The sequence below is a fragment of the Bacillus sp. es.036 genome (assembly GCF_002563635.1).
In the GTDB taxonomy this organism is placed as follows: Bacteria; Bacillota; Bacilli; order Bacillales; family Guptibacillaceae; genus Guptibacillus.
In genome coordinates, this window is the sequence record NZ_PDIZ01000001.1 from 1552083 (window position 1) to 1609753 (window position 57671).

Consider the following 57671-nt stretch of genomic DNA (forward strand, 5'->3'; position numbering starts at 1 on the left):
ATCGATCGTCGTATGAAATCATTTCACTCCCTCCCGTACGAAGCAACATCGTCAATGCATCAAGATAAGAGGAAAAAAAATAACCTTGAAGTTGAACACCTTCAAGGTGGTGCGTTACGTCTTGCGGAAAAGGTAGAGTTGAAACTTCCTTATACGGAAACGCTCTACGGATTAATAAAGCCTTACGAAACTCAAAACATTTAAAGCAAAAAAGCGAGGGTTCTCCTCGCTTTTTTTTACGCTTTCACACTAGATTTTGATAAAAATAGCTTTTTCGGATTTTCTTCAAATACAATAGTTATCGTTTCATCCGAAATACCCGCTGCCTTCAATTTAGGAATTATCTCTTCAAAAAGATACACCGGCTGCCAGTTTGCCATGATTTTTTCGACTTGTTCCGGTAGAACAGGGGGGCGTCCCATCCAGTAGTTAACGGTATCATGTGAGAGCATAATTTGTTTTTCATATCCGCTATTCAGTAATCCAATTAACGTAATGAGACGCTCTTTATCGTAAGGCGCGCCAACGAGTCCCTGTATCCCAAAACGATCGAACCCGATGTTCACTCCCCATTCTAATGTTTTTAAATGGTATGCGGCATCTGTATTGCCACACATATGACCGATGATAATGGACTGTGGATTTACGCCATCTTCCACAAGCAGCTTCGCCTGGTCAGGACCCATTGTCCCTTCCTGAGTATGGGTAAGTATTGAAATGCCTGTTTCTTTATGAACTCGAGCAGCCGCTTTAAAAAACATCTTCTCATAACCAGTTATCTGATCTTTACTGGACGCTAACTTGATAATGCCTGGTTTAATTCCAGTCGTTCCAATGCCGTCTGTTATTTCTTTTATAAACATTTCGTAAATATCTTCTTCCGCCGTACCAAGACCTTGCCTAAACTTGAAATAAGGCGTTGCTCCTTCTCCTTCATAGTAGTAACCTGTCGCACAAATAATTTGAAGGCCAGTCTCTGTTGATATTTTCTGAAGAAGCTCTGGATTTCGCCCACATTCATTTGGTGTTGGATCTACAACGGTTTTCACACCGTGTGCCATAACACTTTCAGCCACTGAAATCCCAACTCGAAGCGCCTCCTGGAAATCAAAAGCACCAAGTGAAATATCGCCACTAAATCCAGGATAACCAAAAGCAAAATGTTCGTGAACTAGTGTTTTTCCCAACTGATCAATCGCGATTGGTCCAGTAACCGTTTCGACTGTTTTCCCCACCTTACTTCACTCCCTCTGCTTTTTGACGTTCGTTATCCTGGAGCTTTCTCCATAAAATCTTACCACTACTCGTTGTTGGAAAAGCGTCCATAAACTCAATCATTCTTGGGTATTTATAAGCAGCCATCTGCTCTTTAGACCATTCGATAATCTCTTCTTCTGTAACTTTTCCTTTATCATTTTCATTCAAAATGACGAAAGCTTTCACTGTTTCGCCGCGCCTTGGATCCGGTACACCAACGACACAAGCTTGTTGAACAGCTGGATGCTTATATAAAATTGATTCTACTTCTGTTGGCCAAACTTTAAAGCCTGAAGCATTGACCATGCGTTTCACACGATCAATCATAAAGAAGTATCCCTCTTCATCATAGCGACCGATATCTCCTGTTCGGAAAAAAGACTTTCCATCAAGTTCAATGAATGAATTCCGGTTTTCATCGTCACGATTGTAATAGCCATCAAACACCTGTGGACCGTTCACAATGATTTCGCCAGGCTCACCAGGACCGAGCTCCTTCATTGTATTTGGATCGATGACACGTGCATCTACATCGAATGACGGTACACCAAGACACTGGAGTTTAGGAAAATCTGGTGGGTTGAAATGCGTATGAGAAATCGTTTCAGATAACCCGTATCCTTCAATAAATCGTAATCCAGTTAAGTTGTATAATTTCTCTCCAACCGCAGCTGGTAAGGGCGCGCCTCCCCCTGCAAGTACTTTCAATGATGAAATGGAGTAGTTTGGTAGATTTGGATTCGAAAGAAAATCGATTAACATCGTACTAATATTCACCCAATTAGCAACTTCATATTGTTCAATGTATTTCGCTGCCAAATTGCGATCCCAACGTGTCATAATAACCATTGGTGCCCCGCTATAAATCGGTGCATGCATACTATGAAGCATTCCGGTTACGTGAAACAATGGAAGCGTTACAAGATGCATGCCATCCGCGGTAATATTCATCCACTGAGAGGCGCCTACCGCATTCGCTTGTAACGTGCGATTCGGATGGATACACCCTTTTGGTAAACCTGTTGTACCAGAAGTATATGGCATAACCGCAACGTCATCGATCGTACGTACATATTCTCCAGGTACATTCGAATGATGAATCGCATCTTCCCACGTATAGTGGTTCGGCTTATTTACTCTTTTTTCCAGTAAAGCCACTTCCGCAGGCATATCACTTTCATTACCAGCATAGTGAGAATAGGCTGCCGTAATCACATTAGTAAGAGTTGTTGTGTTCACTAAAGGCTCTACTTTCTCATATAACTCCTGACCCACAATAGCAGTTTTAATTTCGCAATCTTTAATATAAAAAGATAGCTCTTCTGCTGTTAACATTGGGTTAATTGGAACAACGATGGCGTTAGCTCTTAAAATTGCATAGTAGCTAATTACGAACTGTGCTGAATTTTGCATAAAAAGAAGAACATTTTCTCCCTCTTTTACATGCAACTGTTCAAGAAATGCTGCAGTCTGATTGACTTCATGAAGTAACTCTTTATACGTCATCTTTGCTCCATAATAAAGAATCGCTTCTTTATTTGGGTACCGTTTAGCAGATACTGTGAGGTTATCATAAATGGTTGTTTCAGGAATGGTTAGTGAATAGGGTACTCGTTTTGGCCAGAATTGAAAATGATTTGTTTGCATCTTGTTAGATCCCCTTTCAATTTCTCTTAATTTTCCACTTTCACAACTTTCCCATCTTCAACTGCTCCAATAGCAGGTTTCCAGTCAAATGCACCGCCATTATAAATACCTGTTAAGTGCCAAACCATCTTTTCATCAGGTAGTGATTGGATAGCTGCATCCATGCTCTCCATAATCTTCGTTGGATCTTCGACTGAACCTGATTCAGACATGGCATTGACAATGACATGCATCGCTTGATAGTTAAATGCACCTTCAGCAGTTGGAATTCGATCAAAACGTTCTTTGTATTGGCTTATAAACTCTTCTGCACCTGGCGCATCGCTATCAATAATTGGTAGTGCTCCAATTGTCCCCTCTAACTGATCAAGTCCACCTAGTACCGGCTCAATTTCCTCAATTTTTGCTTGGTCCATCAGCATAAAACCACCCTCAAAGCCTAATTCTCTAGCTTGTTTAATAACGAGGGCTGTTGGCTGTGATGGTCCCCCTACAAAAAGCACGTCAGGATTGTTGCTTAATGCTTTTGTGACAATTGAGAAAAAGTCAGTATCTTTACTAAAATCAATGGACCCTTCAAAAACGACTTCCCCACCATTCTCTTCCCAAACTGGTTTTAGTGCTTCTGTCCAGTCTTTGCCGTACTGAGATGAGGTTGGTAGCATTGCAATTTTCTTACCAAACCGTTCCATTTGATAGTTTGTAAAAGCTTCAGGATATGCGCTGTACGCAGGTGGAATTCCTAAAGTAAGTGAATTATCCTGTTCCATAATTTTGGGTTCACTTGTATAGGCTGCGATTAAAAATTCTTCTTGTTCATTAAATACTTGTGTTGCGAAAACACCACCGCTATGTGGAACAAAAACAATCGGCGTATCATTTTCTTGAACAAGCCTTCTCGCGTTCGTTCCTGTTTCATTAGGCAAATACTGATCATCAAGCGTTACGAGATTGACCCCGTATTTTTTGCCATCAACTTCAAAGCCTTCCTTGTTAATTTCATCTACAGCCATCTCTAAACCACTTAACGTATTCTCTCCGTAGTAAGCTGCTGGTCCACTTAAAGGACCACTAAATCCAATATTCAAAGTATTTTCGAATGTCGTATCTGCACTTGTATCCTTGCTCGTATCTTTCGGTTCACTTGTATTTGAAGCCCCTTCATTACTAGAGTTACTAACAGAACCTGCCGCACATCCCGCCACTACGATCATTCCGACCAACATCACAATGTAAACAAAAAGCTTTATCCCGATTCTCATTGTTTTCCCCCTATTCAAATCGATTCCGTTTTTTATGCCCCAATATAAGCTTTTCGAATTTGATCATTAGACAAAAGTTCCTCTTTACTTCCTTCAAGAACAATCTTGCCACTTTCAATCACATAGCCACGGTTAGAAATTTGTAGTGCAGCATTGGCGTTTTGCTCAGCTAGAAGAATAGTTGTTCCCTGTTCATTGATATCCTCAATAATATGAAACATTTGCTCCACAATGAGGGGAGCAAGTCCTAATGAAGGTTCATCTAGTAAAAGAACTTTCGGTTTGGCCATTAATGCTCGTCCAATCGCTAACATCTGCTGTTGACCACCACTTAGAGAACCTGCTGCCTCATGTCGCTTATCATATAAAATAGGAAAAAGGGAATACACCTCCTTTAAGCTCTGTTCCACTTCTTTGCGACGTTTTCGATGAACAAAGCTGCCCATTTTCAAATTTTCGTAAACGGACATTTGTGGAAACAACTTTCTACCTTCAGGACATTGCACGATCCCTTCTTTCACTAAAGAGTGTGGCGATTTTCCAGTTAACTTACGATCCATAAAAACCACATCACCAGAAGCTGGTTTCATCAAACCACTGATCGTACGAAAGATTGTACTTTTTCCAGCTCCATTTGCACCAAGTAAGACCACTGTTTCACCTTTTTTTACTTCGAGTGAAATATGATGAAGTACGGAAGAAGCGCCATAGTTCACATTAATATTGTTTAACTGGAGCATGCGCTTCACCTCCGAGATAGGCTTGAATAACCGCTTCATTTTGACGAATTTCATCAGGTCGCCCTTCTGCAATTTTCTTCCCATGATTTAAGACAACGATTTGATCAGCAAGGCTCATGATCATTGGCATCTTATGTTCGATTAAACAGACAGTAATACCGTGATCTGCCATTTTTCTCATTAAATATGCTAGCCCATCCGTCTCGTCAGGATTAACTCCAGCGGCCGGTTCATCAAGAAGAACCAGTTCTGGATCGGTTGCTAATGCTAGAGCAAAGGCAAGTCTCTTCTTCTCTTCCTGCGTAATAAGTGAGACAGGATGCTCAACAACATGCATCATTTCAACAAATTCCAGCGCGTCGAGTGCTTTTTGATAAGACCTTTTTTCTTCCTCTTTTTCTCTTTTCGTTCGAAAAATCGCATCCCATATCCCTGATTTTGTGCGCAATCTATGTCCGATTAGAACATTATCTAGAACGGTCGATTGCTCAAACAAGTTAGTCGTTTGAAACGTTCTGCCGATTCCAAGACGCGCAATTTGCTGTGGGGGCATTTTTGTAATATCACGATCTTTGAAAAGAATTTTCCCTGAAGAAAGCGGATGGATCCCACTAATTAGATTAAAAAAGGTAGATTTCCCGGCACCATTTGGACCGATAATTGCCGTAATCGTACCTTTTTCAACCGATACACTTACATCTTCAACGGCTGCTAATCCCCCGAAACGTTTTGTAATCCCCTCTGTAGAAAAGAACATTACCCTGCCTCACCTACTTTCCTTTTCACATCATGTTCTTCATTCGCTATCTTTACTCTTTGCTGTTTCTTTCTTTGCAAATAGCCGTTTATACTTCCAGTGATTCCACGCGGATAGTATAGAACTAATAGAACAACAACCGGACCAAAAATAAGCATCCGATATTCTTCAAGAAACTGTAATGATTGAGTAAGTGAAATGACAATAAGCGTTCCGACAAGAGGACCTGCAAGCGTTCCAATGCCACCCACTAGAAGATACATCAGCATTTCAAATGTTACGGTAATCGCTGATATTTGCGGACCGATAAAACGGATAAATGAAGCATATAACGCACCTGAAAGACCGGCAAATAAAGCTGATAAGGTAAAAGCTAACAGTTGGTTTTTCATAATGGAGATCCCAATTGTTTTGGCAAGTTCTTCACTGTTTCTTATCGCAATAAACGTTCGTCCTAGAAGAGAATGAACAATGCGGTAACAAAGGAAAATTGTAAAGGTTAGAAAGAACAAAGCAAGGTAATATTGAGAGGTTAATGTATCAAACGTAATGGGCCCTATGTTGCTTGGTGCTGGTATCCCAATTAATCCACGAACACCACCCGTTAAGCTATCCCACTTGTCTATTAAAAGATAGACAATGACACCTACACACATGGTGTAAATAGCAAAAAAATGAGATTTTGTTCGAAGAGCAATCACTCCAACTAGAGCCCCGGCAATAGAAGTGATAAGAACTGCCAGAAGGAGAGATAGCCAATAAGACAAGCCTGCTTTGGTTGTTAATAGACCAAGTCCATATGCTCCAATTGCAAAAAAACCAGCATGTGCGAGAGACAAATACCCTACGTACCCTGAAATAATATTAAATCCGTAAACCGCGATCGACCAAATAAACACAAGCGTAAGTAATTGGAGAACATACATATTTGGAAAAACGAGGGGAAATAAAACAGCAGCAACGGCAACGATACCGATTAGCACTCGCTTCGATAAGACATTCAGCATTACTGAACCCCCTTCGTAAATAACCCAGTTGGCTTGGCTGTTAGAATGACTACGAGTAGAAGAAACGCAATAACGTCTTTATAATCAGATGATATGTACGTTGCCCCAATGCTTTCGGTTAGGCCAAGCAAATAACCACCAAGAATCGCTCCGGGGATACTTCCCATTCCACCGATGATGATGATAACGAAAGCTTTCATAATGACCAGGTTTCCCATAGTCGGGAAGACAAGATTAATAGGGGATGCTAGTGATGCGGCTGCAGCTGCTAATCCACCGGCGATCGCAAAAGTAAGCCAAGCCACCTGATTTGCATTAATACCTACAAGGAACGCGCCCTCTCGATTTTGAGCCATTGCGACAATGGCTGCTCCTATCATTGTTTTCGTTAAGAAAAAATGTAGTGCAAGCATAAGGATTACAGCAGCAACTATAATTAAAAGACGTTGTAACGTTACAGTTAGACCAAATAAATTAACGACCGATCCATAAGGAGTGTCCATTCTGTGGTATTCCGTTCCCCACATAAATTGACCAAATGCTTCTAGAAAAAGGAGAATCCCGATGGCAGCAACCATCATCCTCATCCCATCTGCGCCTTCTAACTTTTTAAATATTAGCTGCTGTGTGACAACTCCAAGAAGAGCAACAACAGCCACTGAAGCAATAATGGCGATCCAATAATGAAAACCAAAACCAACCATCATCATTAAAGTAATATAAGCACCAACCATATAAAAAGCACCGTGTGCAAAATTGGGAACATGTAAAATGCCAAAAACAAGTGTTAAACCAAGGGCGACAAGCGTGTAAACGCTTCCAATTGTAAGTCCGTTAAAAATCTGCTGGATAAGGAGCTCCATCATCTTCCTCCTTCTATTAAATGAGATCCAGACTAGGGGGACGGCGGACTTATGAAGGGGATTCAAGATGTAGGAATAAATCTGGATTGAAAAACTTCAATCCAGATTCAGAAAATTATTTACCTTTAAATTGTGGCGCGCGTTTTTCTTTAAATGCATTTGCTCCTTCTTTGTGGTCTTCTGTCGTTACCATTAGCGCCTGTGTAATGCGCTCTTGTTCAAGTACTTCAGACAAAGAAGAGGTTAGTGAAGCATCTGCAATTTTCTTAATGAAACCATAAGCTTTACCCGGACCTTTAGAAAGCTTCTCAGCATATGCCATCGCTTCTTCTTCGAGACTAGCAATCGGATAAGTTCGGTTTACAATATTCAACTCTTTCGCTTCTTTTGCTGAAATGGGTTGGGCTGAGAAGAACAGCTCTTTCGCCTTATAAGGACCAATTAAACGAGGAAGAAACGAAAGGCCCCCGCCATCTGAAATTAATCCAACCTGAGAAAAGCTTAATACAAAACTACTATCTTCAGCTGCCAGAATAATGTCACTAGCAAGTGCTAGATTAAAGCCTGCACCAGCAGCAAAACCATGAATCACTGAAATTATTGGTTTCTCAAGATCCTTCATAGCAAGGACGAGCTCATTTAACTTACCTATGTGTTCATAAACTTCAGTTGAGGTTGTATCCCCCATTGTTTTAACATCCCCACCTGCGCTAAAGGAACGGCCTGCACCTGAGAGCATAACTACTCGTATCTCATCGTTCTCCTTAGCATCTTGAATAGCTTTCGTCAGTCCTAAGATCATCTCGGGGCTAAACGCATTTAGTGCCTCAGGACGATTAAGCGTAAGATGAAGCACAGCACCATGTACATTTACTTTTAGATGTTCCGTTTTTACAGTCGTTTCCATTTTTAAACACTCTCCTTTTTTTTATACGATGAGCCATCCGCCGTCGACTAATAAATCTGAACCAGTCATATAACTCGCTTCAGATGAAGCCGTAAATGAAATCACGTTTGCAATTTCCTCAGCCTGACCCACTCGTTTTAATGCTGTATTCCGTTTAATGGACGCCTCGAACTTTTCATTTTTTAAACCTTCTTCAGTTAATGGTGTTTCAATAAACCCTGGCGAGACTGAATTCACTCGAACGTAAGGTGATAGTTCAACTGCAAGTGCTCTTGTAAAATTGATGACCGCTGCTTTCGCTGCACTATAATGAGGAATTTTCGCCCCTGCTTTATGACCAGAGAGGGAAGCAACATTAACGATAGAAAAGTCCATTTGATCTTCCTTCTTGGCACTTTCTAACATCAGTTTACCGAGAGCTTTCGAGACGAGAAAAACACTTTTTAAGTTTGCATTTTGCGCATGATCCCAATTTTCTTCAGTCATCTCAAGAATCGGCGATCCTTGAGATCCTCCAGCATTATTAATTAAGACATGAACGGTTCCTGTCTTTTCTTTAATAAAAGAGGACAATTGATCGACCTGATCTTGACTCGTTACGTCTGCAACAAAAGTAAGAACATCACCTTCTAATTCTTTAAGCTCATCTTTCGTTTGCATTAACTTTGCTTCAGTCCGACCAACAAGAATAACTGTTCCACCTTCCGATGCGATTCGTTTAGCTGTCATAGCACCGATACCACTTCCGCCACCAGTTATCACTGCTGTTTTTCCTGAAAATCTATTCATTCTCCCCACCGCTTTCTAAACTTCGTACTTTAATTTTCCATAGCTATGCATTGCGATCATTCGATTTCGTTCAAGTGAATTGCCAAAATCATAACTTGAAAGTTCTCGAATAATTAGATTTATAACCTCGCTTTTTTCACGAGTAGGAAGTAAGCTCATGATTAATTTACGAGCTGACGCTTCCACTTGTAAAAGTGCTTCCTCAAGGAATGTTCTCGTTAATGCTTTTTTAATATGGTGATCTCTCTGTGCATGTTTTACGGCACGTAATACAGAAGATTCAGCTGCGTATAGCATGATGGCTATATTAGCAAGTTTTATCACTGATTCCTGGTGATTCATTAGTTCCTCACCATGCTTTTCAAACGCAACTCCGACACACAATAAAAACACGTTTCGTATGCTTCTTATCGCATCTTCTTCGGTTAATGAATCTTTTTCTTTTGAAGATAACTCTCTTTTCGCTTTTTCAACAAGCCCCTCTAAAGCTAGCTCGCCTTTCAACGCTTTTTTGAGTAAATTACCTGGAATCAATAAGCGATTCACTTCATTTGTTCCTTCAAATATCCGATTAATGCGCGAATCACGGTACATTTGTTCAATTGGATATTCTTGAATAAAACCTGCACCACCATGTAACTGAAGTGATTCATCAACAACTTGATCCAGTGTTTCAGATCCAAAAACTTTACAAATCGCACATTCGACTGCATATTCCATCATTTGTTTCCCTACGATTCGATGGTCCTTTTCATCGTACAAATCTTTCATCGCCTCTTCTAGAAGGGATGCTGTGCGATATTGGAGCGATTCTGAAGCGTAGATTCGAGCCATCATGACTGCTACCTTTTCTTGAGTAGCCGTAAAACTTGCAATGGTTTGGCCGAATTGTTTGCGTTCATTTGTGTGTTGTAACGCTAAGTTTAGCGCGTGCTTTGCTCCTCCAGTACAAGCTGAGCCCAGGTTGAATCGTCCCAGATTCAGAACATTAAGTGCAATAACGTGTCCTTTTCCTACCTCACCTAGAAGATGATCAATTGGAACATGACAATCTTCTAAAATGACCGATCGTGTGGAAGATCCTTTGATTCCCATCTTTTTTTCCTCAGGTCCTAGAGATAACCCTGAAAAGTCCTTTTCTACAATAAACGCTGAAAAATGCTTTCCATCAATTTTGGCATAAACGATGAACGTATCAGAAAATACCGCATTCGTAATATACAACTTCGTACCGTTTAAAATATAATGAGTGCCTTCGCTATTTAATACAGCCGTTGTTTGAGATGCTAGCGCATCAGATCCTGCATTCGGCTCCGTTAAACAATAAGCGCCCAAATATTCACCCGAAGCAAGTTTAGGTAGGTATTTTTCTTTTTGTTCATTTGTTCCAAAGTGCGTGATTGGAAGCGTTGCGATACACGTATGATTGGATTGGGCAACGCCGTACCCACTCGTCCTCCCAACAACTTCTCCTACAATCCCTTTTGATATCTTATCTAGCCCAAGACCACCGTACTTTTCTGGAATACTGTGGCCAAGCAATCCAAGTTCTCCTGCTTTTTTTAATAAAGTCACAACCTGATCAAAATCTTGATTTTCAATTGTTTCTCTATGAGCTTCAACTTCCTTTGTAACAAACTGATGAGCTGTTTTTGCGATCATCTTATGCTCATCCGTAAAATCTTCTGGTGTAAAAATATCTTCAGAACCAGAAGACTGATACAAGAAATCGGCTCCCGATCGACTAGATCTGGTTTGTGTCATGATGAACCTCCTCTCGAACGACTGTTTTTTGACCTTTAACGAAAGGAACAATCGAAAAAATTCCTTCTGAAGCAACGAAACTTACTTCATCCTGAAAACCATACTTTTTAATCATTTGACCGACACGTGATGAAAGCAAAACTTCCTCCCCACCATTGACGCTACCTGAATAAAAAGAAAGAGCAGCACGTGACGAATCTGTTAACTCCCAATTAGGTTCGGAAGAAAGCATTTGATCAATGAGATATCCAGCTCCATAGAAATCCTCCAGCGCGAACTCACCAGAAGAGCCTGAACAAACAATTACGATCGTTTCGTCAAAGTGATAATCATTAAGCTTTTTTGCAACTGCGTGACCATTAAGTAAAGAAGCAACATACACTTGTTTGGCTTCACTTGTTCGCTTAATCGCTACGGTTCCATTCGTTGTTGATAGAATGAGAGTTTTTCCTTTGACCGATTTTTTTAATTGTAAAGGATTGGGGTCAAGGAACCCTTCTATCGTCCGACCTTCATATTCTCCTGAAAGCAAATAACTTCCTTCAGGTAACGTTTTCGCTACATGCATAGCCTCATGTTGATCGAGGACAGGGATAACCTGTTCTGCACCAAACTCAAGTGCAGACGTAATCGTTGACGTTGCTAGCAGAATATCAAGAACAACGGCAATTTTATCTTCACTTATTTTTGCCTGATCAATGTCTTCCTTTTTCAAAACTACATGTATTTTCCCCATATAATCTCCTAACGCTTTACTCTGGCATTGTCACGCGCATGTGCAATTAAGCTAGCGACAAACTGATTAAGATGTCGGAACCGCTCGTCAGTTGTTTGGCCCATTTTCCATCGATAATAGATTTGCTGACAAATGACAGCTAGTTTAAAATAGGCAAACGTTAAATAGAAATTCATTTGAGATACGTCACGCCCTGATTTATTTGCGTAAGACTGGATAAATTCATCCCTCGTTATAAAACCAGGCATCACTGTAACTGGTGCTATCCCCATTCCAACTTTTAAAATATCTGGGTCATCTTGTTGTAACCAGTAGCCCATCGCTGCCCCTAAGTCTGCAAGCGGGTCACCTACCGTCGTCATTTCCCAATCAAATAATCCAACAATTTTACTGTAATCATCATGAGCGAACATCGCATTGTTTAATTTGTAATCATAATGAATAACGGTAGGACTTTGAGATTTAGGTATATTTGACGCCATCCAGTTTGTAAGTTCATCAATACCTGGAAGATCGTCTGTTTTTGATCGATTGTATCGTTTAATCCAGCCGTGTACTTGACGTTCCATAAACCCATCTGGATGAGTAACATCCGCTAAGTTCGTCTTTTTGTAATCAATGCTGTGCAGGTCAACTAACGTATCTACCATCGTTTCGGAAATGCTACGACACAAATCCTCAGTAGGTTGCAAGCCTTCAGGAAATGATGTATCAAGAACAATGCCTCTTCTTCTCTCCATAAGAAAGAATGGAGCATCAAGCAAAGTCTCATTGTAGAGATACGGTTTTGGTGCTAGTGGAAAAATAGGATTTAATTCTTTTAATATTGTAAACTCTCGCTGCATGTCATGAGCTTTCGGTGCCACTGGTCCAAGTGGTGGTCTACGTAGCACCGCTTCCCAATCGCCAATTGATAGCTGATAAGTTAAATTGGAGTGCCCAGTACCGAACTGTTCAACGAATAAAGGATCATCACTCAGGTCATTAATGTTTTTCTTGATAAATTGCTCAAGTTTCTGTTTATCGAGCTCCTCTCCGTCTCGGACAGGGATCGTATCGTGTGAATAAGCCATATGCCACACTCCTGATTACATAATATTCAGTCATCAACCCTTAAAAAAAACAAGTTAGAGGAGCTGATAAGATTCTTCAAGTTTTAATCGTAAGTCTTCTGGGATCACTTCACTCGCTTGTTTTTTGAAATCAAAATAAACGACTGTTGCTTCTCCCTCTGCTACAACGGTATCACTTGCCGTATCTTTTATATGATGCATAAGGGTAAAACTCTTCGTTCCAATACGTTTCACAGTCGTTTCAACATGTAAAGACTGTTTGAAATAGGCCTGTTTCAGAAAATCGCATTTTGTAGAAACGAGAATAAACGGCCAATCGTCTGTTCCAGATCGTTTACCAAGATAATCAAAAAACTGGACTCGCGCTTCTTCTAAGTAAATAAAATAACTTGTATTATTCACATGTCCGAGCGCATCCGTCTCACAAAATCGTACTCTTACACTTGTATGCACACTCATTAAACTTCCTCTTTTCTATTACCTGTGAGTAAAGGCAGGCTTTCTTTTTTCCATAAATGCTTGTACGCCTTCTTTAATATCTTCTGTTTGAAAAACTTCTTCAAACAATTCTGCTTCAAGTTCAACGGCAGATTCAATTGGAAGGTGCGCACCATTGTTCACTGCTTTTTTGATTCGTGATAAAGCCTGCAGTGATTGGCCAGTTATTTTTGAAGCGAGTCCCTGAGCATAAGCCATGCCTTGTCCGGATGGTACCACGTGGTTTACAAGACCGTACCGATCTGCCTCTTCAGCTGAAATCGGTTCACCTGTGAACATCATTTCTTTTGCTTTGGCTTCTCCAATAAGTCTAGGAAGACGCTGTGTGCCTCCACCACCTGGGAAAAGTCCTAACTTTATTTCAGGAAGTCCAAGCTGAGCATGTTCTTCTGCAATTCGCATATCACACGTCATTGCAAGTTCACAACCGCCACCGAATGTTAGTCCATTAAGCACAGCAATTGTTGGTTTTGGGAAATGATCTAAATAATTCAATACTTGGTGAGTTTCCATTACGATATTTTTAAAACCAGACTGTCCAATCCAATCTGGAAACTCTTTAATATCTGCACCAGCCATAAAGGCTTTGTTTCCAGCACCCGTTAAAATAACTGCGACAGCATCTTGATTCGCTTCTAACTCTGTAAAAACCTCAAAAAGTTCAGTTGATACTTGTTTGCTCATCACATTTAAAGGGGGATTATTAATCGTAACGATAGCCGTCTTTTCATGAATTTCATACGTCACCATTTTCATTAATTTTTCACTCCTTCTTTTGTATAGTCATACCAGCCTTTTCCTGTTTTTCTTCCAAGTGTTCCAGCTTTCACTTTATCCTCAATGGCTTTTGAGGGCTTGTCTTCTGGATTTCCAGTTTCGTTATAACGTTGCTGCATCACGAAATACCCAACATCTATTCCAGATAGATCCATTAATTCAAATGGCCCAATCGGGTGATTAAGAGCTTTGCGACAAATCAAGTCGATATCTTGGAAATCAGCAATTCCTTCTTCGTACAGATACATCGCTTCTTTTTGCAATGCACCTAAAATCCGATTCGCAACGAATCCTGAAATTTCTTTTTTTAGTAATACCCCTGTTCGATTAATACGCTCGCAAACCGCCATCGTAAGCTGGGCTGTTTCTTCAGAAGTTGCTTCACTCATTACCACTTCTACACAGTCCATAACTAGTGGTGGGAAGAAGAAGTGCATGTTCACGACTTTCTCTTTACGATTCGTTGCGGATGCAATTAATGAGTTCACAATGGTAGAACTATTAGTTGCTAGAATCGTATTCGGATCTGCTAATTGATCGAGCTTTTCAAACACTTCACGCTTCACATCTAATTTCTCAACTATGGCTTCAATAATGAAGTCAGCTCTTACCGCTGCTTCTTCAAGATTTGTTGAAAATTGAAGTCTTCCAAATGCTTCTATCTTTTGATCCTCAGTAATTTTACCTTTCTTAACCCACTTTGACATTATTCCTTCAAGCTTTTCACCTGCATCTTTTAGAGCAGCTTCATTGATATCCTGAATCATGGTTTCATACCCACCAAGCGCACAAAGCATACCAATCTGATGGCCCATAGAGCCAGCTCCGAGTACTGTTATCGTTTTGATTTCTTCTACTTTCATTCTGTTTCCTCCTTAAAGTAACTAACCGGTTAGAATGTATAATTCGCAAGCGCTTTCATATGTTTTGGAAAAGGAAAGCTTATCTGCTTTCCTCAATCCCATTTAAAACCATATCAACAAAAATACTTGCTACTTCTTTATCTGACACTGGACCGTTCGGCTTGTACCATTGATAGGTCCAATTTGTAATACCTAGAATGGCAAACGTGACGATATCAATATTGAGATCTTTTCTAAACTCTCCATTTTTGACACCTTGTTTTAGTAAATCTTGAAAGTAATAGCGGATTTGATCACGCTTTGGAAGGATTTCAGCGAGATTTTCTTCTTTTAAATTCTTCATTTCTCGAAAGAAAACTCGCGCACTGTGCCCTTCTAATTCAACGTTATGGATGAGCATATAAACCATATCATAGAGTTTTTCTTTACAACTCTTAGACACATCTTCTAAAATATCTTTCTGTTGCTTAATCATGCCATCGATATAAGAAGAATGGATGTCCATTAACAATGCTTCTTTACTCTTAAAATAATAGTAGAACGTTCCTTTTGTAACACCGATTGCGTCCACAATATCTTGAATCGACGTTTCGCTAAATCCATTTTTTTCAAATAACTCAATACTTTTAACAGTTAGTTTGTGTTTCATGCTAGTACCCTCTCAATCTATCAATCTACATTGATTAAGATTATATCATATGGAGGTTACTTCAAAGCATCCAACCTATACCTGACGTGCTTCATCACGGATGGAACGTCTTAATATTTTCCCTACACTCGTTTTAGGAAGCTCATTACGAAATTCTATAATTTTCGGAACCTTGTAAGGCGCCATTTCATCCTGACAGTAAGAAGTAACCTCTTCCTCCGTCAAAGTTGCTCCTGGTTTCTTCACAATTACTGCCTTCACAGTCTCACCGCGATAAGGATCTGGGACACCTACAATTACTGCCTCCATAATACTTGGATGTTCATAAAGAACCTCTTCAATATCGCGTGGGTAAATGTTATAGCCGCTAGCAATAATTAGATCTTTTTTTCGATCAATGATTGAAACATAACCATCCGCATCCATTTTTGCGATATCTCCTGTAAACAACCATCCGTCACGCAAGGTGTTTGCTGTTTCTTCTGGCAAATTCCAATACCCCTTCATCACCTGTGGCCCTTTAATAATAAGCTCTCCGGATTCACCAAACGGCACCTCTATTTTCCCTTCACCTAAATCCACAATTTTGTACTCTGTCGAAGGAAAGCCAATGCCGACACTCCCAGGCTTACGCTCACCAAAAGGGGGATTAACATGCGTCGTCGGAGAAGCTTCACTTAACCCGTATCCTTCAAGAATTTTAGCTCCAGTTTTTCGTTCAAACTCTTTCATTAATCCAACCGGCATCGGTGCGCTTCCACTATTACACGTTCGGATGCTTCCAAGATTATATTTTTCCGCATCTGGATGATTCGTTAAAGCGACATACATTGTTGGAACACCAGGAAACATGGTTGGTTTCTCTGTTTCTATTGTTTTTAAAACTTCATTAACATCGAACTTAGGCAAAATTACGCTCTCTGCCCCAATTCGAATCGATAAATTCATACAGGAGGTCATTCCAAAAACGTGAAACAAAGGAATGACTGTTAAACATTTTTCTTCACCAAACGTGAATTCATCTTTAAAAAATTCGAGACATTGCTCAACATTTGCAATCAAATTACGGTGAGTTAGCATAGCTCCTTTCGATCTTCCAGTCGTTCCGCCAGTATACTGAAGAACGGCAACGTCCTCTTTAGGATCAACCGAAACCTCTTTTAGTTGCTCCTGTGCACTTTGAACAAATTGGTCAAAAGTAAAATCAGGAGCGAAATTCGCTTCAGTAGGCTGAAGAGAAACAACAATTACATTCTTCACATTCGTTTCGTTCTGTATGGCTTTCAACCTTGGATAAAGAGCATCATAGATTACGATCGTTTCCGCTCCAGAATCAGCTAATATGTACTGAAGTTCACGTTCTACAAGCATCGGATTGATCTGGGTAATCGTACCTCCCGCTTTTAACACGCCATAATAACTAATCGCAAACTGAGGACAATTTGGTAACATAAGCGCAACGCGATCCTTTGGTTGCATTTCACAAGTATGCTGAAGGGCTGATCCGAAAAGAGATGAAAGATGTCCAAGTTCCCCGTACGTTATTTTTTTATGATAAAAAGAGAGTGCGACCTGATCTGGATAGTCTTTTACTGTTTTCGATAACATGTCTTGTAGCGATACATTTGGGATATCAATTGTACTAGAAATGGAGTCAGGGTAATGCTTTGTCCAACTTTTTTCGTTCATGCTTGCACCTCCGAGTAATTAAAACGTTAATCCGCCTCCGTCAACAAGAAGACTTGTTCCTGTAACGTAAGAAGCTTCATCCGAGACTAGAAATAGCACGGCGTTTGCAATTTCCTCTGGTTGTCCTACCCTTTTAAGCGCGTTGGCTTTTGAAATAATGGGCCATTTACGTTCATCTTCTCTCCATGGTGTCACAATGTTTGTATCAATTACTCCAGGACAAACGGCATTCACTCGAATGTTCTTGCTTCCGTATTCGAGAGCAGCATTTTTTGTTAATGTAATAACCCCACCTTTGGATGCATTATAAGGGGCCATATATTTTTTCCCTTTAAAACCCAATAGACTTGAAGTGTTAACGATGGAGCCACCATTTCTCTTTTCCATCAATGGAATACTAAATTTCATTCCAAGAAAAACACCCTTCAAATTTATCGACACTACACGGTCCCATTCCTCAACAGAAACATCCGCTAATTTTACTTCTTCGTTACTAACACCTGCATTATTAAAAAGAATGTCGAGGCCACCATAGTGCTGTTCACACTCTTCTACAAGCGCTTTCATTTCTCCTTCATTTGCCGTGTCCGTTTTTACAAATATGGCATTTCCACCCATTTTACAAACTTGTTCGACAGTTTCTTCTCCAGATTCTGCGTGAATATCAGAGACGACTACCCTTGCTCCTTCATCAGCAAAGCGAATCGCGGTTGCTCGACCGATTCCTCCACCGCCTCCAGTGACAATTGCAACTTTATCCTGCAGCCTCATTTCATCCCTCCTTATTCTCGCTCTAATACGGTTGCTATTCCTTGACCTCCACCAATACAAGCAGTGATTAGCGCATATCTTCCTTCTCGACGATCAAGCTCATAGATCGCTTTTGTTGCTAAAATAGCTCCAGTTGCACCTAATGGGTGACCATGTGCAATTGCGCCTCCGTTAACATTCACAACATTTTCATTCATTTTCAATTCACGATCACAAGCAAGTACCTGGGCGGCAAAAGCTTCATTAATCTCAATCAAATCCATTTCCTCAAGAGATAATCCGCTTTGCTTCATCAATTTTTGCGTAGCTGGAACTGGTCCGATTCCCATTATATTCGGATCGACTCCGCTAACCGCATATCCCCTCACTACCGCGAGTGGTTTTAATCCAAGGCTTTCAGCTTTTTCGCGCGACATAACAATAAGGGCTGATGCTGCATCATTTAAACCAGAACTTGACCCCGCTGTGACGCTTCCTCCTTTCTTAAATACGGGAGGTAATGTAGCAAGACGTTCAATCGTTGTTTCAGGTCTTGGATGTTCATCCTTTGTTACTTTAATCGGATCGCCTTTTCGGACAGGTACATGAACGGGAGCAATTTGGGAGTCAAAATAACCTTCAGCCATTGCTTTCCCCATTCGTTCTTGACTTCTTTGTGCAAAAGCATCTTGTTCTTCTCGCGTAATGTGATATTTTTCGGCCAAATTCTCCGCCGTAATCCCCATAGGAGGATCCCCAATTTCCTCAGGAGAAAGGCGTGATTTCATGAATCGTGGTGGCATCGTACTAAATGGCTTAGATGGTTTTTCCATTAAGTATGGCGCCTGACTCATGCTTTCTGCTCCACCTACGACATAGACATCTCCATCTCCTGATTTAATCGCTTGTGCAGCCAGATTTATCGCATTCAATCCCGATCCACACTGGCGGTCAATCGTTAGTCCTGGAATTGTAAGAGGAAGACCGGCCTGCAACGCTGTTAGCCTCGCAATATTCCCTCCTCCACCAATAACGTTTCCAAAGATCACGTCATCGATTGATTCAACATCTAAATTGATACGTGCTACTGCTTCTCTAAGCGCGATTGCGCCAAGCTCATGTGCTTGAATTCCAGAAAACGCACCTCCCTGTCTTCCGATCGGTGTTCGGACGCTAGAGACAATAACTGGATCACGATTCATATAATTTTCCCCCTTCATTACATTGCATGTTGTCCACCATCGACAATTAAGATATCTCCCGTTACGTAATTCGAAGCATTTGATGCAAGAAAAAGCGCCGCACCTTTCAGATCATCGTCAGTTCCAAATCGATTCAGTGGGGTCGTTTCTAGCATCCTTTCACCACCAGCGTCAATTAAACCTTTGGACATTTTTGTAGGGAAAAAGCCCGGTGCTATCGCATTAACATTGATATTATAGCCCCCCCACTTTACAGCAAGGTCTTTCGTAAATGTAATCACTGCACCTTTACTCGTGTTATAACCGATTGCATCCATGTAGCGCGGGTCAGCGCCGCCAAGACCTGCTACAGAAGCAATGTTAATGATCTTTCCACTTTTTTGTTTAATCATTTCTTTCCCAACTGCCTGGGCAAATAAGAACGTACCAGTGACGTTAACCTCCATTACTTTGTGCCAGGCTTGAAGGGGCATTTCCACTACAGGTGCCCCCCAGGAAGCGCCGCTGTTGTTAACGAGAATATCAATATGCCCAAATTCTTTCATTGTTTCATCAACGACATGTTGAACTTGTTCTTGGTTTGTTACATCACATTCAAAAGCTAATGATTTTACTCCAGCTTCTTTTAATTCTTCGCTTACAGCTTCACAAGCTTCCCGCTTCCTTGAACAAATCACAACGTTTGCACCTGCCTCTGCAAATCCTTCAGCGATTTGCTTGCCAAGCCCTCTTCCTCCTCCTGTTACAATGGCTGTCTTTCCTGTTAAGTCAAATAATTGCATCACGTTCATATCTTATCCCCCTTATCAACGATATTTCTTTAATTCCTGTCTTGCGACTGCACTGCGATGTACTTCGTCAGGACCGTCAGCTAGTCGAAGCGTTCTAGCGTTAGCCCAGTGAGCTGCTAACGTATAATCATCGCTTACACCCGCACCTCCAAATGCTTGAATGGCTCGGTCAATCACGCGAAGAGCCATATTCGGTGCAACGACTTTAATCATGGCAATTTCTGCTTTAGCTTCTTTATTTCCAACCGTATCCATCATATAAGCTGCTTTTAATGTAAGCAGTCTAGCCTGTTCAATTTCGATGCGAGAATCGGCAATCCATTCTCGAACGACGCCTTGCTCAGAGATTTTGTTTCCAAAAGCTTCGCGACTTTGTACGCGCTTACATAAATCTTCAAGCGCTCGTTCTGCCGTTCCGATTAACCTCATGCAATGGTGAATTCGTCCAGGACCAAGTCTCCCTTGAGCAATCGCAAAGCCTTTTCCTTCTTCCCAAAGCATATTTGAAGCTGGCACCCTGACATCTTTATATTCTATTTCTGCATGTCCGTGTGGAGCATGATCATAACCAAAAACGGGTAGCACTCGCTTGATCGTGACCCCTTTTGTATCAAGTGGTACGAGAATCATAGACTGCTGTTCATGTTTAGCTGCATTTGGATCATTTTTACCCATAACAATGGCAATCTTACATCTTGGATCTCCGGCACCAGAAGACCACCATTTTGTTCCATTGATAACGTATTCATCGCCTTCGCGTTCGATACGAGCTTGAATATTAGTAGCGTCAGAAGAAGCCACATCTGGTTCTGTCATTGAGAAACAGGAGCGTATTTCTCCAGAAAGGAGGGGTTCTAGCCATTGTTTCTTTTGTTCGTCTGTACCGTAACGTACTAATACTTCCATATTTCCAGTATCAGGGGCGGCACAGTTAAATACTTCAGGTCCAATCATTGATCGTCCCATCACCTCGCAAAGAGGAGCATACTCCGCATTTGTTAATCCAGCGCCATATTCACTTTCAGGTAGAAAAAGATTCCATAATCCGGCATCTTTCGCTTTCTGTTTCAATTCTTCCATAACTGGTGGAATCCTTGACCATCTACTGTCCTGTTCTGATAGCTGTTCTTCATACACTCTTTCATTTGGGTAAACATGTTCATCCATAAATGCAGTTAATTTTTCAAGATACGCTCGGCAACGCTCGGAATAGTCAAAATTCATCTATTTTTCGCTCCTTTTAACCGATATCTAACTAACCGGTTGGTATGTTCTTACAAACAGTATAAATTTATTATTCTTAATATTCAATACATTTTAATAAAAATTAAAATCCAGTCGGCCAATTTGCTAGCTTTCTTTCACTTATTGAGCCTTTTTTATAACATGCCAGTTCTAGCGTTTTAGCAAGAAACTGCCTCGTTTCTCCTGGCTCAATCACATCATCAATTAAATGTTTTGCAGCTGCTTTATAAGGTGAACTATCAAAACTCCATTTTTCTAAGAGCTTTTCTCGATCCTCTTTTGGATTTTCAGATAACATTAATTCTCTTCCATAGACGACATTGATCCCAACTTCTGGCCCTGTAAAATTGATTTCGGCAGATGGCCAGGCAACGACAAAGTCGGCTCCCATCGTTGGACCACACATATTTCCGTAAGCCGCTCCTACGCTTTTCCTTATCACCACAGATACCTTAGGAACTGTGGATTGTGCAAGGGCTTGATTCCACATCATAATCTTAGTCGGAATTTTACTTTTCTCTGCTTCAGAACTTACTCGAAAACCCGGTATATCGTGAAGAAAGATTAAGGGAATATGAAACGAATCGCACATACAAATAAAATCTGTCGCCTTTTCGCATTCTTGAACACCTGCAGCACCAGCATATTTCATGGGTTGATTTGCAATAATCCCCACAGACCTCCCTTCGATTCTTGTTAACAAGGTTAGAAGTGCAGGTCCAAATTCTGGTTTTATCTCAAAAAAGTTCCCATTGTCAACTAACGCTGCAATCACTTTTTTCATATTGTAGGCGCGATTTCGTTTTTCAGGAACAACAGATAGCAACTGATCAACCCTTCTTTCTACCGAATCATCATTTAGAGAAAGTGGCGGTTCTTCTTCGCTATGAGATGGTAGAAAGCTTAAGAACATCTTTAATTGAGCAATACATTCTTCTTCGGTCTCAGCAGATTGATCAATCTGTCCAGTATAGTGATGATGTACTTCAACGCCGCCTAGTTCTTCTTCTACTACTTTTTCTCCTGTAGCCATTTCAAGCATTCTAGGTCCAGCTACTCCCATACACGTTCCATTTAATTGGGTGACAAAATCAGAAGATACCGCAAGCCACGTCGGTCCCCCAAAGCTATCACCAAGAATGGCCGTCACCATCGGAACTTCACGGTGATGCGTTAACATTTCTTGAGGAAAAAGCTTATCGCTAATGCCATCAGACCCCATTCCATCTGGCATTCGAAGACCTCCTCCTTCACTTAAATTAACTAAGGGCAGACCTCTTTTTAACGCATAAGCATGCGCGGTTTTCGTTTTTCGAATATGAACGGTACCTTCAGTACCGGCAAACACCGTTTTATCGCCTGCCTGAACAACGACTGGACGACCATCTACACGACCTACCCCACAAATAACGCCATCACCTGAACTCTTTTCTTCATAACCAGTAATTTCAGAGGTATTCAATTTACCAAACTCAAGAAAAGATCCTTCATCGACGAGGAGCGCAATTCGTTCACGTGCCGTCTTTTTTCCTACCGCATGAAGCGCATCGATTTTGTGTTGACCGCCCATTCGTTCCGCACGTAGTCTACGATTCTTCAAATCTTCTACATATGATTCCATCATTCCACTCCTTTTCACTTCTTTAATAACCTTCTTAATACTTTACCTGAAGATGTAGCAGGTAGACTTTCACGAATTTCGATTATTTTGGGTGCTTTATAAGCAGCCATATGGTTTTTAGCCCATTTGGTTAGCTCCTCAACAGTTACGTTAGAGTGATTAGGATGTAAAACGACTACAGCTTTGATGATTTCTCCTTTTTGTTGATCAGGTATACCAATAACCGCTGTTTGCTTAACAGCTGGATGTTCATTCATTAATGCTTCAACGTCCTCTGGAAACACGCTATAACCTGAGCTTTTAACCATCTCTTTCAAACGGCCTCGAAAATATAAGTAGCCTTCTTCATCAAGATAGCCGATGTCACCCGTATATACCCACCCATTCTTTAGAGAAGCAGCTGTCTCATCAGGTCGATTGTAATATCCCTTAAAAACCCCTGGACTCTTTATTACGATTTCTCCCTCTTTAAGTGGACCAACTTCTTCGCTATCAGTATTTATAATTTTCAGATTTGTCTTATGAATAGGAATGCCGCAGCTTCCAAACTTCACATGTTCAGTTGGCATAAACGTGTCACATGTATGCGTCTCACTTAAGCCATAGGAAGCTTCATATAGTAGACAGCCATTCGTTGCTTTCTTCCATTGATCTGCGAGATTTCTCGTGACTTGCACGCCAAAGCTTGTCGCTAAATTAAGTCGAAGCGATGTTAAATCTCGTTCATTAAGACCAGGCATTTGCAAGATAGCTCCGTTCATAGGGGCGATACTATACCACATTGAAATGCGATGATCTTCTATTGCTGATACGACCGTTTCTGCATCAAACCGACTGAGCAGCACAGTTTCATTACCGCTATAAACAGGTAAATTAACCCCCATTACCATTCCAGCAATATGACATAATGGGGCGATCGCTAATAATTTGTCGTCCTGTTTAATTTGATTGCAGGTCACCGTAGCAGCCGTTTTAAATAAAGCGTTTTTATAAGTGAGCATTGCTGCTTTAGGTCTGCCCGTTGTTCCCGATGTAAATACCATTAAACACACATCATCTAATTTGACAGGAGCAGGTTGAAATGAAACTTCTTCTGTATCATAGAGAGACTCTAAAGTCGTAAATCTTGAAGATTTCACAGGGGATTTTATTTCTGATGGCGCGCTTTGGATCTGTTCTGGTAATAGGAGTGACTGATAAGTAACCGTGACGATAAAGGAAAGAGCTTCCTCAATTTTTGCTAACATTGGTAAAAGTTCTATCCCACATATGATTCCTTTCATGTCTGCTTCTTTAATTAAGTAAGTAAGCTCAGAGGTTTTATACATGGGATTTAACGGAACGACAACTGCCCCAAGCTTTTGAATGGCATAGTGAGCAATCAGATATTGTGGACAATTTTGCATAAACAAAGCGATATGATCACCTTGTTTGACACCAATCCGCTCCAAATAGTTTGCTAGTTGATTTGAGTGTTCATTCCATTTTCTCCATGTTAATTGATAACCATAGTAATGAATAGCAATTTCGTTTGGTTTTCGCACTGCTTGAATGGAAAGATATTCATGAAGGGGTCTTTCTCCATTTTGATAAATTAATGTAGAAGGAACTGATTCTGGCCAAAATGATGTAAGCTTTTCCACTTTACCACCCTTTCATACTAACCGTATAGTATGTTCTTCTTTTATCATACAATTTCTGATTATCTTTTTTCAACAGAAATTTCATGTTTTACCATATCAAAATTGGGAAATATAGTTTTTATTTATATTAGAGAGGATGAGCATCATGAATCAAAACTTATACAACCTTACACGTGAATATGAAAAATTCACTGATGAATGCGAAGGACAAAGCGTACCGGAATTTGTAGAAAATTTCATTTATGGATCGATGGACTATAACGAGGAAAACCTTCCTAAACTAACGGAAGAAATGGGGAAACAGGCTCAAGGACAGGATCCAGATAATTTCAAAAAAGCTTTTGATGAAATGCTTCTTTACCTTAGAGATCGCTTTGTTGCCCTCGACCCTGACAAGGAGTATTGGCCGTTACATTACCGTGAAGGTGTTAGTGCTTTCGTTGCAATGATCGATGGGTTAATCGTACAATATTTCTCTGGACTCTATTCAGTTGAAGATTTAAAAGAAAGAACACCTCTATTTGCAGCAATAATTCTTAATGGATTTGTGGGTATTAATGAAAATGAATATGATACGTTATCCACTGACTAAAAAAAATCCTGCCCATGGGCAGGATTTTTGAATTAACTATTTTGAAGACGATATACACTTGAATACTTTTCTTCAAGATATTGAATCAAGTATTCAGCATTCAATCCTTCTCCAGTGATATCTTTTATAATTTCAATTGGCTGCTTTAGTTTACCATACTGATGAATGTTTTCTGTAAGCCACTCTTTAATAGGCAGTAAATTCCCTTGTTCTAAAAGTTCATCAAACTGAGGAAGATCTTTCAGCATAGCATTCTTTAATTGTGCTGCATAAATGTAACCTAACGCATACGAAGGGAAGTAACCAAATGAGCCACCTGACCAGTGCACATCCTGAAGAACGCCTACTGCGTCGTTATCTGGCGTGATCCCCAAATACTCCTCCATTTTCTCGTTCCAGATGGTTGGTAGGTCTTTCACTTCAATGTCTCCATTAATTAACCCTTTTTCAATTTCGTAACGGACCATAATATGAAGAGCATACGTCATTTCATCTGCTTCAATTCGAATTAACGAAGGACCCGCAACATTAATGGCACGATAGTAGTCTTCTAACGAAACATCATCAAATTGGCCAGTTGAATAGCTTTTAAGCTTTTCATAATTATTTACCCAAAATGACTGATGGCGCCCAACAAAGTTTTCCCAGAAAAGAGACTGGGATTCATGAATGCCCATTGACGTCCCGGTACATAAAGGCGTCCCAATTAATTTCGGTGATAAATTTTGTTCATAGAGGGCATGACCGCCTTCATGAATTGTACCGAACACCGCCGTGCGGAAATCTACTTCATCGTACTTGGTAGTGACTCGAACATCACCTGGGTTTAGCCCTGTCGCAAATGGATGGACCGTCTTATCCAGACGACCCGCTTCAAAATCGTATCCCATTTTTTTTAATATATCCATGCTGAAGGCTTGTTGCTTATCTTCTGGAAAATGTTCAAATAAAAAGTCTGTTTTAGGATGATCACTTGCTTGAACAACTTGTTGCACAAGTGGAACAATATGCTCTCTGAGTTGATTGAAGACGCGATCAATCACCTTAACAGTGACCCCAGGTTCATACATATCAAGGAGCGTATCATATTTATTTTCTTCATAGCCCCAATATTCGACAAATTTTTGATTGAATGCCACTAATTTTTCAAGGTAAGGTCTGAACAACTCAAAGTCAGCTTTTTCTTTCGCTTCCTCCCAGATTGTTTCTGCTTTTGAACTTAAAATCACGTACTCCGAATATTCTTCTGCTGGAATCTTAATATTACGCTCATAATCTTTGCGACACTCTTCGACAGTTTTAAGCGTAATTTCACTTAAATCTTCTTGCACGTCTTCCCTTGTAAGCTGATCCAGGAATCCTTTCATTTCAGAGGAAACCGACATTTCAAAAACTTCAGAAGACATCATGCCAATAACTTCAGAACGCTGCTCAGCACCTTTTTTGGGTGCGCCAGTTCTTAGGTCCCAATACATGACACCAATTGCCTCATTAAAACTCATCATTTTTTTAACGAATGTTAAAAATTGCTCTTCTACTTGCTTCAACTCTGTCGTCATATTTTAACCCCTTTTCAAAATGATATTGTTCTTCTCGTTAAATTCGACACATCTCGCTTCATTATGTAAGGATTTGTCGGAAGTTAAAAAATTCAAAAATAATCGATCTGAATATTCTCGTGTTATCCTTTTGATAAGCAAATAGTTCAAGGAGGGATTCAGATGTCCATACAGAATCTGATACACACATTCGATCAGGTAAAAGGAAGAAAACCAGCTACCGCAGACGAATTACTAGACTTTATCCAGGTGAATTATTTACAAGGTTCGCTCTCGTTAAATGAGTATCAAGTCTACTTTAAAGAACTTCATGCTCAGGGTGCTAAGAAACCTGAATACTTCACGCATGAAGAGATGAAAGCCTTTTAATCCCTCTTGTTCTATCCTACCATAAGTTACAAATCATACGTATAGGAAAAGACATGGTATGCCTTTTCCTATACGTTTTCCATTTCATTCTACCTCTTTTATTTTTTCGATATTCTTCTTATTAATGTAGAAAGAATTAAACATCCCAATAGCTACTATTTCTTTATCATCCCATAATGTTGTTCGATAAATTGAAAAAAAATATGCCTCCGTTCGTGATGTTTGATCTCTTACATAGGGAACAACTGCAAGATCTACGCCTAACTCAATCAGAGCATTTTGATCTTTCTTTAACTGCTTCCCAACCCATCTACTGTAATCATCCTGACTTGGATTCGTAAGGAACATTATGACGGCTACTGAAATAATTATACACAAAATCGCTTTATTCATAAATGCACCCCTTCACCTTCAACTCTTCTTACTCTATGAAACAAACTTCCTTCAAATGATTTAAGCTCATGATGTTCTATCCACATTATTCCGTTTAAAAGCGATAGTCACGTGGTAACACAAAAGTAAATCATATTTTTGGAAAGGGGAATTCTTCGTGAAACAGCCTCGAATTAATACGTTAAAACCAGGTGAGCACTATAAAGCAAAAGAACTCGACAGCTTTGTATCGACAACCGATATTGTGCTGCTAGCAAGTAATGCTTCACAACTTTTTTCTGATCCAGACCGAGAATACAAAGTGGTTCATGAAGTTGAAGGGTTTTTTGAACACTCGGCTGACGACGGCGATAAACATTTCCGTGATAAGCGCGCGTATGTAGTTGAAAAAGTCTAATTAGATGGTTGATAGAGGAAGACAAAAGCACCTCTCCATATATGGAGAGGTGCTTTTGTCTAAACTTAATTTTTGGGCGGTCTTGGTCCAAAGAACTGATAGTAATGCGTTTTAATATCGCCATTGTAAAGCTTACGGTTTTTCGTTGATCGCTTTCCGTAAACTTCCTGGAAGCGAGGATGAGAAGTTAGAATGTACACAGACCAAGTATCAAGACGTTCACGGAACGATTTTCCCATCTTCCGATACATATCTTCTACTTCTTCACGTTCACCGAGTCGCTCGCCATATGGGGGATTACCAATGAGGGTACCATATTCAAACTTAGAACTAACGTCCGTCACTTGCATTTGCTTGAATTGAATCATATCTCCAAATCCAGCTTCAAGAGCATTATTTTTAGAAAGATCAACCATTTTCGGATCAAGATCGCTACCAAAGATGTGAAGAGGCTGATCATATTTTGCAAGATCTTCCGCTTCAATCATAGCTTCTTCCCAGCGTTTCTTTCCAATCCATGCCCAATCTTCAGATGCAAATTCCCGATTAAATCCTGGTGCGATATTTTGACCAATCATCGCTGCTTCGATCGGAAGTGTACCTGAGCCACAAAATGGATCCATGAAAGGTTTATCGGCATTCCAATTCGTTAGCATTACCATAGCAGCCGCCATGGTTTCTTTTAGCGGTGCAGCACTATGCAAGTAACGATACCCCCTACGATGCAGACCTTTACCGCTTGTGTCGATTGTAAGAATAGCTGTATCCTTATGAATGGCCACTTCTATCTTAAATAGTGGGCCATCCTCTTCAAACCAGGAAACATTGTATTTTTCTTTCAGGCTTTCTACAATCGCTTTCTTCACAATCGCCTGACAATCCGGTACGCTGTATAACGTTGATTTAACAGAACGTCCACTAACAGGAAATTCTGCATTTTCAGGTAAAAGCTCTCCCCAAGGTAGTGCCTTCGTCGCTTCAAAAAGCTCGTCAAACGACGTAACTTTAAATTCGCCAACTTTTAGTTTTACACGATCTGCTGTTCTTAGCCAGTAGTTCGAACGACAAATCCCAATTTCATCACTCTCATAAGTAACCTTGCCATTTTCTACACGTACATTTTCAAAACCTAGATCCTTTACTTCACGAGCAACCAATGATTCGAGCCCCATGGTGGCCGTTGCAATTAATTCGTATTTCGCCATCTTTTCCACTCCAATCCTTTTCGCTCTTCTATGTAATAGTCGTTGTCTAAGTAATCATACAAAAAATGAATATGTTATGTTAGTCCTATTTGAATTTAATGAGTTATTGCTTATCACGAATTCCTCTTAGGTTTTCCATTCAAACACAATTTATAGCCTTAACGTACAAAAAAGCCCCATAAGGGCTTTTCATCAAAGATGATAACGTTCTGTAAGCCATGTTCTGTTCTATCGTACTGCGAACGGGTCTCCCCTCGTACTCAAGTGGTAATCATCTATCTCCAGACGCGTCCTCACCGCCTGGCTTTCTCTCCGTTTAATTCCTTCGAGAAAGCTCCCCTACCATAATTTGGGTTTCTCGCTCGTGGGGTTTACCTCGTTCCACTCTTAATGTTTCCATTAAGACTTCGTCACTGTGGCACTTTCAGAGTATTCGGGCCGTATCCGCTAAGAACTTAGGCCGTTTCCCCGCCGTTAGCCCAAAATGGACTACCCTGACTTATTGTTTCATCAGGCACGAACACTACGATCATCTCAGACCGTGCGAGCATGGACTTTCCTCTATATGCTACTTAATGTGTAACATACAGCGATCACCCGAACGTTATCATTGTTAGGACAGCAAAAGCAATTATATCTTATATTCTGCTTAGATGCAAGGTTTCTTAGTGAAATGTTTTGTTTTGTTATTTATAGTATAGTACGGTAATTGAAATTTATCAAGCCCTAAAAAATAAACCACCAAGCGGTGGTTTATTCATACAACTTACTTCCAAAAACATGTTTTTCTAAATTAGAAAGTCTTTTTAAAATATCATAGTTCGTATTTCCTGGTTGCGTCTGAGAGCGCGTCTGCTGTCGCTTTTGCTGCTCGGACAGTCGATCCATTTCTCTTCTTAAACGCGTGTTTTCTTGACGTAGTTGTTCGATATCGTTCTCGAAACGCTCATAATCTTTAATCACGACATCTAAAAACTTATCAACATCATCCTGGTCATATCCGCGAAAGCCGCTTTTAAAATCTTTTTCAAGAATATCCTTAGCTGTTAATTGAGTCGGTTGTTGCTCGGCCATTTTATCACCTCTGTATGTATGCGATTATTGTCTTTATTTTATTCTTCCAAAAGACTTCCCTCTTGTCAATTGGAATCTCTTAAATTCGCCTTATTGCTTGTAAAAATCTGGATCACTTTCACGTAAATCCTGCTCTAGTAAATCAAGATCAATCGGCGTGATTGTAAAAACTTCGTACCCTGCATCTTTTCTCTGTCTGTTCTTCGCTTCTTTTAAGTAATAATCTGGAGAACCTGGCGTTTCTTCGTCATATAAAACGAGCATTGCGTGACTTTTACGAACTAAAAATTCATTCTTCGCTTTTAACTGCCCTGGATTTTCATAGGGACGGCTTGTAATCGATTCAACAAAATCAGCTTCCGAGAGTATCATATTATAAAAATCTTGCGTCGGTTCTTTCCATTTGCTTTCTTGTTCCAAAAATGGCGTCAAGACAGCAAGCTTTAAATCAGGATAAAGCTCTCTCAAATCAAGGGCCACTTCACCCGCCCAGAGTTCCACTCCAGTCTGTCCACTTATTAAAATCCATTCCACATCTTTTTCTTCAATTAGCTGCGACATTCTTCCTTGCAAAGCCGACTTTATAATTGGAAGACCTGGATGATCATCACTAAATATTCCTAGCTCGTGTGCCTTATAACCAGTAACAAGCAAAACGTTTGCCACTTACACACCTCCTATGTAAAAACGAACTGGAAGCCCAGTTCGTTTCATTATTTCATTATTTTCTTCTCTTTTGAGCCGGACTTACTTGACCATACATACCATTTGGCCCCTGCATAGCTCCTGCCACTTGAGATGGGCTTGTAGGTGCGTATCCTGCTGGCATAGCACCCGTTGGACGTGGTGGTGGATAGTTATTCATATGTGATGCTAACACTTCATCTGACTCCGTTAAAGGATAGCTATGATTGTGCTCATACATATGATGATGAACATTTTTAATATGGGTAGGATGAATGTGATCGACGTTGTGCTTATAGTAATGATTCTTCACACAACATTTTGTCGGATATACTACAGGACTTGTTGGACATGGACCTCCTGGACCTTGCATGGCTGGACTTACCTGACCTGGCATTCCGCCTTTCATAGCAGGGCTTACTTGATTCGGCATATTCGCATTTGGTCCCTGCATAGCTGGACTCACTTGATTTGGCATATTCGCATTCGGTCCCTGCATAGCTGGACTCACCTGATTCGGCATATTTCCATTTGGTCCCATGCGATGATGTCTATGAAACATAGTGTAGGTTCCCCCTTCTTAATTTGGTGATTTCCCTACTAGCCTATGTTCATTGCGATGTACATGTACTGTGTATTCGTCCTTATTTCCCCAATCTTCCCCTGAAATTCACGCCTATTTTTGAACAATGACCTCATTGTCACTGTAATTCTGAGCTGAATCACTAATTTGACTCATTACAACGACTGTTAACGCAATTACTATAAAGAACATGACCATGATTACCTGCTTCAATTTCCATCTCTCCATTACATTCAATCTGAACTATTTCTAAAAAAACTCAGAAACTTCAATATACTACTCAAAGTTACAACAAGAGACGACAATTGTAAACGGTGTTTCAACAAGTTTTCTAAAAGAAATCGTCGAAAGAATGCCCTTTATGCGCTTGCCCGGGGAATAATGAAAAGAAATAAAGCTATTTCCTACCAAATACGAGATTATCCCTCGCAATTCGCTGTCTTATTTCCTCATCATGACCGTCGTTCATGTCCAACTTGTGAAACATTACTAATAACAGTTCAGCAGTCATTTTGGCGTCATTTAGAGCATGATGGCGTTCATGACGATCAATATTAAGTTTCCTTATTAACGAGTCAAGCTGAGGGTTACTTCGTGGAAATAATTCCTTAGCAAGTGCTTCAGAATCTAAATAAGGCGGCAAGTAGTCTGGTAACCCCCATCTTTGGATAAGGTTTTGCAGAAAATAAACGTCAAATTTAACAGGATGAGCAACAAGAGTTGTTCCTTTACTAAAGGATAGAAATTCTTCAAAAGCCTCGATAAACGTCCATCCTGCACGAATTTCATCAATTGACAAGCCTGTTAGTTGCCGAACAAATCTCGGAACTTTCTTAATGGGGCGGACAATGCGATAAAAAGACTCTTCAAGAATTCGACCTTCAATAAGATCAACTTTAACTGCTCCAATTGAGATCACTTCATCTCCAATCGCTGGATAAAAGCCCGTTGTTTCAAGATCAAAAACCGTAAAATAACGGCTACTTGATTCTTGATATAACAATAATGAATCATACAAGCGTTCATATACAGGTAATGTTTTGTCTGTTTTTATTTTTTTTTGCCATTTTAAGCGGTCATAAAGATAATAACGCAATAATTTAAAACCTATGGACGACATTGTTAAATACTCCGATTCCTTCGGAAGCTTAATTCACTTACCTGTTGCATTCTTTTCGCAACAAGTAACGCTTCCCTCATTTTCCTTCTTTCTTCTTTCTCCCACTCAATAGGCCTAACTAAATTGGAAATTTCCGACCCTTTCTCCAATTGGTAAAGATTCTGTCTTACTCGAAAGGTATACAAATAATGAAGAGAGGTTTCAATATTAATCACATCACGATGATGAAAAATTTCTTTTTTCTTTAACTCGTGTAGACGTTTAATTGTATTTACTTCTTCAACGCCATATTTCATTGCGAAAATCCGAATTCCATTCACGATTTGCATAATTGCAGCCTTTTTTAAATCAAGCGTTTTTTCTTTTCCACGAAGCTGTAATTTTCCAAGTGGATTAAGCGGAACACGAAATCTAATTGTATCTTTCATTAACAGCATTTGTAGCGTATGTGCTTTTCGAATTCGTTCTGTTATACGACTTCTGAGGGCTCGTGCTAAATCAAAGTCGCCATACACAGGGCGAAAGTCCATAAAGATTGTAAAGTTACGAATTTCTTCAGCATCTGTTTCCGTAATCCACCGATTCACTTCTGTTTGCCAATTTGAGAGAGACCTTCTCCACTTCTCATTTTTGGCCATAATTCCGCCATCACATTCTGGCAAACCGCATGTTGTAAGCATTGCATTGATTTTTTCTGCAAACACTTTGAAAAACGTTTCGATTTCTGTTTTATGTTCAAGATGTTCATAATCATCGATAATTAGACCATTATCCTGATCTGTGCTGAAAGCCTGTTCTTTTCTTCCTTCACTTCCCATCACAATAAAACAGTAGTTCACAGGTGCTCTTCCGTATCCTTCTCTTATCATTTCCTTTTCAGCCAGTAAAATAATGCGACGGTGCATTTCATCATTATAATTGGACATCATTTCACATATCTCATACCCCAATGTATTGGCATCAAGTAATTCTTGAATAAAGGCACGAAATTCTTCATGAATAGGAGGAGAAAGATTCATTATTTCATCAAGTTCTTTTGCTCTTGATAAGCGATAAGATAAATCAAGATAAGCAGATTCTTGAATTCCAAGAAATGATTTAGCTGACACCATTCCAACCATACGATCTCGTTTCATCACGGGAAGTAGCGAGACTTTATGGAATTTCAAATAAGCAAGCGCTTCATAACTGAACGCATCTTCTTCCACTAGATTTGGCTGTTGATACATCCATTTGTGAATCGGGTCTTGAAACTGTCCCATCGTAAGGGCATTTATGATTTCAAGAGGAGTGACCGTTCCTAATACACTCTCACGGTCTTCACTCACGATTACACCATCATAATTTTTCATTCGAAACAGATCCGCTGTTTCCAGTACCGTATAAGTAGGAGGAATTGTTACCTTGGAATCCATAATGGCACTGACTCTCGTTCGATAAAGAGCGATGTTTTCTCCATCTGATTCGCGATCTCGCTCCTGCTTAATTTCATCATAAAGACTACGCATCCGTTCCCCAATTGTATCAAGAACATTATGCGAAAAAGTAGGATTTTCCGTCATTATCTTTAACATGACTTCTTTTTTGATTTGAATGACCTGACAATCTTCATTTGCTTGAACTGAAAAAGTCATCGACTCATCCGTTAACATAATCATTAACCCGACCAGGTCGCCCGGGTAGTAAAATCGCATCGTAGCCTGCTGGCCATTTGCTTTATGAACGATGTTTTTTGCAATACCAGTAACAAGGAGATAAAGGGTATTTGCATCTTCATCTTCATGATACAAAAATTCACCTTTCTGATAAGTAGAGAACTTGGCAGATGCCATTAATTTCTCAATCTCTTCATCGCTCAGTGAATGGAAAGGTTCCTTTTTCTTAAGTACATCATAGAAATCCTGCATAACAACCTCCAATCGTTAACGGGCTTCCTTTTGCTCAAGCCGTTCAATTCTCTTCATATACAACAACCGCTCATTCTCTTCTTTATCTTTTAAAATCCGTTTCTTCTCTTTCCACTTTTGATACGCGGATAAAGCATAATATAGTGCTTTTTCATAGTCTTTCACTTTATGCTCGTAATATTTAGCAAGTTCAATGTCACAGTCTTCATCATTTGTATTCTGTGATAATGCAAGCCAAATGTCGATAGATTTATGAATTTGATCTTGTTTTTTGTAAATTAGAGCAAGCGCTTTTTTCGCTTCTTTCTCATAACGTCCAATTGTTTTTGCATAAAGTACCGCAGCGTGATCTTCTTCTCCTACCGCTTCCCACCAACGAGCAGATTGATACTGCTCCTCAGCGGTTAACGACTTCCCTTCCACGTCGAGCAGAAGATGTGAGATTCGAATATAAAGCGTAATTAACGACAAAATATCTTCTTCGTTGTGCTTTAATACCCCTTCAATGAGCTCTGGATCAGGATCTTTCACAAATTCAAAATAAAGCATAGGGGCTAAATAGCCTGGAATGTCTTCCTTACGCTCAAAACCTAACTGCTGTTCTTCTACATTGGCGAGTCTAACAGATTCCATTTCATTTTTCCAAAAACGTCTTGCCCCGTGCAAAAGATCAAAGTGGCCAAATTGAGGTAACTTCGGTACTTGCTCGCGTATTAACGTATGACGTGTTTTCACCTGCGGCCAATCAAACGCTTTGCCATTGTACGTCACAAGGTTCTTCAGTTCGTTCACATCGTCGAGAAAAGCCTTGTACATAGGCACCTCCGCCCCTGGTCCAGGCAAAAAATACTGATTAATAGATATTCCATTTTCTGTATACTGGCTATATCCGAGTAAAAAGATCGTATTGCCAACTCCACCACCTAGACCTGTTGTTTCTGTATCAAAAAACAGCAAATCAGAAGGGGTAAGATGCTTAGACGAAAGCGGATGAGCACGGTGGTGATTATTCCAGCGTTCCACCACGTTTTCAAGCTCTTGAAACACATAACGACCATGCTGATAGCTAGTCGGATATTGCTTTTTTCTTATAAGTGCATAGTCTCCGTCAAGAAAATAGGGATGCGCATGAAGCTCTTTCCATTTTTGAAGGTGAGGCACGTCCACAGTAGGCTGCTCCACTTTCGCTTCAACGTCATCCGCTTCGCTCAGGTTCATATGCTTTTTCATTCGATTTAATTTAGCTTTCAGTGACATGAGAATGTTCCCCTCTTAAATATTCAAGTAAATAGATAGCGGTTTGCTTGCTATTTTCTCCCGTTTCACCTGATACTCCAACACAGGACGGGCAGCCACTTTCACATTCGCAATTCACGACAATCGATTCCGCTTCCTTTAGAATGAAGCCTAATTCTTTGTATACTCTTTCGGATAATCCGATTCCTCCTGGATAACGATCATAAAAGAATACGGTCGGCTTGTTAGAATGCACAGCTTTAATTTGAGGTGTAACATGCAGGTCAGACACATCGCACATGACGAAGAGAGGAGCAACGTTTCGAAGGACATTCCCAAGACCGAGTAATCCTTCCTCCAACCGATTTTCTCCCATTGTTTGGACAAAGCTTTCCGGGAAATCAAACCAGCATGCATTCGTATGAAGCTCTTCTTCAGGAAGATGAATCGGACCAGACCCGATGTTTTCATGCGTCTCAAATTTAATTTTCTTAAAAATTGTTGCCATTGCGTTGACCATTACTTCTCCATAAGTGGCTGTCGTATGCGGCAGTGGTTCATGCTTGTCTTCTTCCAAAACCTTCAGCTGCACAGCAAGATTTGCATCCGTATAGTAATCAACATCCACTTCTCGGACCCACGCCTTTTTTTCATCATAGTCAAGCAGTTCCACTTGATATTGTACACCCTGATGAAGATAAATCGCTTCTTCATGAAGCAATGTCATAGCACTAAACCGATCCATTTCTCCAATCACTTTCACATTCGAAGCTGTCGTTTGATCAATAATCACAACATTTTCCTGAGACGCAGAGCGCAGACTCACATTGTGAGCTGGGAAAGCATCGTTCATCCAGAACCACCGATTTGCCCGATGGTGAAGGAGTTGTTCATCCGTTAAAAACTCCAACACGTCTTCAATGTTTTCTCCACCAAACGTATCTCCTTGTTGAAATGGAAGCTCATATGCGGCACATTTTACGTGATCAACAAGAATAATTAAATTATTAGGATTTACTCGAGCTTCTTCCGGGTTTCGTTCAAAAAAGTAATCCGGATGAGTGATCATATATTGATCAAGGGGACTTGAGCTCGCAACAACAAACACGACAGATTCATCCTGGCGACGCCCTGCACGACCGGCTTGCTGCCAGGTGCTTGCAATGGTGCCTGGATATCCTGTTAGAACACAAGCCTGAAGTTGACCAATATCAACACCTAGCTCGAGAGCATTCGTACTAACGACCCCTTTAATATCTCCATTCCGGAGACCTCTTTCAATCTCTCTTCTTTGTTTAGGTAAATACCCTCCTCGATATCCCATGATGGAGCGTGGCCCTAACTCTCGCTGTTCCAACTGCTGCAAGTAGGTGAGAAGGATCTCAACACGAACACGACTCCGCGCAAAAACGATTGTTTGAATGTTGTTTTTCAGCAGTTCTACTGCTAAATTTCTTGCTTCAAGCGTAGCGGAACGTCTGATATTAAGTGCCTGATTGACAACGGGGGGATTATAAAGAACAAAGTGTTTCCGGCCGGTAGGCGCGCCATTGTTATTAATCAATGTAATTTGTTCTCCGGTTAGCTCTTCGGCAAGCTCTTTCGGATTTGCAATCGTTGCTGATGTACAAATAAAAATAGGGTTACTTCCATAAAATTGGCAAATGCGCTTCAATCTTCGAATCACGTTAGCGACATGGCTTCCAAATACACCACGATACGTATGAAGCTCATCAATCACAATTACTTTAAGATTTTCAAATAGTGAGACCCACTTTGTATGGTGAGGAAGAATAGCAGAATGCAACATGTCTGGATTCGTCATAACGATGTGTCCTGCTTTACGAACTATTTGTCTAATCGTTGGAGACGTATCTCCATCGTACGTATACCCTTTTAAATCAACTTCCATCTCATCAATTAACTCATTGATCTCACTCTTTTGATCCTGCGCAAGTGCTTTTGTTGGGAACAAATAAAGAGCCCGACTAGAAGGATCTTTCAATATCGTATCTAGAACAGGCAAATTATAGCACAAGGTTTTTCCTGAAGCGGTTGGTGTAACAGCTACGAAGCTGTTTCCTTTTGAAGCCTCATCATATGCTGTTGCTTGATGGGTGTATAATTGTTGCACTCTTCTTTCTTCAAGAGCTTTCTGAAGCTCCGGCTGAAGCCCTTGTGGAAAAGGCGCTGTTTTCCCTTCCTTCGGTTCAATCGTTTTCCAGGTTACGATATTAGACCGATACTTTTCCTCCTGCTGAAACATCTCCAGAAGCTGGGGCAGTTTCTTTTTTCTTTCCATCCGATCACCTCAAAAATTATTCTATGTCTATTGTAGCGAATACGCGTTCGAATGGATACCGTTTTGATTGGAAAGTCCCCTTTTCCATTACCTTCTAACGATCGATCGAAATACGCAATCAATTCTATTTTGATCCATAACACGCCTTTCTTTTAAGAGCCGAGCTTTTTTCTCTAATTGATTTAACTCTTCTTCAAGATTGCCTATTAAGTGTTCTGGCTTACGAAGCGTTTCTCTTCTGAATAACGTCTTTCCCTGTATTTTTATATGATCATGAACCGATGAATCTTGGAGAAGTTGAGGGAGAGTTAACCGAGGAAGGCTTTCATTCTCCAAAATCCACCTTCCAAAAAGAATCGATTTTAAAGCATAAAGCATCCCTTTTTGATCGGATCGTTCTTCCTGTGCTTTTAAATTTGTTATTCCCATCTTAATATAATGAAACAATAATGGTTTTACTGAAAAACAATCCGTGCTTAATTCCCTAAGCATTTTCACTTCTTCCGTTTCCTTGTATATAGTCGGTGAAATGAACCACTCCAGAATGGAAGGATTCGATTTACCTATTAAAAAGAGCGTCTTTCGTATATCCCACCCGTGGAATTCAACTTTTCCGATGTTCACTTCTAAAACATCAGTCTGAGGAAATACCGTTAAATACCACTCTAAATCGTGTTTGTAAATAAACCGTATATCATGATCACTGTTCTCATTCTCATAACCGAAAGCGCGACTCCCCGCTTCACATGCAAATAAAATCGTAATCTTATTCTTTTCTTCTAACTCCTTAAGCGTTGTTGTGATCGTGCTCATGACATAACCTCTTTATCGACAAAAAGCTACCAGGTTTAGCCCGGTAGCTTTTTCGTTTATTTTTCTAATTCTTTCATGACTTTATCCACGTCGGTCTCAGGAAGTGAACAGCTAAAATTTTCACAAATGTAGATGGTCGTTTCGTTTGTTTTCTCAAAGTTAGCAACGAATGGGGCTGCTTCTGTTAGTTCCGTCGGATCTTCGACGCTCATTACGGTTAGTTCAGGTAAAAAGTTTTGCTGTAGAAACTGTATCAATCTTTCTTTATTGCGATCTTGGTTTGAACCGACGATGACCACTTCTTTAGAAGAAGATCGTGCATAGAGCTTACTCATTAAGAAATAAGCATGACCACTTGAATACGATGATACATCACCTGAAAAAGCGGTAAACATCCGATTCGCCCACTTATCATATTTCATTTCGCCGGTTAACTTCGATAAACGTAGCAACTGAAGAACAGCAACGCTATTTCCAGATGGGAGAGCGCCATCGTGAACATCTTTCGGTCTTGCGATCAATCGATCAGCATCATGGCCATATAAGTAGAATCCTCCAGAACTCTCATCCCAAAACAATTGGTGCATATCATCAGAGATTTTTTTTGCTTTAACAAGATATTGGGAGTCATACGTTGCTTCATACAATTCATTTAACGCCCAGAGTCCATACGCATAATCGTCATGATACGCTTTGGATTTCACTTCTCCATCGCGATAACGAGCCATTAAACGTCCATCGATCACCATGTTTTCTTCAATAAATCGATACGACTTTTCAGCTAATTGAGTGTATTCAATTTGTTGAAACGCCCTTCCAGCTTTCGCAAATGCCGCAATCATTAACATGTTCCAACTCGTTAAAATTTTATCATCTTTATACGGATGAACTCGTTTTTCTCTCTCGGCATAAAGTTTCTTTCTTGCTGTCTCCAGTTGTGTTTGGACGTCTTCTTCTGTCAGGTTGAATGATTTAGCAATCTTTGAAAGATCCGTTTTGATTAAGTTAGGAATGTTTTTCCCTTCGAAATTTCCTCTCGCTGTGATGTCATACACTTCAGAGTACAGAGAGCCAAGTTCTTCACCTAAGATTGTGTGAACTTCTTCTTTTGTCCACACATAAAACTTGCCTTCTTCCCCTTCAGAATCAGCATCTTCTGCGGAATAAAAACCTCCATCATTCCCTGTCATGTCACGTTGTACGTATTCGAGTATCTCACAAGCAACTCGTTTGTAGCGTTCATTCCCAGTGACTTGAAATGCTTCGGTATAGGTAAGCGCAAGCATGGCGTTATCATACAGCATTTTTTCAAAATGGGGCACAAGCCATTCCTGATCGACAGCGTACCTCGCAAAACCAAACCCTACGTGATCATAAATGCCACCATTCGCCATAGCATCTAGCGTTCTCGTCACCATCGTTAAGCATAGATCCTGATTATATTGACGATAATACCGTAGCAAATACATCAACATATGAGGGGATGGAAATTTCGGGGACTGACCGAAACCACCAAATATCGTATCAAAGGAATTTTGCATTTGACCAAATGCTTTATGTAACGGCTCTTCTGTTAGTTCTCCACCTTCCGCATTCATTCGTTCTTGCAATGACGCGGTTATTTTATCTCCAATTCCTGTAATTCGCTCAGGATTTTCCTTGTATTGCTGATAAAGCTGCATGATCGCATCTTTAAATCCCGGTAGATTGTATCGACTTTCTTTCGGAAAATAAGTTCCCGCATAAAATGGCTTTTGATCTGGTGTAATAAATACATTCAACGGCCACCCGCCCTGACCGGTTAATCCCTGACAAACCTTCATATAAATGGAATCAATATCAGGACGTTCTTCCCGATCAACCTTAATCGCTACAAAGCGGTCATTTAGAAGTTTTGCCGTCTCCTCATCCTCAAAGCTCTCTCTTTCCATCACATGACACCAATGACAAGTCGAATATCCAATCGAAACAAGCACAGGCTTGTTTTCTCTTTTCGCTTTCTCAAACGCTTCTTCTCCCCACGGATACCAGTTAACTGGATTGTGGGCATGTTGAAGCAAATAGGGGGATTTTTCATGAATTAATTTATTTTCATACGGCTGATTGCTGTTTTTCATTTTGTCACCCTCCGTTTCTTCGCATCATTTTCTTTTCAGTGTATCAAAATGTTGTGCGTTAAAACAAAAATAAGCGGGATCACCGCTTATCGTATGTTTTTTCGATATAGGCTTGTTCTTCTTCTGTTGTCATTAATCTTTCCGCTTTCCCTATCGTTCCTCCATTTAAATTCCAAATGTAGTTATGTACATCAACTGCATTATTAAAGTTTCCTTTATCCCATTTTGTTAAAGCTTCCGTATAAAAATCCTGGTACTTATACTCTTCTGGCGTCCCTTTTACTTTATCTAGCACCTCGAGCATATTATCAATCCGCTCCTCAGAAATTTGATAGATCCCCCACTTATCTTCTGCTATAACTTTTTGATGGGTCATTCCATGTATATAATCCTGAAATTTACTTTCACTTGGAATACCATCTGACGTAATGGATTCTTCACCATCATCCACGTAACGCTCTGGATCAACAGATGAACCCTTTTCATCACTTATAGCTTCAGCTTCTTGTGTTTTTTCTTTTAAACTCCAATCTAAATCTGAAATAAACCAGTACGTAAGTCCAAGGATAAGGACTACCATTGATGTAATTGAAATAACTAACGTTTTTGTTGAAGCCATTAAATGCGACAGCTCCTTACCTCTGATTCCGCCTGTGTGACGTACAGCTTTTGAAATTGTAACTCTCTCAATCTAATAAAGGGTATTAATACCTATTTTTGCATACATTTCTATAAAAACAAGGGAAATAACCTTATTTTCTGAATATTTATCAAAAAAATGAAGAACTTCAGGCTACAACTAGGCGAATGGATTAGCATGTCCGATACCTTCTACATAAAGTATTGATAGATAGGAGGTGGTAATATGGGAAGTCGTCGAAGTGCTAGTAACCGAAGAGCTAACATTAAGCGAAACCGAACTGAAGGTGAAACAAGGGGTCGTTGTGGCTGTAAAGATAATGATACAGCGGGTCGCGAAACCGCTCCTAGCTGTTCTCGATACTGCTCCAACGTTTGTCGCCGTTTATTTCCTTTAGACTTTACACGTTGTTTTAACGACTGTGTGTCGTGCCAAAAAGATGTGGTTTTTGAAACAGATCACGAATTTTACGAAGATTAATGGCTAATCAGAAAGGACAATCCCTTTTTACAGGAATTGTCCTTTTTCCTTCCCCAAACGTATTACCCTAGTATAAATTGACCATGAATATTCCATTGAAATTGATCTGCACGTAACCACATTGTAAGAGCTTCAATGTCATCTGAAAAGACGCGATCTTCCTCAATCGAGGATACGATTGTTCGTCCTTTCTCATATAACTTCTGAGCAGATGTAGAGGCTAATGAAATGCCCCGGATTTCTAATGCTTGCATCGCACATATCATTTCAATCGCAACCACTTTCTGGGTATTTCCTATAATTTGATAAGCATGACGAGCACCAATTGTTCCCATACTTACGTGATCTTCCTGGTTTGCGGACGAAGGGATACTATCCACACTCGCTGGATGGGCGAACGTTTTGTTTTCTGATACGAGGGAAGCAGCCGCATATTGCATAATCATGGCACCAGACTGGAGACCGGGATCCGGGCTTAAAAATGCCGGCAAATCATTTAACTGCGGATTAACGAGCCGTTCCACTCTCCGTTCTGAAATATTAGCCATTTCGGCTACGGCGATTTTGAGAAAGTCCATCGCAATGGCAATAGGTTGACCGTGAAAATTCCCACCAGAGACGACCGTTTGGCCGTTTTCTAAAATAAGAGGATTATCTGTGGCAGCGTTCATTTCAATCTCAAGCTTTTCTTTTACATAACCTAGACTCTGTCTTGAGGCCCCGTGAACTTGCGGCATGCATCGTAAGGAGTAGGCGTCTTGCACCCGTTTTTGTCCTTGATGTGTCACGAGCTTGCTATCACTCGTTAACTTTCTTATTCGTTCGGCAACCTCCATTTGCTCAGGGTACCCTCGTGCTTCATGTATCGCTGAATGAAAGGCGTCAATAATCCCTTCCAGTGCTTCAAGGGTCATCGCGCCGATCCAATCACACTGATCCATTAAACGCTCTGCTTCAATATAGTTGATCACTCCCATCGCCGTCATTGCTTGTGTCCCATTAATAAGGGCAAGACCTTCTTTTGCCTTTAAGGTAAGTGGGGAAATACCTCGTTCATCGTAAACACCTTTTGTTGGTACAATTCTCCCTTGGTAATGAACTTTTCCTTCTCCTACAAGAACTAACGCAAGGTGAGAGAGCGGCGCTAGATCCCCGGAGGCTCCAAGAGATCCTTGACTTGGAATAACGGGAATAATTTCTTCATTTGCTAGATCACAAAGACGTTCGACAACACATGGGCGAACGCCGGAATACCCTTTTAATAACGCATTAAGTCGTAATACGACCATGGCTTTACTGACTGGTTCAGGAAAGTATTCCCCTACCCCACAGGCATGGGAACGTATAAGATGAAGTTGAAGAGTATCGACATCTTTATCTTGAATCCGAACGTCGCTGAATTTACCGAAACCTGTATTAATTCCATACACAGTCTCCCCACTTGCTACGATCTTCTCAACTGCTAACCTGCTTTTCATAACCTTTTCCATACTGATCGGGTCAATCGCAATTCCTTCTCCTTCGTATATGACACGTTTCATTTCCATTAAAGTTAACGTAGAGCCATTTAAATGAACCATACCTATCGCCTTCTCTCATTCAAATTGATCTTCTCAAAACAAAAAGAGGCGGCAATGGAACATACCGTTCCATTGCCGCCTCCTCATCACTCATTACTTTAGGCAGCATTTATCCTATATGATTAATTCCAAGACCAAACGTTTCATGTTCAAGCCCTTTTACTGGAGCGCCAATTGTTCCATAAAAAGCGACAGCAATCCATTCTCCTTCATCAAAATGCTCATAAGGTGAGCCACGGACAATCGCAAAACGTAAGCCCACGGTTCGCATCATGTCTCCTGCACCTATCTGGCCACGCATAACCCCTTCTAATGCCTCTAATATGGCATGATATAAGGCATGCGTCTCTCGATAAAGCTCTTCTGAAATAATCTTATTCCTTTTAGCAGATGTTTCAACAGCTGAAATGACTTTCTGCATACTCATTGATCCAGACTTTCCCTGACAATAATCCACATCTTTCAGCTGATGAGAAAATGGTTCTAGCTCATCAGGAGTTAATGACGCTACGAGCATCGCTAATTTACCAATCAATATCTTTTGTGTCATTTCTCTCACCTGTCCACGTTTCTACTAGTTACTAGTAACTCCTTTTATTGTAAGCGTTATCAATGCTGGTGGTCAAGATGATTCCCTTCCTATAACCTTTCGTTTACAAACTCCCGTTATAAAAGAAAGCATTGTATGAACGGCACTTTTCACCCCGATCTCCCCTACATCTTTTCGAGGATCGAGGCAAACGATGTCCATCGCCTTCACTTTCGGATGCTCACCCGCTAACTGAACAGCGTCAAACAACTCTTCCGTTCTCATACCTCCAGGAGTTGCTGCGGGCGCTGCTGGATTACAAGAAATATCAAGGACGTCCATGTCGACCGTTAAGTAAATCGTGTCAACGGTCTTTTCAAGTTGAGCTAAGGCATCTTGAAGGACATGATGGATACCCTTTTTTCTTACTGTTTTCATCGTCGTGTAATGAACCCCATGTTCATCAGCATATTTTTTTAGCTCTAAACTATTAAAAAAACCGTGAAGTCCGATATTATGCACGTGCTTTCCTTCCACCGTATGGCTTTCTATGACCTGCCTTATTGGCGTACCATTTGCGGGCCCTAAATCCTCTAAGTTTCGTAAATCAAAATGTGTATCTAATTGCAAGATACCAATCGTCTCATTTTGATGCACCTGCTTCCAGCCTTTAATCAACATGGCCGTTATCGAATGATCCCCGCCCATCGTTAAAGGTATTGTATGGGGGTGCTGTTCTCTCATCGCTACCATAGCCTGTTGAATTTGATCATGGGTATACCGTATATCTGTCACATGCTGTTTAACATCACCAAGATCGATTGCTTTTAAATGAGCTAGATCAACGTCCTCGTCAAGATTATAGGTACGAAATGAACGCCATGCTCTTCGCATCGCATCAGGATTCTCACTTGCTGCGGATGTACTAATCGATGACTTTGATAAGGGAACACCGAGAATGGTAATGTCGTAGTCTTCCCAATTTGGCGTTGATTCTCCTATCGTTTCAATCCATTCATTCACCGTAAGATCAAATTGTTCATCCGTTTGCTTTGACCAAATCATGGTTGGGCGATTTAACATTGGGTATGGATATCCCCTCATAAAAGGTGTCCTCCTACGACCAGCGCCACGCCTCCTTTAATCACAGTATCGACATGATTCATTCCATACTGATAGGAAAGAGTAAGGTAATTAGGTACATCAAATATTGTGATGTCCGCTTTTTTACCAGCTTCAAGACTCCCTGTAGTATCCGCACACCCAACCGCATGTGCAGCATTAATGGTTGTCGCAGTTAATACCTCTTCAGGTGTCATCCCCATTTTCAAGCATCCAAGATTCATGATAAAAGGAAGAGAGAGTGTAGGAGATGAACCAGGATTTGCATCCGTAGATAGTGCTATACCTACTCCAGCATCTATCATCTTTCTTGCTTGAGCAAAATCAGCCATTAGGAAAAACGCCGTACCCGGAAGTAGTACTCCCATCACGCCTGCTTCAGCCATATCCTTTATTCCCTGATCTGATGCTCTTAGAAGATGATCAGCCGAAATAGCCCCAACAGAAGCCGCTAACTCCGCTCCTGCATAAGGTTCAATCTCATCAGCGTGAATTTTAGGAATAAGTCCGTAATCTTTACCAGCTTCTAGTATGCGCTTTGATTGATCAGGGGTGAAAACGCCACGTTCACAGAAAACGTCATTAAACGTTGCCAGCTTCCGATTGGCTACTTCTGGAATCATTTCGGAAATCACTTTCGATACAAACGTTTCGGGGTTACTCTTTTCTGATAAAGGAATTGCGTGCGCACCCATAAACGTGGAAATCACATCGATCGGATGAGATTCATGTAGTTGTTTCGCAACTTCTAATTGTTTTATTTCATGTTCTAATGACAGACCGTAACCGCTTTTCGCTTCAACTGTTGTCACTCCGTGTAATAAAAATTGATTCAAACGTTTTCTAGACTGTTCGAACAATTCTTCATAACTTGCTTTTTGTGTCGCACGCGTAGTGGCATGAATGCCTCCACCAGCTTCCATAATTTCCATATATGTCTTCCCTTGTAACCGCATCGCGTATTCATTTTCTCTCGTACCAGCATGAACAAGGTGCGTATGGGGATCGATTAACCCTGGAGTTACCACTTTTCCCGCCGCATCAATTTGCTCTGAAAGTGCCACTGAATCTTTGTATTTCGCTACCATTTCGTGCGATGATCCAACTTCCACAATGATTCCATCTTCTATATAGACAGCGCCATTTTCAATCAGTCCTATTTGCGACATTTTCTCTTTTATTGCTGGACGGTCAGAGTACCCTGACATTGTGATCAGCTGTGCAGCATTTTTTATTAATAGTCGTGCAGTCATATCGCTCTACCTCCTATTTCTTTCGTAGCATCGGAACATGAATGCCTTTCTCCTCTGCCGTTTTCTTCGCTAAATCATAGCCTGCGTCAACATGACGAACAACACCCATTCCAGGATCTGTTGTTAAAACACGTTCAATTCGCTGCTCTGCCTCTTTCGTCCCGTCTGCCACAATAACCATACCTGCGTGGAGCGAATAGCCCATACCAACACCACCGCCATGGTGGACGCTAACCCAACTTGCCCCACCAACACTATTAATCATCGCATTTAAAATCGGCCAGTCAGCAACTGCATCGCTTCCATCTTTCATTGCTTCGGTCTCTCGATTCGGCGAAGCGACGGAGCCAGAGTCAAGGTGATCACGGCCAATCACAATCGGAGCACTTAATTCCCCGTTCGCCACCATGTTATTAATGATCTTCCCAAACTTTGCTCGTTCCCCATACCCAAGCCAACAAATACGAGAAGGAAGTCCTTGAAAACTAATTTTCTCTCGCGCCATACGAATCCAATGACAAAGGTGCTCGTTGTCACTAAACTCGTTTAAAATCACTTCATCTGTTTTATAAATATCTTTTGGGTCTCCAGACAGAGCTACCCAACGAAAAGGGCCCTTCCCTTCGCAAAACTGCGGTCGGATATAAGCTGGTACAAATCCAGGAAAATCGAATGCACGTTGAACGCCTTCATCTTTAGCAACTTGGCGAATATTATTCCCGTAATCGAATGTTACGGCTCCTTGCTTTTGCATCTCAAGCATTGCTTCTACGTGTATGGCGATACTTTGTTTTGCTAGTTTACTATATTGATTTGGACTCTCTTTACGAAGTTTCCCTGCTGCTTTTATATTTAAGTTAATAGGGTAATAGCCGTTTAAAGGGTCATGAGCAGAAGTTTGATCAGTTAAAACGTCAGGAATAAATTTATGATCGATCATCTTTGGTAACATTTCTGCTACATTACCAAGCAAACCAATGGAAAGAGCTTCACCTTTATTTCGGGCTTTCTTAGCCATTTCAATCGCTTCCTCAAGATTAGCGGTTGACGTATCAAGATAGTTAGTATCGATTCGTCGCTGAATCCGTTTTTCATCCATTTCGATTGCAATACAAACGCCTCCGTTAAGAGTGACGGCAAGTGGTTGCGCCCCGCCCATCCCTCCTAAGCCTGCTGTTAACGTAATCGTATTCCTTAAACTACCATTAAAATGCTGCTTCCCACATTCAGCAAATGTCTCATACGTTCCCTGTACAATCCCTTGACTGCCAATGTAAATCCAGCTCCCAGCTGTCATTTGTCCATACATCATCAACCCTTTTCGATCGAGTTCATGAAAGTGGTCCCAATTTGCCCAGGCAGGCACCAAATTTGAATTAGCCATCAGCACTTTAGGCGCATCCTTGTGAGTCTTAAAAACAGCTACTGGCTTCCCAGATTGGATCAAAAGTGTTTCATCATTCTCCAGTTCCTTCAATGAACGAACAATCGCTTCATAGCACTCCCAATTCCGCGCCGCTTTCCCGATTCCACCGTAGACTACGAGATCCTCTGGATTCTCAGCGACATCAGGATGTAAATTATTACTGAGCATTCGTAAAGCAGCTTCCTGAATCCATCCTTTGGTATGGAGAACTGTGCCTCGATACTGCTCTACTTTGGTTGCTTTTGTATCCGCCATCTTCGTCACCCTTTCAGAATCATTTCCTAATAAAATCGTAGCATCTGATACAGAAACGATATAGATAACCAGATTTTGATTAATAGGAAATACTTTATAAACAAGAAGACCATTTCGATAAACAACAAATAATTTATAGTATTTTTTTTAGAAAAGTCAATTAAACTATTTATCTCTTATGATTTAAGATAGCGAATTATGGGTAATGTCAATAAGTGATCTTTAAAGGAAAAATCACACTCTATGTAAACTCATGCCCTGATTAAAATCCGATGATTTTCTTAAACAGCGATCCTTGGATAAATCCATAGAAAATTTGGTGTTAATTATGATGGAAAAATGGGAAGAGTATAGATGGTTGCATGATGAAGTTTAGAATTAAAAGGAGTGGAAAAACATGAACAACAGTCAATTTGACAAAATCAAGAACGGAACAGGATTTATTGCAGCGCTTGATCAGAGTGGTGGAAGTACACCTAAGGCTCTTGCAGAATACGGTGTTCCTGAAGATTCCTACTCTAATGAAGAGGAAATGTTTGATCGTGTCCATCAGATGAGAACAAGAATCATTACTTCACCTGCTTTTAGTGGAGAGAAAATTCTTGGCGCTATCCTATTTGAACAAACGATGGATCGTGAAATTGAAGGCAAGTATACAGCTGACTATCTTGCAGATAAGGGGATTGTCCCTTTCCTAAAAGTAGATAAAGGACTAGCCGATCAAGAAAATGGCGTTCAGCTTATGAAACCAATTCATGATTTAGATGAAACGCTTGGTCGTGCAAGTGAACGTAAAATTTTCGGTACAAAAATGCGCTCGGTCATTCATGAGCCAAATGAAAGTAGTATCAAGGCTGTTGTAGAGCAGCAATTTGATATCGGTAAGCGAATACTTGGTGCTGATCTTATGCCAATTATTGAACCAGAAGTAAACATTCACAGTGAAGACAAAGAGAAATCAGAAGAAATTTTACGCGAGGAAATCCTAAAACAGCTTAATGATTTGTCAGAAGATCAAAATGTGATGCTTAAACTTTCGATTCCTACAAGAGCGAATGCGTATAAACAATTAATTGAGCACCCTCGTGTATTGCGCGTTGTTGCGCTATCAGGTGGGTATTCACGTGAGGAAGCGAACGAAAAGTTAAAAGAAAACGATGGTCTTATTGCAAGCTTCTCTAGAGCGCTTGCTGCTGATTTAAATGCTAATCAGTCTGATCAAGAATTTAACGATGCTTTACAGAGCGCAGTGGACTCTATTTACGACGCTTCCGTAAATAAAAAATAATAAGCTCTAAATGGAAGGGGTGAGGATACAACATGGTATCCTCACCCCTTCTTCATATTCACATGCCCTCTTTTCGATATTCGCCAGGTGTTTTACCAGTGGATTCTTTAAAAACCCGGCTAAAGTAATTCGGGCTTTTAAAACCTACATGACTTGCAATGGACTGAATGGATTCTTTTGTTGAGGTGAGAAGCTCTTTCGCTTTGTAGATACGTGTCGAACTTAGTATTTCACGAAACGATTGACCGTAATTTTGAGTTAATGTGTGACTTAAGTAAGCTGGATTACGAAGCACATGATCCGCTACTTCATTCAATGTAAGAGCGGGATTATGATAATGATCATCAATGTATGTTAAGGTTTCTTCGATGACATTTCTTTTTAAAGCAGGACGAGAGTCAACTGAATCATGTAGAAGATTCGTAAGAAATAAGATCAAATCTTGAACGATGCGATAAAGAATAGGACTGTATAAAATCGATTCAAATACCTCTTTATATAAGGCTTCACTTCGATTATCGGTCATTCCTTTACGAATCATAAATCGTCTTATTTGAGCAAGGATACTCGTTAAACGCGTTCGCAAAAGACCTGGCTCTGGATAAGGAGATTCCATGCCATAAAAGTGCTCGTACATCCAATTTTTCAATTCTTCGATTCGACTTTCCTCAAGCATATAAACCCAATGACGCTGTTCTGTTAACGTTAGAAAAGGGTCGATATCATGCCACTCCTCGTCTTGATTGGAATGAAGAACTTGTTGATAGCCAGTAAAAAAAGATATTTCCATCACCTTTCGTAATTTCATATAAATTTGATGCAAGGAATGGTCGGTCATTCCTTGATGCACTGCAATGACAATAGACTCTCCATTCATCTGTTCCCATTCACGTAAAAACCGCTGCGCCTGATGAATAGGTTCATGTATCAGTTGGTCAAAAACAAGGACAATTCGATCCGTTGTTGAGAACACAAGTGGCGTAGATGAAAAGTTAAACTGATCAATAAATTGGCGTAACTCACTGAGAAAGCTTCTTTCCTCCGTTTTCATTAAGTAAACCGGAGCGCGATAGGTCAATTGATCATCAATAAATAAGGATTTATACCAAAGTGTTTGGTGTGACTTTTCCCCTTTCTCTCTCCTTTTAAAATCCGCAACATTCCGAAAGGCTTTCTGTAAAGAGGTTTTTATTTCCAAAGGCGATAGCGGTTTCACGATCAAGTCTAATGCGCCGATTTCAATCGCTTCTGTGGCTTTTTCAAAAGTTGGCTCGGCTGTTACTGCAATCACTTCTGTAGTATAGCGATCAATAAACGTTTTCATTAGATTCCATTTATCCCGAGGGATCATGTCCAATTCAATAAAAAGGATGTCGGGTAATTCTTTTTCTAAAACCATCATAACCTCTGTCAACTGATTAACCGTTTCCACTGATGTAATAGGAAATGAATACTTTGAGATTAACCATTTCAATCCGATTAACTCCTGGGAATCACGATCTCCAACCACTAGTTTGTACATAAGTCATTTGCCCCTGCTTCCTTATTCCATTTTCGTTCACACAGAAGAGATTCTTTAGATGCCTCCTCTATCCACTTTTATTTTGTCAAAACAGATAAGAAACCTCAACATTTTTTCTTCCGTTCATTTACGTACCTAAACAAAAAAAGGACTTGCTATGCAGCAATGATCCTTATCTCGTTAGCGAGCCTTCTCTCCATTACCAAGTACAGCTGTAACGCCCCAAACCTTATCGTATGCCCCATATCCATTTAACCCAATATCGAGGTCATGGAAATAACGATGAAGTTTTTGAACATCTCCTGTTGTGCCATGTTCAATATAGTGTAAGGCAATGAATTTAATGTCCTGTAGGTCCTGATTGAGCTTTCCATCTTCCTCTTTGGAATAAGTATTAACGACTGACACTATTTCAATCGCTTTATCAGTTTGATCCGTATGATCGAGCTTTGATATTTCACCAAATCCAGTCGTTTGATTGTAAAACGCATGTGTCGAAGCAACAAAAGCATTCACATTATCATATGTGAGATCATTCGAAAGTGCTGACGCAATTTTTTCAATATCCTCATCCCCGTAATCTGGTCGATCCTCTATCGGAGGCGCAATCCATTCTTTACTCACAGAGAGAGCGCGTTCGTTAATTGAAAAGAGGATATAGATTGTAATGGCAAGACTCGCTATCGTCGCTAGACCAAGCAAAACGAATTTTGCTTTGGTAGTAATCAAAACATCGCCTCCCTTCTTATATTGAAAGAAACGTTGTCTTAACGCCACAAAAGCGATATCTCATCTCTGATTGATATCGCTTTTGTTTATACGGAATCAAAGAATCTCCTCACCTTAATGATCCCCAAAGGTTTCGGTTAACCCAAACGTATCCTCATGATCATAGTTGTTCAGAGCTTTGTCGAGATCATGAAAGTACCGATGTAGTGCTCGAACCTCAGTTGTTGTAAGGGTTTGGCTAGAAAGTTCCTTTATGGACAATAAGTCTTTTTTTAGATCTTCATGAGCTACCCCGTTTTCTAAAAATACATCAATATAGGCTACGGAAGCAGTGGCTTGACGCTCCTGTGCTTCTAGATCCATAGGTCGGTCAATCATTCCGTAGCCCGTTGTTCGATTGTAAAAAGCATGAAAATCCGCAACGAATTCTTCTACTTGCTCGTATTCTGCTGGGAAAGAAGCAGCAGATACTTGATACTCATTCTCCTTAATCTTTGTCCCATTTACCTCGGTGTGAAGTGAGAAAATATAAATATAGAGAGCCGCGAATGTTGCAGCAACGAGGAGACTGATTATGGAAAACATCACTTTCGCTTGATCCATTTCATCTTCCCCCATTCGAATTTCTCTCTACTCTAATTCTTTATTTAGCAAAACCGAAAATATTTTTGATTTTCGTAACGCCCCACTTCGGATCATGTGCTCTACTTTCGTCCCGGAAACGATCCTGCACAACCGCCATTAGTCTTTCTTCTCGCGCGGACATCTGTTCATCAGCAATTTGTCTTTCTTTTGTTACTTCAAATTGATAGAATTCACGTTCATCGACTGAGACATCAGCTAAGTGATCGATTTTCTTACCAATCGCATTTAATTCCATTTGGTTAATGGATGCGTGCGCGTCTGAAGCAGTGGCGATTTCTTCATGAACAATTTCATGAACTTGATGAACGATATCTTTTTCCAAGCGCTTAACGGTTTCATCCATACTAAGAAGTTTTTTTACTTCTTCCGATTCAACAAAAGAAACAATTTTGGATAAGGAAGTCTGAATATCTACCTGCTCAATAGGCTCGCTAGGCGGCGTTTTTTCTGCTTCCTTACCTTGTAGTTCTAACGTATTGATAATGACTTCATCAGCAGCATGACTTTCTTTCATGTTTTTAATTAATTGAAGGACTTCAATATCGCCAATTGTATACGTACGGGCATTGTTTTCATCACGTGGAATCGTTAGAAATGGCGCAAACTGTTCTTCCCATAATTTCAATGTATGACGAGACACATTCAACATGGAAGCCACCCTGGAAATCATCATTGTATTATTCATCTTCATCATTCCTCCCCGTTGATTTAATAAAGGTATTCCATGCCCATCTAACTATTTTCCTGCAAGATGACAAAGGTTCTTAAAATCAGTCAGAGATTCTCAGGAAATAGCGTTAATCTACAAAAGCGCTCGTTTGTTGTAATGTTTTGAAATGGATTATTCGCTTTTCTCGAATGATGACGTGATCTCATCTAGCAGGCTACTTTTGTCTGTTTTGATTCATTTCCAAGCACGAAAGAAAGCGTTATCATTATGAGGTATTATGGTAATATATAGTTAAAAAGAAATGGGGGAAGTTATGAATACGGTTGTTACACCTGTAAAACAGCCTAAGTTACAGAAGAGGAAGTGGCCGTATTACCTTACTGGAAGTATCTTATTACTAATGATTCTCGCTTTAGCCATCAGTTTTTGGTTTGTCCAGAGAACAGCTCCTGAAACGAATGGGGAAATCACTTTATCAGGCTTAAAAGGTTCTGTTTCCATTTATCGAGATCGTTCAGGTGTTCCTCATATTGAAGCCTCATCAACAAAGGATTTATTTATGGCTCAAGGATTTGTGACAGCTCAGGACCGCATGTTTCAAATGGACCTAAGTCGTCGTCAAGCTTCTGGAACACTAAGTGAAGTCATTGGTGAGTCAACGATCGACAATGACAAGTTTTTTCGTACGCTAGGCTTAAGAAGGGCTGCAGAAGATTCTTATACCGCCTACTCTGATGAGGCAAAGCAAATACTCAAGTGGTATGCAGATGGTGTCAACGCCTATATGACACAAGCAAAAGCGGAGAATTCACTCCCAATTGAATTTACACTTGCGGGATATGAACCAAATGCATGGACACCACTTGACTCTCTTACAATTGGAAAGTATATGGCGTTTGACTTAGGTGGCCATTGGGAAGGTCAAGCATTTCGCTACTACCTTCTTCAGAATTTCTCAGAAGAAGAAGCAATGGATTTGTTTCCGAGTTATCCTGATGAAGGGTCTACTGTTATTCAAGAAATTAAAGAAAGTCAGTTAGATATCTCAAAAAGTTTTGCTAAAGCGGTTATCCCAGATCCGTTTAACGGAAGTAATAATTGGGTCGTATCAGGCGAAAAAACCGCTTCAGGAAAGCCCCTACTAGCCAACGACCCGCATCTTGGCCTTGGTACGCCTCCTATCTGGTATGAAACACATTTAAATTCTCCAGATTATCAGGTTAGTGGCGTTATTTTTGCAGGCGTTCCTGGAATTATCGTGGGACGAAACGACTCGATCGCCTGGGGAGTTACAAATGTAGGACCAGATGTTCAGGATCTCTATATTGAAAAAAGAAACCCTGCTAATCCCAATGAATTTCAATATAACGATTCATGGGAGGAAGCAGAAGTTCTTGATGAAAGCATACCTGTAAAAGACAGTGAACCGATTCCCTACGAGGTTGTGATTACACGCCACGGTCCAATTCTTTCTGAATTTGCTTATGACGATCAACCAGATACAGCTTTATCCCTCAGGTGGACTGCACTAGATCCTTCAACCGAATTGGAAGCTGTTCTTAAGATCGATCAAGCGTCTAACTGGGAAGAATTTAAGGAAGCGCTCACTTCTTTTCATACGCCAGCTCAAAATTTTGTGTTTGCTTCCACTGACGGAACAATTGCTTACCGAGCAAATGGACTCATTCCAATTCGTAAAAATGGCGATAGCATGCTGCCAGTCCCCGGTTGGAACGCTGACTATGAATGGGAAGGTTATATTCCCTGGGAAGAACTTCCCACAATCGTAAATCCGGATGAAGGGTTCATTTCTACCGCAAATAATAAAATTACAACAGATGACTACCCCTATCACATCACCCATACGTGGGCTCAACCTTATCGTCAGGATCGTATTCGAGAAGTATTAATTGACGGAAATAACCTTGAGGCTCAAGATATGATGAACCTTCAAAATGATTACGTGAATTTACAGGGAAAGGAGCTCACTCCCCTATTAACAAAGGAACTTCACAGAGAAAACTTGACCTCAGTTGAAAAAGAAGCTCTCTCGCTCCTTCAAGAGTGGAACTATATCGATGGTAGAGATGAAGCCGCTCCCCTTCTCTTTCATCTATGGTTAGTGGAGATGGAAAAGGTGCTATTTGATGGAAAGATTGACAAAGAAATGATGCCCCTTTTTGATGGGAAGAGTCAAGTCATTGACCAGCTCATTAGACGTGCAGTGAATGGTGAAGCTGGACCTTGGATGGAGAAGTCTGGGGGATTTCAATCCGTAGTAACGAAATCCTATAAAGCTGCGGTTGACCGTGCCGTTTCATTACAAGGACAAACACCTAAAAAATGGGCTTGGGGGACGTTCCATTCCGTACCATTTGAACATCCTCTTGGTGCAATAAAACCTTTACATCTTCTCTTCAATCCAGAAGTGAACGCGATGGGCGGTAGCCGCGTAACAGTTGGTGCTGCAGGTTGGAATTCATCAACCGGTACGGTTAACCACGGAGCCCCCTGGCGAGGCGTCACGGATTTAGCCAATATGGAAACAAGCTATAACGTCATATCCCCTGGTCAATCTGGTTACGTATTTAGTGAATGGTACGACAATCAAATTGATTATTGGGTAAATGGACGTTACCACGAAACGAAGATGAGCGGCTATGAAGAAAATGCGAAGCATCTTATTCTGAAACCGTAACAAAAGGCTCTCTCAAACGAATGAGAGAGCCTTTTACTTGCTATTTTACGGATACTGTCCAATTTTGTGTATCTTCTAACTTCCCTGTTTGGATACCTGTAATGGTGTTATACAATTTCTGAGAAAGCTCTCCAATTTCATGATGATTAATAACCATTTTCTTACCTTGCCAGTTGAGTTCTCCTACTGGTGAAATGACGGCAGCCGTTCCAGTACCAAACGCTTCTTCAAGTTCACCTTTTTGCGACAGCTCATACAGTTCTTCAATAGATACCTTTCTTTCAGTGACTCTAATATCCCATTTCTTTAACAATTCAATAACGGACATTCTTGTAATGCCGTGGAGAATGCTACCGTTTAATTCTGGCGTAACAACTTCTCCATTAATCTTAAAGAAGATATTCATGCTCCCCACTTCTTCAATATAACGCTTTTCAACTCCGTCAAGCCAAAGAACATCTGCATTTCCGTCTTTATAGGCTTTTGCCTGCGCTTGATAAGCGGATGAATAGTTTCCGGCAGTTTTTGCCATTCCTGTTCCGCCTTTAACAGCTCTAGTGAATTTATCTTCTACGCTAATTTTCACTGGTGTTAAGCCACCAGAAAAATAGGAGCCAACAGGTGAAAGAATGATCATTAGTTTGTACGTATTTGAAGGAGCAACAGATAAATTTGGCTCCGTTGCAATAATATACGGGCGTACATAAAGCGATGTTCCCGGCGTCGATGGTACCCAATCTTGCTCAATGTGAATCAATTCTTTTAAGTAACCCATTACACGTTCTTCATCAATTGGAGGAATGCTCAATCGGTCGCTTGAAAGATTCAAGCGCTGCAGATTTTTCTCCGGTCTAAATAAAAGGATACGATCGTTAGAACGGTAGGCTTTTAAGCCTTCAAAAACCGTTTGACCGTAGTGAAAAATCATCGCAGCAGGATCAAGAGTAATAGGCTCATAAGGAATGATGCGTGGCTCAAACCACCCTTTATCGGTTTCATAATCCATTACAAACATATGGTCGGTAAACGTTCTTCCAAAAGGGATCTGATCCTTTTCAGGCTTCGCTTTTAAATTCGTACTTTTAACAATTTCTAAATCTGTACTCATGGCCAAGACTCCTTACTCATTTAAAATAATATTCATAACTTGTGCTCCTTCCACTTGAAGGCAGCTTACTATTTATCTATTGTACTGCCAAACTCTATTGAATTAAAGCTTTATAGTACAGAAAGATGAAAAAATTCAGTAAAAGATGTTTTTCTTCATTACTTTTTTATCTTTCATCGCATTTAGTAAATTCGACTGCTTCTCACAAAAAAAGATATTCTTTAATCTACTTTTTTGTAAACGATACCAAACAAACAATAGCACCATTTTAGTTTTCAAGACTTTGTCTTCTCGATTACGATTAGTGAATTTACTATTGCAACTGATGTCTTTTTCACGTAAATTAGTCAAGTATGTTTATTAGGAGGTCTCATCATGAATCAAACACAAAACACGCAGCGCGTACAAATGGTAACAGCAGATCCATCGGCTATTGGACTGTTTGGTCTTGCAATGGTTACGCTTGTGGCATCATCAGCTAAACTAGGTTGGACAGACGGCGTATCCTTCGTCCTACCATGGGCGATTTTTCTAGGAGGCATTGCTCAGCTTATTGCTAGTTTTCTCGATGCCAAACACAATAACACGTTTGGAACGACTGCCTTCGCAGCTTTTGGTCTATTTTGGCTAGGTGTCGGAACATCCTGGTTAATTCAATTCGGTGTTTTCGGCGATGCAGCAGCGGCAGCTGTTGATCCAAAACAATTAGGCATAGCATATGTCGGATATTTAATCTTCAGTGTCTTTATGACAGTGGGTGCGATGGAAACACATAAAGTTCTTTTCTTTATTTTTGTATTTATTGACTTCTTATTTATCGGACTTACATTTTCTACCTTAGGAAT

At 40.4% G+C, this 57671-nt stretch carries 54 protein-coding genes and 1 other RNA gene (2 of these 55 cut by a window edge); 8 read left to right on the forward strand and 47 right to left on the reverse strand.

The window, feature by feature from the left end:
- Positions 1 to 204: the 3' end of a ketopantoate reductase family protein gene (locus ATG70_RS07905; RefSeq protein WP_098443783.1), read on the forward strand. 717 nt of this gene lie to the left of the window's left edge; only the last 204 of its 921 coding nucleotides appear in the window; the start codon falls outside the window, past its left edge; it ends in the stop codon at positions 202 to 204.
- A 32-nt stretch (positions 205 to 236) separates the two neighbouring features.
- On the opposite strand, the gene ATG70_RS07910 is transcribed toward ATG70_RS07905, so the two are convergent.
- From ATG70_RS07910 to ATG70_RS08020, 23 genes are all read right to left on the reverse strand, one after another.
- A complete protein-coding gene (locus ATG70_RS07910; RefSeq protein ID WP_098443784.1) occupies positions 237 to 1235 on the reverse strand; it encodes a phosphotriesterase family protein in 999 nt (332 codons plus the stop codon).
- 1 nt (position 1236) lies between these two features.
- Entirely contained in the window at positions 1237 to 2904 is a 1668-nt protein-coding gene (locus tag ATG70_RS07915; protein WP_098443785.1) for a long-chain fatty acid--CoA ligase, read from the reverse strand.
- Between the two features lie 26 nt (positions 2905 to 2930).
- Positions 2931 to 4166, reverse strand: a complete 1236-nt coding sequence (locus ATG70_RS07920) for an ABC transporter substrate-binding protein (RefSeq protein WP_098443786.1) — start codon at positions 4164 to 4166, stop codon at positions 2931 to 2933.
- A 32-nt stretch (positions 4167 to 4198) separates the two neighbouring features.
- A complete protein-coding gene (locus tag ATG70_RS07925) occupies positions 4199 to 4906 on the reverse strand; it encodes an ABC transporter ATP-binding protein (protein WP_098443787.1) in 708 nt (235 codons plus the stop codon).
- Entirely contained in the window at positions 4884 to 5663 is a 780-nt protein-coding gene (locus tag ATG70_RS07930) for an ABC transporter ATP-binding protein (protein WP_098443788.1), read from the reverse strand. Before ATG70_RS07930 ends, ATG70_RS07925 begins: the two co-directional genes overlap by 23 nt.
- Positions 5663 to 6670 (reverse strand): branched-chain amino acid ABC transporter permease, encoded by a 1008-nt coding sequence (locus ATG70_RS07935; RefSeq protein WP_098443789.1) that lies wholly within the window; start codon positions 6668 to 6670, stop codon positions 5663 to 5665. The genes ATG70_RS07930 and ATG70_RS07935 overlap by 1 nt, the downstream gene beginning before the upstream one ends.
- Complete coding sequence (locus ATG70_RS07940) at positions 6670 to 7533, reverse strand: branched-chain amino acid ABC transporter permease (protein ID WP_098443790.1); 864 nt, start codon at positions 7531 to 7533, stop codon at positions 6670 to 6672. Before ATG70_RS07940 ends, ATG70_RS07935 begins: the two co-directional genes overlap by 1 nt.
- 115 nt (positions 7534 to 7648) lie before the next feature.
- Positions 7649 to 8440 carry an enoyl-CoA hydratase/isomerase family protein gene (locus ATG70_RS07945; RefSeq protein ID WP_098443791.1) on the reverse strand — a complete coding sequence of 264 codons (792 nt, stop codon included), beginning with the start codon at positions 8438 to 8440 and terminating at the stop codon, positions 7649 to 7651.
- A 21-nt stretch (positions 8441 to 8461) separates the two neighbouring features.
- Entirely contained in the window at positions 8462 to 9229 is a 768-nt protein-coding gene (locus ATG70_RS07950) for an SDR family NAD(P)-dependent oxidoreductase (RefSeq protein ID WP_098443792.1), read from the reverse strand.
- Between the two features lie 15 nt (positions 9230 to 9244).
- On the reverse strand, positions 9245 to 10993 hold the full coding sequence (locus tag ATG70_RS07955) for an acyl-CoA dehydrogenase family protein (RefSeq protein WP_098443793.1): 1749 nt from the start codon (positions 10991 to 10993) through the stop codon (positions 9245 to 9247).
- Complete coding sequence (locus ATG70_RS07960; RefSeq protein WP_098443794.1) at positions 10974 to 11729, reverse strand: 2-phosphosulfolactate phosphatase; 756 nt, start codon at positions 11727 to 11729, stop codon at positions 10974 to 10976. Before ATG70_RS07960 ends, ATG70_RS07955 begins: the two co-directional genes overlap by 20 nt.
- Before the next feature lie 8 nt (positions 11730 to 11737).
- A complete protein-coding gene (locus ATG70_RS07965) occupies positions 11738 to 12802 on the reverse strand; it encodes a phosphotransferase family protein (protein ID WP_098443795.1) in 1065 nt (354 codons plus the stop codon).
- Between the two features lie 54 nt (positions 12803 to 12856).
- A complete protein-coding gene (locus tag ATG70_RS07970; protein ID WP_098443796.1) occupies positions 12857 to 13261 on the reverse strand; it encodes an acyl-CoA thioesterase in 405 nt (134 codons plus the stop codon).
- Positions 13262 to 13279: 18 nt separating this feature from the next.
- Positions 13280 to 14056 (reverse strand): enoyl-CoA hydratase, encoded by a 777-nt coding sequence (locus ATG70_RS07975; RefSeq protein WP_098443797.1) that lies wholly within the window; start codon positions 14054 to 14056, stop codon positions 13280 to 13282.
- A complete protein-coding gene (locus ATG70_RS07980) occupies positions 14056 to 14940 on the reverse strand; it encodes a 3-hydroxyacyl-CoA dehydrogenase family protein (protein WP_098443798.1) in 885 nt (294 codons plus the stop codon). The genes ATG70_RS07975 and ATG70_RS07980 overlap by 1 nt, the downstream gene beginning before the upstream one ends.
- A gap of 79 nt (positions 14941 to 15019) precedes the next feature.
- A complete protein-coding gene (locus ATG70_RS07985; RefSeq protein ID WP_098443799.1) occupies positions 15020 to 15589 on the reverse strand; it encodes a TetR/AcrR family transcriptional regulator in 570 nt (189 codons plus the stop codon).
- 75 nt (positions 15590 to 15664) lie between these two features.
- Positions 15665 to 17278, reverse strand: coding sequence for a long-chain-fatty-acid--CoA ligase (locus ATG70_RS07990; protein WP_098443800.1), 1614 nt, complete (start codon positions 17276 to 17278; stop codon positions 15665 to 15667).
- A gap of 18 nt (positions 17279 to 17296) precedes the next feature.
- Entirely contained in the window at positions 17297 to 18049 is a 753-nt protein-coding gene (locus tag ATG70_RS07995; protein ID WP_098443801.1) for an SDR family NAD(P)-dependent oxidoreductase, read from the reverse strand.
- An 11-nt stretch (positions 18050 to 18060) separates the two neighbouring features.
- Positions 18061 to 19230 carry a thiolase family protein gene (locus ATG70_RS08000; protein WP_098443802.1) on the reverse strand — a complete coding sequence of 390 codons (1170 nt, stop codon included), beginning with the start codon at positions 19228 to 19230 and terminating at the stop codon, positions 18061 to 18063.
- A 17-nt stretch (positions 19231 to 19247) separates the two neighbouring features.
- Positions 19248 to 20021, reverse strand: a complete 774-nt coding sequence (locus ATG70_RS08005; RefSeq protein ID WP_098443803.1) for an SDR family oxidoreductase — start codon at positions 20019 to 20021, stop codon at positions 19248 to 19250.
- A 15-nt stretch (positions 20022 to 20036) separates the two neighbouring features.
- Positions 20037 to 21245 carry an acyl-CoA dehydrogenase gene (locus tag ATG70_RS08010; protein WP_098443804.1) on the reverse strand — a complete coding sequence of 403 codons (1209 nt, stop codon included), beginning with the start codon at positions 21243 to 21245 and terminating at the stop codon, positions 20037 to 20039.
- Positions 21246 to 21348: 103 nt separating this feature from the next.
- Positions 21349 to 22887: an acyl-CoA carboxylase subunit beta gene (locus ATG70_RS08015; RefSeq protein WP_098443805.1), complete on the reverse strand. Its 1539-nt coding sequence runs from the start codon at positions 22885 to 22887 to the stop codon at positions 21349 to 21351.
- Positions 22888 to 22901: 14 nt separating this feature from the next.
- Positions 22902 to 24530, reverse strand: coding sequence for a class I adenylate-forming enzyme family protein (locus ATG70_RS08020; RefSeq protein ID WP_098443806.1), 1629 nt, complete (start codon positions 24528 to 24530; stop codon positions 22902 to 22904).
- Positions 24531 to 24675: 145 nt separating this feature from the next.
- Between ATG70_RS08020 and ATG70_RS08025 the strand changes: the two genes are divergently transcribed.
- A complete protein-coding gene (locus ATG70_RS08025) occupies positions 24676 to 25122 on the forward strand; it encodes a hypothetical protein (protein WP_098443807.1) in 447 nt (148 codons plus the stop codon).
- A gap of 32 nt (positions 25123 to 25154) precedes the next feature.
- Here ATG70_RS08025 and ATG70_RS08030 read toward each other — a convergent pair whose 3' ends face one another.
- Positions 25155 to 26681 (reverse strand): carboxypeptidase M32, encoded by a 1527-nt coding sequence (locus ATG70_RS08030; protein WP_098443808.1) that lies wholly within the window; start codon positions 26679 to 26681, stop codon positions 25155 to 25157.
- Positions 26682 to 26843: 162 nt separating this feature from the next.
- Between ATG70_RS08030 and yppF the strand changes: the two genes are divergently transcribed.
- Positions 26844 to 27050, forward strand: coding sequence for a YppF family protein (gene yppF, locus ATG70_RS08035; protein WP_098443809.1), 207 nt, complete (start codon positions 26844 to 26846; stop codon positions 27048 to 27050).
- An 84-nt stretch (positions 27051 to 27134) separates the two neighbouring features.
- On the opposite strand, the gene ATG70_RS08040 is transcribed toward yppF, so the two are convergent.
- Positions 27135 to 27443 (reverse strand): hypothetical protein, encoded by a 309-nt coding sequence (locus tag ATG70_RS08040; protein WP_098443810.1) that lies wholly within the window; start codon positions 27441 to 27443, stop codon positions 27135 to 27137.
- Positions 27444 to 27600: 157 nt separating this feature from the next.
- Here ATG70_RS08040 and ATG70_RS08045 point away from each other — a divergent pair, with 157 nt between their 5' ends.
- Positions 27601 to 27840 carry a hypothetical protein gene (locus tag ATG70_RS08045; RefSeq protein WP_098443811.1) on the forward strand — a complete coding sequence of 80 codons (240 nt, stop codon included), beginning with the start codon at positions 27601 to 27603 and terminating at the stop codon, positions 27838 to 27840.
- A 65-nt stretch (positions 27841 to 27905) separates the two neighbouring features.
- On the opposite strand, the gene ATG70_RS08050 is transcribed toward ATG70_RS08045, so the two are convergent.
- The 12 genes from ATG70_RS08050 to ATG70_RS08105 all read right to left on the reverse strand — a co-directional run bounded on the left by ATG70_RS08050 (position 27906) and on the right by ATG70_RS08105 (position 41500).
- Positions 27906 to 29045, reverse strand: a complete 1140-nt coding sequence (locus ATG70_RS08050; RefSeq protein ID WP_098443812.1) for a THUMP domain-containing class I SAM-dependent RNA methyltransferase — start codon at positions 29043 to 29045, stop codon at positions 27906 to 27908.
- Positions 29046 to 29252: 207 nt separating this feature from the next.
- Positions 29253 to 29650: RNase P RNA component class B (rnpB, locus tag ATG70_RS08055), an RNA gene on the reverse strand.
- A 148-nt stretch (positions 29651 to 29798) separates the two neighbouring features.
- Positions 29799 to 30119 (reverse strand): cell division regulator GpsB, encoded by a 321-nt coding sequence (gpsB, locus tag ATG70_RS08060; RefSeq protein WP_098443813.1) that lies wholly within the window; start codon positions 30117 to 30119, stop codon positions 29799 to 29801.
- Positions 30120 to 30209: 90 nt separating this feature from the next.
- On the reverse strand, positions 30210 to 30785 hold the full coding sequence (locus ATG70_RS08065) for an SLOG family protein (RefSeq protein ID WP_098443814.1): 576 nt from the start codon (positions 30783 to 30785) through the stop codon (positions 30210 to 30212).
- A gap of 55 nt (positions 30786 to 30840) precedes the next feature.
- On the reverse strand, positions 30841 to 31365 hold the full coding sequence (locus ATG70_RS08070) for a CotD family spore coat protein (protein WP_098443815.1): 525 nt from the start codon (positions 31363 to 31365) through the stop codon (positions 30841 to 30843).
- Positions 31366 to 31783: 418 nt separating this feature from the next.
- Positions 31784 to 32506 carry a 3'-5' exonuclease gene (locus ATG70_RS08075; protein WP_098443816.1) on the reverse strand — a complete coding sequence of 241 codons (723 nt, stop codon included), beginning with the start codon at positions 32504 to 32506 and terminating at the stop codon, positions 31784 to 31786.
- A 2-nt stretch (positions 32507 to 32508) separates the two neighbouring features.
- Entirely contained in the window at positions 32509 to 34413 is a 1905-nt protein-coding gene (locus ATG70_RS08080) for a DUF294 nucleotidyltransferase-like domain-containing protein (RefSeq protein WP_098443817.1), read from the reverse strand.
- Between the two features lie 15 nt (positions 34414 to 34428).
- Entirely contained in the window at positions 34429 to 35670 is a 1242-nt protein-coding gene (locus ATG70_RS08085) for a ribonuclease H-like domain-containing protein (RefSeq protein ID WP_098443818.1), read from the reverse strand.
- Positions 35654 to 37951, reverse strand: a complete 2298-nt coding sequence (locus ATG70_RS08090) for a DEAD/DEAH box helicase (protein WP_098443819.1) — start codon at positions 37949 to 37951, stop codon at positions 35654 to 35656. Before ATG70_RS08090 ends, ATG70_RS08085 begins: the two co-directional genes overlap by 17 nt.
- Positions 37952 to 38038: 87 nt before the next feature.
- Positions 38039 to 38764: a nucleotidyltransferase domain-containing protein gene (locus ATG70_RS08095; RefSeq protein ID WP_098443820.1), complete on the reverse strand. Its 726-nt coding sequence runs from the start codon at positions 38762 to 38764 to the stop codon at positions 38039 to 38041.
- A gap of 56 nt (positions 38765 to 38820) precedes the next feature.
- The gene (locus ATG70_RS08100) at positions 38821 to 40881 is read right to left on the reverse strand and encodes a thioredoxin domain-containing protein (RefSeq protein ID WP_098443821.1); all 2061 of its coding nucleotides are present in this window, start codon (positions 40879 to 40881) and stop codon (positions 38821 to 38823) included.
- A gap of 79 nt (positions 40882 to 40960) precedes the next feature.
- Positions 40961 to 41500 carry a DUF6241 domain-containing protein gene (locus ATG70_RS08105; protein ID WP_098443822.1) on the reverse strand — a complete coding sequence of 180 codons (540 nt, stop codon included), beginning with the start codon at positions 41498 to 41500 and terminating at the stop codon, positions 40961 to 40963.
- A gap of 262 nt (positions 41501 to 41762) precedes the next feature.
- Here ATG70_RS08105 and ATG70_RS22450 point away from each other — a divergent pair, with 262 nt between their 5' ends.
- On the forward strand, positions 41763 to 41918 hold the full coding sequence (locus ATG70_RS22450) for a hypothetical protein (protein ID WP_179886222.1): 156 nt from the start codon (positions 41763 to 41765) through the stop codon (positions 41916 to 41918).
- A 145-nt stretch (positions 41919 to 42063) separates the two neighbouring features.
- Here ATG70_RS22450 and hutH read toward each other — a convergent pair whose 3' ends face one another.
- The 5 genes from hutH to hutU all read right to left on the reverse strand — a co-directional run bounded on the left by hutH (position 42064) and on the right by hutU (position 48166).
- On the reverse strand, positions 42064 to 43581 hold the full coding sequence (gene hutH, locus ATG70_RS08110) for a histidine ammonia-lyase (RefSeq protein WP_098443823.1): 1518 nt from the start codon (positions 43579 to 43581) through the stop codon (positions 42064 to 42066).
- A 109-nt stretch (positions 43582 to 43690) separates the two neighbouring features.
- Entirely contained in the window at positions 43691 to 44131 is a 441-nt protein-coding gene (hutP, locus tag ATG70_RS08115; RefSeq protein ID WP_098443824.1) for a hut operon transcriptional regulator HutP, read from the reverse strand.
- A 72-nt stretch (positions 44132 to 44203) separates the two neighbouring features.
- Positions 44204 to 45214 carry an agmatinase family protein gene (locus tag ATG70_RS08120; RefSeq protein ID WP_098443825.1) on the reverse strand — a complete coding sequence of 337 codons (1011 nt, stop codon included), beginning with the start codon at positions 45212 to 45214 and terminating at the stop codon, positions 44204 to 44206.
- Entirely contained in the window at positions 45211 to 46485 is a 1275-nt protein-coding gene (gene hutI / locus ATG70_RS08125) for an imidazolonepropionase (RefSeq protein ID WP_098443826.1), read from the reverse strand. The genes ATG70_RS08120 and hutI overlap by 4 nt, the downstream gene beginning before the upstream one ends.
- A 13-nt stretch (positions 46486 to 46498) precedes the next feature.
- On the reverse strand, positions 46499 to 48166 hold the full coding sequence (hutU, locus tag ATG70_RS08130; RefSeq protein ID WP_098443827.1) for a urocanate hydratase: 1668 nt from the start codon (positions 48164 to 48166) through the stop codon (positions 46499 to 46501).
- 397 nt (positions 48167 to 48563) lie between these two features.
- Between hutU and ATG70_RS08135 the strand changes: the two genes are divergently transcribed.
- Entirely contained in the window at positions 48564 to 49454 is an 891-nt protein-coding gene (locus ATG70_RS08135) for a fructose bisphosphate aldolase (protein WP_098443828.1), read from the forward strand.
- Between the two features lie 58 nt (positions 49455 to 49512).
- Here the strand turns inward: ATG70_RS08135 and ATG70_RS08140 are convergent, their stop codons facing one another.
- The 4 genes from ATG70_RS08140 to ATG70_RS08155 all read right to left on the reverse strand — a co-directional run bounded on the left by ATG70_RS08140 (position 49513) and on the right by ATG70_RS08155 (position 53035).
- Positions 49513 to 50976, reverse strand: a complete 1464-nt coding sequence (locus tag ATG70_RS08140) for a helix-turn-helix domain-containing protein (RefSeq protein WP_098443829.1) — start codon at positions 50974 to 50976, stop codon at positions 49513 to 49515.
- 180 nt (positions 50977 to 51156) lie between these two features.
- The gene (locus ATG70_RS08145) at positions 51157 to 51705 is read right to left on the reverse strand and encodes a hypothetical protein (protein WP_098443830.1); all 549 of its coding nucleotides are present in this window, start codon (positions 51703 to 51705) and stop codon (positions 51157 to 51159) included.
- Between the two features lie 114 nt (positions 51706 to 51819).
- Positions 51820 to 52308 (reverse strand): hypothetical protein, encoded by a 489-nt coding sequence (locus tag ATG70_RS08150; protein ID WP_142329565.1) that lies wholly within the window; start codon positions 52306 to 52308, stop codon positions 51820 to 51822.
- Positions 52309 to 52348: 40 nt separating this feature from the next.
- Positions 52349 to 53035, reverse strand: a complete 687-nt coding sequence (locus ATG70_RS08155) for a MerR family transcriptional regulator (RefSeq protein WP_159782741.1) — start codon at positions 53033 to 53035, stop codon at positions 52349 to 52351.
- A 298-nt stretch (positions 53036 to 53333) separates the two neighbouring features.
- Between ATG70_RS08155 and ATG70_RS08160 the strand changes: the two genes are divergently transcribed.
- Complete coding sequence (locus ATG70_RS08160; protein ID WP_098443833.1) at positions 53334 to 55718, forward strand: penicillin acylase family protein; 2385 nt, start codon at positions 53334 to 53336, stop codon at positions 55716 to 55718.
- 40 nt (positions 55719 to 55758) lie between these two features.
- Here the strand turns inward: ATG70_RS08160 and ATG70_RS08165 are convergent, their stop codons facing one another.
- Complete coding sequence (locus ATG70_RS08165; RefSeq protein WP_098443834.1) at positions 55759 to 56826, reverse strand: branched-chain amino acid aminotransferase; 1068 nt, start codon at positions 56824 to 56826, stop codon at positions 55759 to 55761.
- A 375-nt stretch (positions 56827 to 57201) separates the two neighbouring features.
- On the opposite strand from ATG70_RS08165, the gene ATG70_RS08170 reads away from it, so the two are divergent.
- Positions 57202 to 57671 carry the 5' portion of an acetate uptake transporter gene (locus ATG70_RS08170; RefSeq protein WP_202407228.1) on the forward strand. Its footprint extends 154 nt past the window's final position, so only the first 470 of its 624 coding nucleotides appear in the window; its start codon is at positions 57202 to 57204; its stop codon lies off the right edge, out of view.

Excerpts from the sequence above, each read along its gene's own strand:
- ATG70_RS07915 (WP_098443785.1), bottom strand. The coding sequence starts at position 2,904 with ATGCAAACAAATCATTTTCAATTCTGGCCAAAACGAGTACCCTATTCA.
- ATG70_RS07920 (WP_098443786.1), bottom strand. The coding sequence starts at position 4,166 with ATGAGAATCGGGATAAAGCTTTTTGTTTACATTGTGATGTTGGTCGGA.
- ATG70_RS07925 (WP_098443787.1), bottom strand. The coding sequence starts at position 4,906 with ATGCTCCAGTTAAACAATATTAATGTGAACTATGGCGCTTCTTCCGTA.
- ATG70_RS07930 (WP_098443788.1), bottom strand. The coding sequence starts at position 5,663 with ATGTTCTTTTCTACAGAGGGGATTACAAAACGTTTCGGGGGATTAGCA.
- ATG70_RS07935 (WP_098443789.1), bottom strand. The coding sequence starts at position 6,670 with ATGCTGAATGTCTTATCGAAGCGAGTGCTAATCGGTATCGTTGCCGTT.
- ATG70_RS07940 (WP_098443790.1), bottom strand. The coding sequence starts at position 7,533 with ATGGAGCTCCTTATCCAGCAGATTTTTAACGGACTTACAATTGGAAGC.
- ATG70_RS07945 (WP_098443791.1), bottom strand. The coding sequence starts at position 8,440 with ATGGAAACGACTGTAAAAACGGAACATCTAAAAGTAAATGTACATGGT.
- ATG70_RS07950 (WP_098443792.1), bottom strand. The coding sequence starts at position 9,229 with ATGAATAGATTTTCAGGAAAAACAGCAGTGATAACTGGTGGCGGAAGT.
- ATG70_RS07955 (WP_098443793.1), bottom strand. The coding sequence starts at position 10,993 with ATGACACAAACCAGATCTAGTCGATCGGGAGCCGATTTCTTGTATCAG.
- ATG70_RS07960 (WP_098443794.1), bottom strand. The coding sequence starts at position 11,729 with ATGGGGAAAATACATGTAGTTTTGAAAAAGGAAGACATTGATCAGGCA.
- ATG70_RS07965 (WP_098443795.1), bottom strand. The coding sequence starts at position 12,802 with ATGGCTTATTCACACGATACGATCCCTGTCCGAGACGGAGAGGAGCTC.
- ATG70_RS07970 (WP_098443796.1), bottom strand. The coding sequence starts at position 13,261 with ATGAGTGTGCATACAAGTGTAAGAGTACGATTTTGTGAGACGGATGCG.
- ATG70_RS07975 (WP_098443797.1), bottom strand. The coding sequence starts at position 14,056 with ATGAAAATGGTGACGTATGAAATTCATGAAAAGACGGCTATCGTTACG.
- ATG70_RS07980 (WP_098443798.1), bottom strand. The coding sequence starts at position 14,940 with ATGAAAGTAGAAGAAATCAAAACGATAACAGTACTCGGAGCTGGCTCT.
- ATG70_RS07985 (WP_098443799.1), bottom strand. The coding sequence starts at position 15,589 with ATGAAACACAAACTAACTGTTAAAAGTATTGAGTTATTTGAAAAAAAT.
- ATG70_RS07990 (WP_098443800.1), bottom strand. The coding sequence starts at position 17,278 with ATGAACGAAAAAAGTTGGACAAAGCATTACCCTGACTCCATTTCTAGT.
- ATG70_RS07995 (WP_098443801.1), bottom strand. The coding sequence starts at position 18,049 with ATGAGGCTGCAGGATAAAGTTGCAATTGTCACTGGAGGCGGTGGAGGA.
- ATG70_RS08000 (WP_098443802.1), bottom strand. The coding sequence starts at position 19,230 with ATGAATCGTGATCCAGTTATTGTCTCTAGCGTCCGAACACCGATCGGA.
- ATG70_RS08005 (WP_098443803.1), bottom strand. The coding sequence starts at position 20,021 with ATGAACGTGATGCAATTATTTGACTTAACAGGAAAGACAGCCATTGTA.
- ATG70_RS08010 (WP_098443804.1), bottom strand. The coding sequence starts at position 21,245 with ATGAATTTTGACTATTCCGAGCGTTGCCGAGCGTATCTTGAAAAATTA.
- ATG70_RS08015 (WP_098443805.1), bottom strand. The coding sequence starts at position 22,887 with ATGGAATCATATGTAGAAGATTTGAAGAATCGTAGACTACGTGCGGAA.
- ATG70_RS08025 (WP_098443807.1), top strand. The coding sequence starts at position 24,676 with ATGAATCAAAACTTATACAACCTTACACGTGAATATGAAAAATTCACT.
- ATG70_RS08030 (WP_098443808.1), bottom strand. The coding sequence starts at position 26,681 with ATGACGACAGAGTTGAAGCAAGTAGAAGAGCAATTTTTAACATTCGTT.
- yppF (WP_098443809.1), top strand. The coding sequence starts at position 26,844 with ATGTCCATACAGAATCTGATACACACATTCGATCAGGTAAAAGGAAGA.
- ATG70_RS08040 (WP_098443810.1), bottom strand. The coding sequence starts at position 27,443 with ATGAATAAAGCGATTTTGTGTATAATTATTTCAGTAGCCGTCATAATG.
- ATG70_RS08050 (WP_098443812.1), bottom strand. The coding sequence starts at position 29,045 with ATGGCGAAATACGAATTAATTGCAACGGCCACCATGGGGCTCGAATCA.
- gpsB (WP_098443813.1), bottom strand. The coding sequence starts at position 30,119 with ATGGCCGAGCAACAACCGACTCAATTAACAGCTAAGGATATTCTTGAA.
- ATG70_RS08070 (WP_098443815.1), bottom strand. The coding sequence starts at position 31,365 with ATGTTTCATAGACATCATCGCATGGGACCAAATGGAAATATGCCGAAT.
- ATG70_RS08075 (WP_098443816.1), bottom strand. The coding sequence starts at position 32,506 with ATGTCGTCCATAGGTTTTAAATTATTGCGTTATTATCTTTATGACCGC.
- ATG70_RS08080 (WP_098443817.1), bottom strand. The coding sequence starts at position 34,413 with ATGCAGGATTTCTATGATGTACTTAAGAAAAAGGAACCTTTCCATTCA.
- ATG70_RS08085 (WP_098443818.1), bottom strand. The coding sequence starts at position 35,670 with ATGTCACTGAAAGCTAAATTAAATCGAATGAAAAAGCATATGAACCTG.
- ATG70_RS08090 (WP_098443819.1), bottom strand. The coding sequence starts at position 37,951 with ATGGAAAGAAAAAAGAAACTGCCCCAGCTTCTGGAGATGTTTCAGCAG.
- ATG70_RS08095 (WP_098443820.1), bottom strand. The coding sequence starts at position 38,764 with ATGAGCACGATCACAACAACGCTTAAGGAGTTAGAAGAAAAGAATAAG.
- ATG70_RS08100 (WP_098443821.1), bottom strand. The coding sequence starts at position 40,881 with ATGAAAAACAGCAATCAGCCGTATGAAAATAAATTAATTCATGAAAAA.
- ATG70_RS08105 (WP_098443822.1), bottom strand. The coding sequence starts at position 41,500 with ATGGCTTCAACAAAAACGTTAGTTATTTCAATTACATCAATGGTAGTC.
- hutH (WP_098443823.1), bottom strand. The coding sequence starts at position 43,581 with ATGGTTCATTTAAATGGCTCTACGTTAACTTTAATGGAAATGAAACGT.
- hutP (WP_098443824.1), bottom strand. The coding sequence starts at position 44,131 with ATGACACAAAAGATATTGATTGGTAAATTAGCGATGCTCGTAGCGTCA.
- ATG70_RS08120 (WP_098443825.1), bottom strand. The coding sequence starts at position 45,214 with ATGAGGGGATATCCATACCCAATGTTAAATCGCCCAACCATGATTTGG.
- hutI (WP_098443826.1), bottom strand. The coding sequence starts at position 46,485 with ATGACTGCACGACTATTAATAAAAAATGCTGCACAGCTGATCACAATG.
- hutU (WP_098443827.1), bottom strand. The coding sequence starts at position 48,166 with ATGGCGGATACAAAAGCAACCAAAGTAGAGCAGTATCGAGGCACAGTT.
- ATG70_RS08135 (WP_098443828.1), top strand. The coding sequence starts at position 48,564 with ATGAACAACAGTCAATTTGACAAAATCAAGAACGGAACAGGATTTATT.
- ATG70_RS08140 (WP_098443829.1), bottom strand. The coding sequence starts at position 50,976 with ATGTACAAACTAGTGGTTGGAGATCGTGATTCCCAGGAGTTAATCGGA.
- ATG70_RS08150 (WP_142329565.1), bottom strand. The coding sequence starts at position 52,308 with ATGGATCAAGCGAAAGTGATGTTTTCCATAATCAGTCTCCTCGTTGCT.
- ATG70_RS08155 (WP_159782741.1), bottom strand. The coding sequence starts at position 53,035 with ATGAATAATACAATGATGATTTCCAGGGTGGCTTCCATGTTGAATGTG.
- ATG70_RS08160 (WP_098443833.1), top strand. The coding sequence starts at position 53,334 with ATGAATACGGTTGTTACACCTGTAAAACAGCCTAAGTTACAGAAGAGG.
- ATG70_RS08165 (WP_098443834.1), bottom strand. The coding sequence starts at position 56,826 with ATGAGTACAGATTTAGAAATTGTTAAAAGTACGAATTTAAAAGCGAAG.